At 45.6% G+C, this 53,370-nt stretch carries 51 protein-coding genes; 21 read left to right on the top strand and 30 right to left on the bottom strand.

Translation table 11 applies throughout. The features are described 5' to 3' along the window. Positions 1 to 344 precede the first annotated feature (344 nt). Positions 345 to 539 (bottom strand): hypothetical protein, encoded by a 195-nt coding sequence (locus Q5691_RS16645; protein ID WP_333212922.1) that lies wholly within the window; start codon positions 537 to 539, stop codon positions 345 to 347. Between the two features lie 16 nt (positions 540 to 555). Here Q5691_RS16645 and Q5691_RS16650 point away from each other — a divergent pair, with 16 nt between their 5' ends. Continuing rightward, positions 556 to 1,656 (top strand): iron-containing redox enzyme family protein, encoded by a 1,101-nt coding sequence (locus tag Q5691_RS16650; protein ID WP_333212923.1) that lies wholly within the window; start codon positions 556 to 558, stop codon positions 1,654 to 1,656. A gap of 179 nt (positions 1,657 to 1,835) precedes the next feature. On the opposite strand, the gene Q5691_RS16655 is transcribed toward Q5691_RS16650, so the two are convergent. Next, on the bottom strand, positions 1,836 to 2,555 hold the full coding sequence (locus Q5691_RS16655; protein WP_333212924.1) for an SAM-dependent methyltransferase: 720 nt from the start codon (positions 2,553 to 2,555) through the stop codon (positions 1,836 to 1,838). Between the two features lie 248 nt (positions 2,556 to 2,803). Between Q5691_RS16655 and Q5691_RS16660 the strand changes: the two genes are divergently transcribed. Next, on the top strand, positions 2,804 to 3,436 hold the full coding sequence (locus Q5691_RS16660; protein ID WP_333212925.1) for a hypothetical protein: 633 nt from the start codon (positions 2,804 to 2,806) through the stop codon (positions 3,434 to 3,436). Between the two features lie 223 nt (positions 3,437 to 3,659). Here the strand turns inward: Q5691_RS16660 and Q5691_RS16665 are convergent, their stop codons facing one another. After that, positions 3,660 to 3,902 carry a ChaB family protein gene (locus Q5691_RS16665; protein ID WP_190662935.1) on the bottom strand — a complete coding sequence of 81 codons (243 nt, stop codon included), beginning with the start codon at positions 3,900 to 3,902 and terminating at the stop codon, positions 3,660 to 3,662. 200 nt (positions 3,903 to 4,102) lie between these two features. Then, positions 4,103 to 4,582 carry a YqhA family protein gene (locus tag Q5691_RS16670; protein ID WP_333212926.1) on the bottom strand — a complete coding sequence of 160 codons (480 nt, stop codon included), beginning with the start codon at positions 4,580 to 4,582 and terminating at the stop codon, positions 4,103 to 4,105. Between the two features lie 863 nt (positions 4,583 to 5,445). On the opposite strand from Q5691_RS16670, the gene Q5691_RS16675 reads away from it, so the two are divergent. Further along, on the top strand, positions 5,446 to 6,408 hold the full coding sequence (locus Q5691_RS16675; protein WP_333345723.1) for a hypothetical protein: 963 nt from the start codon (positions 5,446 to 5,448) through the stop codon (positions 6,406 to 6,408). 71 nt (positions 6,409 to 6,479) lie between these two features. Further along, positions 6,480 to 7,319 (top strand): DUF4142 domain-containing protein, encoded by an 840-nt coding sequence (locus Q5691_RS16680; protein WP_333345726.1) that lies wholly within the window; start codon positions 6,480 to 6,482, stop codon positions 7,317 to 7,319. A gap of 459 nt (positions 7,320 to 7,778) precedes the next feature. Here the strand turns inward: Q5691_RS16680 and Q5691_RS16685 are convergent, their stop codons facing one another. Next, positions 7,779 to 8,147, bottom strand: coding sequence for a Lin0512 family protein (locus Q5691_RS16685; RefSeq protein WP_333212775.1), 369 nt, complete (start codon positions 8,145 to 8,147; stop codon positions 7,779 to 7,781). Between the two features lie 326 nt (positions 8,148 to 8,473). On the opposite strand from Q5691_RS16685, the gene Q5691_RS16690 reads away from it, so the two are divergent. Further along, on the top strand, positions 8,474 to 9,388 hold the full coding sequence (locus Q5691_RS16690; RefSeq protein WP_333212773.1) for a branched-chain amino acid transaminase: 915 nt from the start codon (positions 8,474 to 8,476) through the stop codon (positions 9,386 to 9,388). 186 nt (positions 9,389 to 9,574) lie between these two features. On the opposite strand, the gene fghA is transcribed toward Q5691_RS16690, so the two are convergent. Beyond that, entirely contained in the window at positions 9,575 to 10,429 is an 855-nt protein-coding gene (gene fghA, locus Q5691_RS16695; protein WP_333212779.1) for an S-formylglutathione hydrolase, read from the bottom strand. 101 nt (positions 10,430 to 10,530) lie between these two features. Next, the gene (locus Q5691_RS16700) at positions 10,531 to 11,640 is read right to left on the bottom strand and encodes an S-(hydroxymethyl)glutathione dehydrogenase/class III alcohol dehydrogenase (protein ID WP_333212771.1); all 1,110 of its coding nucleotides are present in this window, start codon (positions 11,638 to 11,640) and stop codon (positions 10,531 to 10,533) included. Positions 11,641 to 11,719: 79 nt separating this feature from the next. Here Q5691_RS16700 and Q5691_RS16705 point away from each other — a divergent pair, with 79 nt between their 5' ends. From Q5691_RS16705 to sppA, 3 genes are all read left to right on the top strand, one after another. After that, positions 11,720 to 12,403, top strand: a complete 684-nt coding sequence (locus tag Q5691_RS16705) for an SDR family NAD(P)-dependent oxidoreductase (RefSeq protein WP_333345729.1) — start codon at positions 11,720 to 11,722, stop codon at positions 12,401 to 12,403. Between the two features lie 145 nt (positions 12,404 to 12,548). Further along, on the top strand, positions 12,549 to 13,598 hold the full coding sequence (fni, locus tag Q5691_RS16710) for a type 2 isopentenyl-diphosphate Delta-isomerase (protein ID WP_333212768.1): 1,050 nt from the start codon (positions 12,549 to 12,551) through the stop codon (positions 13,596 to 13,598). Between the two features lie 310 nt (positions 13,599 to 13,908). After that, positions 13,909 to 15,729: a signal peptide peptidase SppA gene (gene sppA, locus Q5691_RS16715; RefSeq protein ID WP_333345733.1), complete on the top strand. Its 1,821-nt coding sequence runs from the start codon at positions 13,909 to 13,911 to the stop codon at positions 15,727 to 15,729. A gap of 513 nt (positions 15,730 to 16,242) precedes the next feature. Here sppA and Q5691_RS16720 read toward each other — a convergent pair. Further along, entirely contained in the window at positions 16,243 to 16,512 is a 270-nt protein-coding gene (locus Q5691_RS16720) for a GlsB/YeaQ/YmgE family stress response membrane protein (RefSeq protein WP_333128479.1), read from the bottom strand. 299 nt (positions 16,513 to 16,811) lie between these two features. On the opposite strand from Q5691_RS16720, the gene Q5691_RS16725 reads away from it, so the two are divergent. Continuing rightward, a complete protein-coding gene (locus Q5691_RS16725) occupies positions 16,812 to 17,999 on the top strand; it encodes a tetratricopeptide repeat protein (RefSeq protein WP_333212765.1) in 1,188 nt (395 codons plus the stop codon). Between the two features lie 125 nt (positions 18,000 to 18,124). Here the strand turns inward: Q5691_RS16725 and Q5691_RS16730 are convergent, their stop codons facing one another. Beyond that, the gene (locus Q5691_RS16730; protein ID WP_333212764.1) at positions 18,125 to 18,850 is read right to left on the bottom strand and encodes a carbonic anhydrase; all 726 of its coding nucleotides are present in this window, start codon (positions 18,848 to 18,850) and stop codon (positions 18,125 to 18,127) included. A 233-nt stretch (positions 18,851 to 19,083) separates the two neighbouring features. Here Q5691_RS16730 and Q5691_RS16735 point away from each other — a divergent pair, with 233 nt between their 5' ends. Further along, a complete protein-coding gene (locus Q5691_RS16735) occupies positions 19,084 to 19,899 on the top strand; it encodes an MOSC N-terminal beta barrel domain-containing protein (protein WP_333212762.1) in 816 nt (271 codons plus the stop codon). Positions 19,900 to 19,918: 19 nt separating this feature from the next. Here Q5691_RS16735 and ylqF read toward each other — a convergent pair whose 3' ends face one another. Both ylqF and Q5691_RS16745 read right to left on the bottom strand, forming a co-directional pair. Then, positions 19,919 to 20,773: a ribosome biogenesis GTPase YlqF gene (gene ylqF, locus Q5691_RS16740; protein ID WP_333212760.1), complete on the bottom strand. Its 855-nt coding sequence runs from the start codon at positions 20,771 to 20,773 to the stop codon at positions 19,919 to 19,921. 172 nt (positions 20,774 to 20,945) lie between these two features. Continuing rightward, complete coding sequence (locus Q5691_RS16745) at positions 20,946 to 21,359, bottom strand: universal stress protein (protein ID WP_333151871.1); 414 nt, start codon at positions 21,357 to 21,359, stop codon at positions 20,946 to 20,948. Positions 21,360 to 21,542: 183 nt separating this feature from the next. On the opposite strand from Q5691_RS16745, the gene Q5691_RS16750 reads away from it, so the two are divergent. Together Q5691_RS16750 and Q5691_RS16755 are read left to right on the top strand one after the other, a co-directional pair. Beyond that, on the top strand, positions 21,543 to 22,742 hold the full coding sequence (locus tag Q5691_RS16750) for a phosphoglycerate kinase (RefSeq protein ID WP_333212758.1): 1,200 nt from the start codon (positions 21,543 to 21,545) through the stop codon (positions 22,740 to 22,742). 191 nt (positions 22,743 to 22,933) lie between these two features. Continuing rightward, positions 22,934 to 23,650, top strand: coding sequence for a pentapeptide repeat-containing protein (locus tag Q5691_RS16755; RefSeq protein ID WP_333212757.1), 717 nt, complete (start codon positions 22,934 to 22,936; stop codon positions 23,648 to 23,650). A 363-nt stretch (positions 23,651 to 24,013) separates the two neighbouring features. On the opposite strand, the gene Q5691_RS16760 is transcribed toward Q5691_RS16755, so the two are convergent. The 4 genes from Q5691_RS16760 to Q5691_RS16775 form a co-directional block, all read right to left on the bottom strand. Next, positions 24,014 to 24,679 (bottom strand): response regulator, encoded by a 666-nt coding sequence (locus tag Q5691_RS16760; RefSeq protein ID WP_333212756.1) that lies wholly within the window; start codon positions 24,677 to 24,679, stop codon positions 24,014 to 24,016. 313 nt (positions 24,680 to 24,992) lie between these two features. After that, positions 24,993 to 26,336, bottom strand: a complete 1,344-nt coding sequence (locus Q5691_RS16765) for an EAL domain-containing response regulator (RefSeq protein ID WP_333212754.1) — start codon at positions 26,334 to 26,336, stop codon at positions 24,993 to 24,995. Positions 26,337 to 26,910: 574 nt separating this feature from the next. Next, positions 26,911 to 27,180 carry a hypothetical protein gene (locus tag Q5691_RS16770; RefSeq protein WP_333212752.1) on the bottom strand — a complete coding sequence of 90 codons (270 nt, stop codon included), beginning with the start codon at positions 27,178 to 27,180 and terminating at the stop codon, positions 26,911 to 26,913. Between the two features lie 229 nt (positions 27,181 to 27,409). After that, positions 27,410 to 29,314 carry a serine/threonine-protein kinase gene (locus Q5691_RS16775; protein WP_333309397.1) on the bottom strand — a complete coding sequence of 635 codons (1,905 nt, stop codon included), beginning with the start codon at positions 29,312 to 29,314 and terminating at the stop codon, positions 27,410 to 27,412. Between the two features lie 302 nt (positions 29,315 to 29,616). Here Q5691_RS16775 and Q5691_RS16780 point away from each other — a divergent pair, with 302 nt between their 5' ends. Continuing rightward, on the top strand, positions 29,617 to 31,146 hold the full coding sequence (locus tag Q5691_RS16780; RefSeq protein ID WP_333345737.1) for a phenylacetate--CoA ligase family protein: 1,530 nt from the start codon (positions 29,617 to 29,619) through the stop codon (positions 31,144 to 31,146). A gap of 27 nt (positions 31,147 to 31,173) precedes the next feature. Here Q5691_RS16780 and Q5691_RS16785 read toward each other — a convergent pair whose 3' ends face one another. The 7 genes from Q5691_RS16785 to Q5691_RS16815 form a co-directional block, all read right to left on the bottom strand. Continuing rightward, on the bottom strand, positions 31,174 to 31,869 hold the full coding sequence (locus Q5691_RS16785) for a Uma2 family endonuclease (protein WP_333345740.1): 696 nt from the start codon (positions 31,867 to 31,869) through the stop codon (positions 31,174 to 31,176). A 153-nt stretch (positions 31,870 to 32,022) separates the two neighbouring features. After that, entirely contained in the window at positions 32,023 to 33,117 is a 1,095-nt protein-coding gene (locus Q5691_RS16790; protein WP_333345743.1) for a Rho termination factor (modular protein), read from the bottom strand. Positions 33,118 to 33,317: 200 nt separating this feature from the next. After that, complete coding sequence (locus Q5691_RS16795) at positions 33,318 to 33,452, bottom strand: hypothetical protein (RefSeq protein WP_333212740.1); 135 nt, start codon at positions 33,450 to 33,452, stop codon at positions 33,318 to 33,320. Positions 33,453 to 33,703: 251 nt separating this feature from the next. Next, positions 33,704 to 34,417: a ParB N-terminal domain-containing protein gene (locus tag Q5691_RS16800; protein ID WP_333212738.1), complete on the bottom strand. Its 714-nt coding sequence runs from the start codon at positions 34,415 to 34,417 to the stop codon at positions 33,704 to 33,706. Continuing rightward, on the bottom strand, positions 34,417 to 35,919 hold the full coding sequence (locus tag Q5691_RS16805; RefSeq protein WP_333345746.1) for an AAA family ATPase: 1,503 nt from the start codon (positions 35,917 to 35,919) through the stop codon (positions 34,417 to 34,419). Before Q5691_RS16805 ends, Q5691_RS16800 begins: the two co-directional genes overlap by 1 nt. 337 nt (positions 35,920 to 36,256) lie before the next feature. Further along, the gene (locus Q5691_RS16810; protein WP_333212735.1) at positions 36,257 to 37,309 is read right to left on the bottom strand and encodes a fatty acid desaturase; all 1,053 of its coding nucleotides are present in this window, start codon (positions 37,307 to 37,309) and stop codon (positions 36,257 to 36,259) included. A 257-nt stretch (positions 37,310 to 37,566) separates the two neighbouring features. Beyond that, positions 37,567 to 37,848, bottom strand: coding sequence for a hypothetical protein (locus Q5691_RS16815; RefSeq protein WP_333212733.1), 282 nt, complete (start codon positions 37,846 to 37,848; stop codon positions 37,567 to 37,569). A 120-nt stretch (positions 37,849 to 37,968) separates the two neighbouring features. Between Q5691_RS16815 and thrC the strand changes: the two genes are divergently transcribed. The 3 genes from thrC (at position 37,969) to purU (ending at position 40,656) form a co-directional block, all read left to right on the top strand. Beyond that, on the top strand, positions 37,969 to 39,105 hold the full coding sequence (gene thrC / locus Q5691_RS16820) for a threonine synthase (RefSeq protein ID WP_445304851.1): 1,137 nt from the start codon (positions 37,969 to 37,971) through the stop codon (positions 39,103 to 39,105). Between the two features lie 266 nt (positions 39,106 to 39,371). Next, on the top strand, positions 39,372 to 39,740 hold the full coding sequence (locus Q5691_RS16825; protein ID WP_333212732.1) for a hypothetical protein: 369 nt from the start codon (positions 39,372 to 39,374) through the stop codon (positions 39,738 to 39,740). A 61-nt stretch (positions 39,741 to 39,801) separates the two neighbouring features. Beyond that, the gene (gene purU / locus Q5691_RS16830) at positions 39,802 to 40,656 is read left to right on the top strand and encodes a formyltetrahydrofolate deformylase (protein ID WP_333345749.1); all 855 of its coding nucleotides are present in this window, start codon (positions 39,802 to 39,804) and stop codon (positions 40,654 to 40,656) included. 137 nt (positions 40,657 to 40,793) lie between these two features. Here purU and Q5691_RS16835 read toward each other — a convergent pair whose 3' ends face one another. Continuing rightward, positions 40,794 to 41,783: a mechanosensitive ion channel family protein gene (locus Q5691_RS16835; RefSeq protein WP_333309407.1), complete on the bottom strand. Its 990-nt coding sequence runs from the start codon at positions 41,781 to 41,783 to the stop codon at positions 40,794 to 40,796. A 309-nt stretch (positions 41,784 to 42,092) separates the two neighbouring features. Then, positions 42,093 to 42,725: a hypothetical protein gene (locus tag Q5691_RS16840; RefSeq protein WP_333345751.1), complete on the bottom strand. Its 633-nt coding sequence runs from the start codon at positions 42,723 to 42,725 to the stop codon at positions 42,093 to 42,095. 142 nt (positions 42,726 to 42,867) lie between these two features. Between Q5691_RS16840 and Q5691_RS16845 the strand changes: the two genes are divergently transcribed. Continuing rightward, complete coding sequence (locus Q5691_RS16845) at positions 42,868 to 43,893, top strand: YihY/virulence factor BrkB family protein (RefSeq protein WP_333345754.1); 1,026 nt, start codon at positions 42,868 to 42,870, stop codon at positions 43,891 to 43,893. A gap of 51 nt (positions 43,894 to 43,944) precedes the next feature. Here the strand turns inward: Q5691_RS16845 and Q5691_RS16850 are convergent, their stop codons facing one another. Continuing rightward, the gene (locus tag Q5691_RS16850) at positions 43,945 to 44,133 is read right to left on the bottom strand and encodes a hypothetical protein (RefSeq protein WP_333233820.1); all 189 of its coding nucleotides are present in this window, start codon (positions 44,131 to 44,133) and stop codon (positions 43,945 to 43,947) included. On the opposite strand from Q5691_RS16850, the gene Q5691_RS16855 reads away from it, so the two are divergent. Continuing rightward, positions 44,132 to 44,794, top strand: a complete 663-nt coding sequence (locus Q5691_RS16855) for a hypothetical protein (RefSeq protein WP_333233821.1) — start codon at positions 44,132 to 44,134, stop codon at positions 44,792 to 44,794. The two genes, Q5691_RS16850 and Q5691_RS16855, sit on opposite strands and share 2 nt — an antisense overlap. 91 nt (positions 44,795 to 44,885) lie before the next feature. On the opposite strand, the gene Q5691_RS16860 is transcribed toward Q5691_RS16855, so the two are convergent. The 3 genes from Q5691_RS16860 to Q5691_RS16870 all read right to left on the bottom strand — a co-directional run bounded on the left by Q5691_RS16860 (position 44,886) and on the right by Q5691_RS16870 (position 47,054). Continuing rightward, positions 44,886 to 45,578: an MAE_28990/MAE_18760 family HEPN-like nuclease gene (locus Q5691_RS16860; protein WP_333233822.1), complete on the bottom strand. Its 693-nt coding sequence runs from the start codon at positions 45,576 to 45,578 to the stop codon at positions 44,886 to 44,888. Next, entirely contained in the window at positions 45,575 to 46,663 is a 1,089-nt protein-coding gene (locus Q5691_RS16865; RefSeq protein ID WP_333233823.1) for a DUF262 domain-containing protein, read from the bottom strand. The genes Q5691_RS16860 and Q5691_RS16865 overlap by 4 nt, the downstream gene beginning before the upstream one ends. A gap of 160 nt (positions 46,664 to 46,823) precedes the next feature. Beyond that, complete coding sequence (locus tag Q5691_RS16870) at positions 46,824 to 47,054, bottom strand: hypothetical protein (RefSeq protein WP_333345757.1); 231 nt, start codon at positions 47,052 to 47,054, stop codon at positions 46,824 to 46,826. A 207-nt stretch (positions 47,055 to 47,261) separates the two neighbouring features. On the opposite strand from Q5691_RS16870, the gene Q5691_RS16875 reads away from it, so the two are divergent. Together Q5691_RS16875 and Q5691_RS16880 are read left to right on the top strand one after the other, a co-directional pair. Beyond that, entirely contained in the window at positions 47,262 to 47,438 is a 177-nt protein-coding gene (locus tag Q5691_RS16875) for a ribbon-helix-helix domain-containing protein (protein ID WP_333029546.1), read from the top strand. A gap of 53 nt (positions 47,439 to 47,491) precedes the next feature. Further along, a complete protein-coding gene (locus Q5691_RS16880; protein ID WP_096829277.1) occupies positions 47,492 to 47,668 on the top strand; it encodes a ribbon-helix-helix domain-containing protein in 177 nt (58 codons plus the stop codon). A gap of 118 nt (positions 47,669 to 47,786) precedes the next feature. On the opposite strand, the gene clpB is transcribed toward Q5691_RS16880, so the two are convergent. Then, on the bottom strand, positions 47,787 to 50,402 hold the full coding sequence (gene clpB, locus Q5691_RS16885) for an ATP-dependent chaperone ClpB (protein WP_333309415.1): 2,616 nt from the start codon (positions 50,400 to 50,402) through the stop codon (positions 47,787 to 47,789). A gap of 411 nt (positions 50,403 to 50,813) precedes the next feature. On the opposite strand from clpB, the gene Q5691_RS16890 reads away from it, so the two are divergent. Next, positions 50,814 to 51,506: a DUF2259 domain-containing protein gene (locus tag Q5691_RS16890; protein ID WP_333345760.1), complete on the top strand. Its 693-nt coding sequence runs from the start codon at positions 50,814 to 50,816 to the stop codon at positions 51,504 to 51,506. Between the two features lie 552 nt (positions 51,507 to 52,058). On the opposite strand, the gene Q5691_RS16895 is transcribed toward Q5691_RS16890, so the two are convergent. Continuing rightward, the gene (locus tag Q5691_RS16895) at positions 52,059 to 53,309 is read right to left on the bottom strand and encodes a calcium-binding protein (protein ID WP_333345763.1); all 1,251 of its coding nucleotides are present in this window, start codon (positions 53,307 to 53,309) and stop codon (positions 52,059 to 52,061) included. Positions 53,310 to 53,370 lie beyond the last annotated feature (61 nt).

Below are 53,370 nucleotides of genomic sequence, written 5' to 3' on the forward strand. Positions count from 1 at the left end.
TTATTTCAATTTACTTAGTTTAGGTAAATTTGACAAGCTTCTGTAATGCTAAAACTGTATAATTTCAGCCTAAAAGCCTTTGGCTTCCAAGTTTTCACAACTGATCAAGAAATCCGACCCACATCTGCGGAATGTGGGCAAGAAGATTGAGTTTTTAAGAAGGGGCAAGATGCCCATTCCGCAAGAAAATGGAGTTTTTAAGAAGGGGCAAGATGCCCATTCCACAAGAAGGTTGAGTTTTTAAGAAGGGGCAAGATGCCCATTCCACAAGAAAAGAGAGTTTTTGAAGAAGGGGCATCTTGCCAGTTTCTAAACAGGTGATTGAGAAGGAAGCTTGATATAAGTTAATACCAGTTTCCATAAACGTTGCTACCTTTACTCACAAGTTGAAAAGGGTATGAGACGGTAGCGGTTAAATCTCTATCAATGGAAGGGTGTATACGGCTGACAGATTCGCTATCTTGAAAGTAATTAGCCAGAATCATCAGCAATCTGCAACGGTTGGCTGTTTGGGCAGGCAGCACAATAATCAAAGTCATAACATAAGTTGATTCCATGCAAAACACGGCAGATTTACTCCCCAAAATAGACTCGCCGAGTCTTCCCAAAAAGCAACCCGCACCCCCAAATTACGAAGCAGCCGATCGGCAATTTGTCAATTTGCTAGAAGTCGAGGATTTAGACAAGACGGTGGCGACAAAACCGTTACTTGTCAGCGATTTTGAAAGCGCAATCGCCTATGCAATTCAAGCAGCTTACCAACAGGAACCGGGCGATGAGGCCGCTCACCGCTTCTTGCAGCGCGTGCTTTACCGCATCAACCGCCTCAACTTGTTTTGGTACGATGATTTGCGCCGCTACAACAACGAACGATCGCACTATTTGCGTTCTGTGCGCGATCGCATTGAGGAACCTTGGCAGCAGTGGGAAATCGCGCAAATCGACGTTGCAGCGCTGCAAAAATTGCCGGATGTCAAGCAAGCTCTGCGCGATCGCGCAGCCGCCGATGTCGATCCTCCGCTAACTGAGCTCGATCGCTACCAGCGGGAACAGATGACTGAAGAGGGATACAAACACCTGCTGGCGATCGCCTCCTTCGATGGTTTAGTGGAAGCCAGCCGTGTTTCTCGCATCATCGGCGGTGCCGGCAACGAAATTCAGTGCACCCTTACGCGAGTGCTGATCGAAGAATACGGCGGCGGTCGCCTCCCGCGCAAGCATTCGACCTTTTTTGCTCAAATGCTGGCAGAATTCGGGATGAGTACGGAACCGGAAGCGTACTTCGATTTAGTGCCTTGGGAAGTGCTCGCAAGTATTAATCACAACTTTCTGCTGACGGAACGCAAGCGCCATTTTCTGCGATACAACGGCGGACTCACTTATTTTGAGGTGGCCGGGCCTGTCGCTTACCGCAATTATCTAGCCGCCGCCCAGCGTCTGGGCCTCTCGCAAGCTGCGATGGGTTATTGGGAACTCCACATCAAAGAAGATGAACGTCACGGCCGGTGGATGTTGGATGAAGTGGCGATCCCGCTGGTTGATAGATACCCGCAGGAGGCTTGGGAGCTGGTGTTGGGGTACGATCAGGAGAAGTCGATCGGCGATCGGGCTGCTGCTGCTGTGGTGCGATCGATCCAAGCTGCAGAACGGAATTAACGGCTATTTAGGGTGCATAAGTCTTGGATGCACCCTAGATCTTGCACCTTTCTCAATAAGCCTTTGAGGAACAGGCTGTCCGGCCTGTTCCACAAAGAGTGTATTTCTTGTGTAACAGGCCGGACAGCCTGTTGCTGACAATGGTGGAACACGCAAGATGCACCTGCGAGCGCTGTATTTCACAATGCTGTCATTAACTGAATGAGCTCGATCGACAAATCTCTTTGCGACTTTTGGTGCTTCTTAAAGAAAACTCCAGCCAGCAGATAGATGTTTTCCGTATAAAAAGCCATTCCCTGTTCTCTGAGAGTGGCGATCGCGCTTTTCACTTTGGGTTCCGAACTATAATAGCCAAAAGTTAAAGGTGCAATTTCAAAATTCGCAACCGAGTAGCCTCGATCCAAGGCATAATCGATCAAACCCACAGGATTAGAATAGCTAGAAACCATCAGCAAAACTTCATCGCTGCCCAAAGATAAAAGTTTCTTAGCAATTGTACAACCATCATTCCCGCCGTGCAACAGTGGTTGGTAGATTTTATCATCTACCGCAGGCAAGTAAGGCGGATTTGAGATGACACAATCCGCCGACTCGTATAAAGGCGAATCAAAAAAAGAGCAATTGTTGACTGTGTATTTTTCGCTGAGTTGATATTCCTTAATTTGAGACTGAGCAATTTTCCAAGCTACATTATTTAGCTCAAATCCCTGTATTGTCCCATCAAAATCACTTCTCAGCAAAGACTTAATAACTGGACTTCCCTCTCCTGAACCAAACTCTACGATAAGTCGAGAATTGTCACTAGCATTTAACACTAAACTTTCCAAGCAGTGCGCGTAAAAATCCGATTCTTCCGGGCAGTGGAATACCTGTTTCAGAGGATGGGATGAAGTGAGCATAAATTCGGTAACAAAGTTGACTATTTTTAAAATATCGAATAAGTAATATTCCAGCCATCTGTCGCAAGAGCTATTTTATCAACTTGTACAATCTATCTCTTCCTGTTATACCGGGTGGGCTCAAATAACTATTACTGCCGACAGATTATCCAATTAACTAGATTAATCCGATTGACAGATTGCAATTAGAGCGATTACTGGTGAGATAGTACCTAAGCAAATAATTGTAAATTTTAATAGTGTCAGATATGACCTTTTTTAATTATTCAGTTCCCCCTCTGCGCCGGAAACAGCTTAACATCGAGCTTCAGGATTTAGAAGGGCTTTGGCAGGTTCAGTTTCCCCTTGGCAAAGATCGATTTTATTCACAATTTTACACTTGTCTCGATCGAACTTGCTTGCTGTGGAGCTTGCTGTTAATACCCATCTTCGGCACAGCACAATTTTTTTCGGTGAGTTGGATGCTGCAAGCCGGTTTGTGGTCAGCGCTCAGCCTCGTAGGTACAGCAGCAATGGTAAGCATGACATACTCTTGGGTTAAAATAGAACGCCTGATTTGGGTGCTTTACGGTTGGGTAATACTAATGTTATTAGGATTGTTGCTGACAGATTTAGCAATTTTTCTCAGTTGGGGAAAAGTGTTGGCGAATCTCTGTCCGCTGTGGTTGGGAATGAGCGGGATAGGGTATTTAGGGACGGGACTTGCAGTGCGATCGCGCGCGCTTTTAGCTGCAAGTTTATTTCACCTGTTGGGGATTTTGATTTTGCCTTACACGGGCGGTTGGTCTTTCCTATTTACGGGAGTCGTAATGGTATTTAGCTTGCTGGTTTTAGCCGAATTGCAATGGGATATGCGCCAGCCTATTAACAGGCTACATTAACGGGTGTTCCGCCGCGATTCCCACAGCTATCAACCTCAAGCATTAACCACAACTGATGAGTACATTCCTAATGACGGAGGATATCACGCCCGCTAGAATAACGTCACTGCAATTTGTGGGTAGTGAGGACTTTTGGTTCTCCTCAAAATTTGAGGAATGAAGTCCTCACTAAACAACGGATCGGGGTTATTTTAGCGGACACGATAGAAGTGATGGCTGATAACTAATTGCCACCAGACTGTACAGATTTGCGGGTTTGGTTAGTATCGTCGCCCTTGTGATGCCACGTGCCACCTTCGCCTTGAACGTATTCAGATTTTACGCTGTTCCAAGCAACGCTAGTAGCACCATCGGCGCTCATTCCATCTTCACTAGCGCTCTTAAAAGCCGCCTGAAAAATTTGTTTCGCTCCTTGGGGGAGTTCTTGTGCTTCTGAAGGTAAGGTATCAAATTGTTGTTCTGGCATAATGACCTCTAATTATTAAACATAAATTTAATCTTATATACTAGAACCCACTACTTTCCTCTCTCTAAAAGCAAGTTTAAGATTGCATTCTTATCAGTCCGAAGACAGATGTAATATTAAAGTTTTTGTAAAAACTAATACAACTTGATTGCCGTTCCTGGTTCAGCCGGATTTGGCTAATTTCCCTCCTCCAACAGCCATTAATCTGACTTCGGTTTTTTCACCTGCGAACTTAGAAAATACGTCAGCGCAGCGATTACTAAAGCGATACCTGCTCCCAAGGGAAGGATGTTCGTCCCGCCATTCCACCGAACTACCTCCGAGAGAAACAATACACTCAACACTACTACAATGACGCTGGTGAGTTTGCTTTTCAGGTCGTCGATAGTGTGAATTTCCAGCCAGATGGGTACTTTGATGCGCTCGTCAATAAACAACTCGTAAAGTCCGAGTGCAGTAATGTAAAATACTGTGGCGAGGAGAAACAAATCTACAACTTCGATGCCAGACAGAATCAGTTGTTTGGAGTTTTCGCTGGAAACCGGTACTGTAACTGTGTGGCCGATGGTAATGACGGTTTCCAGGGCACCGTAGATCAAAAGCGTCACAGACGTTGCAAAAGAACCGAATACAGCGATTAACATTAGATAGCGACTTCTGGCAAGAATTCGATGCAGCATAGTTGATCTCTCGTTGGAAAATTGGTTAGAGAACAAGCGCTCTCTGGCATACCTGTGGCTTTACTATATCAGAGTTTGCCCGATCGCACTCACAAGCAATTCTGCCGAGTGTGGCCACTGGTTAATTTCAGGTCGCGCGGCCACAACTCGCATAGCCCTCATTTCGCCTTCGTGTTTGAGACAACTCCAATCCCAGTCAAAAGCCTTGCTGTTGCAGGGTAGCAGGCGCTTTTGCGACTCGGAGCGATCGCTCGCGCGTTTTGAGATAATTTAGTTTCCTGGGAAAGTTTGAGCGGTATTCTGCCAGTGCCCAAATTGTCAGCCACAAGTTAAGAAAAAATAGCGCTCAAAAATTTTTAAAACTAACTCATCTGGCGGAGTGCTCAAGCAAAATTGACGGTGAGAAAATCACCAATTTCTGCCTCAAAGCACCTGCATCCGGGGAAAATTCATAGGAAGAAGCGGGCGCTTGTCTGAGAAAGCCGGTTAATTCGTATATGTCTCGTTACTCCACCCAAAATTTTTCATATCAACCTGGTTTCTATCCCCCGAACACAAAATTTGATTGAGCTAGTCTGCCGCTCAATCAAATTTCATCCACCACCTGAAATAAAAAGTCCTTTTGTCAAATATTCCTAAAGATGAATGGCGAACTTGAAGCATACGTAATAGCTTATAAACTGTTAACGTGGCGGTGTAATTAATCAGGAAAAAATCATCAAGGGAACGGGACTAAATTGGCTCCCTAACCTTCATTGTTCCGCAGCGAAGGTTAGAAAAATTGTACGTTACGCTGTCAATTTGACCCTCCGGTTTTGGCATCACAACCGATCGCAGCACTCTATGCAAAAGCAAGCATTACCATGAAATCTTCTAAATTGTTGAAAGTTGTTTTAGCAAGCGCTTGTACTTTAGGTTTAGCAACGGTTTCCTTAGCACTGCCTGCTTCAGCCCAGTCGGGCGGTGCTGGTGGCGGCGGTGCCGGCACAGGCACAAGCGGTACAAGCGGTACCGGTACAACTGGCACGGGTACAAGCGGTACAAACGGTACAAGCGGTACTGGCACAAGTGGTACAAGCGGTACGACTGGCACGGATACAACCGGTACCAGCGTTACGAGTGGCACTGGTACAAGCGGTACAACGGGTACAACGGGTACAAGCGGTACAACGGGTACAACGGGTACGAGTGGCACCGATACAACGGGTACAAGCGGCATCGGTACAAGCGGTACAAGCGATACAACGGGTACAACGGGTACAACGGGTACAACGGGTACAAGCGGTACAAGCGATACAACGGGTACAACGGGTACAACGGGTACAACGGGTACAAGCGGTACAACGGGTACAACGGGTACGAGTGGCACCGATACAAGCGGTACAAGCGGTACAAGCGGTACAAGCGGTACGAGTGACACCGGTACAACGGGTACAAGCGGTACAACTGGTACGACCGGCACCGGCACAAGCGGTACAACCGATACGACTGGCACGGGTACAACGGGTACAACGGGTACAAGCGGTACAACCGGTACGACTGGCACGGGTACAAGCGGTACAACCGGTACGACTGGCACGGGTACAAGCGGTACAACCGATACGACTGGCACTGGTACAACAGGTACAACTGGCACTGGTACAACAGGTACAACTGGCACTGGTACAACAGGTACAACTGGTACGACATCGACGCCGGCTGATACTAATTCTGGAGTTTTGAGTGCTCGGCGCGATAGCCCCAACAATTTCGGGTGGCTGGGTGCCCTGGGCGCGTTTGGTTTGATCAACCTGTTTCGGAAAGGCAGTACGCCATCCCATCGGTAGTTTCGGGCGATTCCCTACGGGATAGCTTCGCTTGACGTACTTTTGAAAACAACTTAGAGGCTTAGAAATTCATGACTTCACTCAATCGCAAAAATTTGTTCAAAAAATTGGTAACAGTTGCCGGAATTGCCGGCGTTAGTTCCTTGATAGCTGTGCCGGGATTCGCAGAATTAAACCGCCAGACTCACGGCTTCAACCAGTCGGGCGATCGGGTTTTTGATCTTGCTGATAGCGACTTAAACGATCCTAATTCTCCGGGACCTTCTGTTACAGATCCTAACAACAACAATCCTGGCGGTTCTCCCAACACTCCAAATACCCCCACCAACAACAATCCTGGCGGTTCTCCCAACACTCCAAATACCCCCACCAACAACACTCCCGGCCGTTCTCCAAATAGCCCCATCAACAACACTCCCAGCCGTTCTCCCAACACTCCAACAGGTGGCGAAACTTCGCCTAATTCTCTCAGCAGCCAAGACAGAAACTTTGTCATGCAAGCAGGTCAACTTGGTATGCTGGAAGTGGAGCTCGGCAGATTGGCAGTGCAGCGCGGTTCTAGTGCAGGTGTGAAACAATACGGGCAAGAAATGGTTGAGGAACACACCCAGGCTAATCAAGAACTGATGCAGGTAGCAACGCAAAAAGGCGTAAAACTGCCAACCGAAATAAGCAGCCAGAACACAGCTTTGATGGATCGACTTTCCGGACTATCCGGTACAAGTTTTGACACCGCTTACAAGCAGGCTATGATCGACAGCCACACTCAGGCTATTGCTTTGTTTCAGGCTCAATCTCAACAGGGACAAGATCCAGACTTGAAGGCTTGGGCCACCCAGAAGTTGCCGAACCTTCAGGCGCACTTGCAAATGGTTAACCAAATGTTGGCAGATACTAGCCAGCCCAAATAGGAGGTAGAGGAGGTAGAGTGCGATCGGCTTTTATGCGATCGCACTCTACCTTTTGTGCTCGGAGAGGGAACAGTAATAAATTCTTTTAAACCCTATAATTTTTGAGAAAAATGGAAGATTTTCTCCGCAACTTGTTGGGCAACAATATTACAGCAACCTGGCTGTTATTTATCGTAGGGTTTTGCTGGATTGCTTACATACCCGGTCGCCTGAAAAATTAAAAATTATCAATTAAAACTTCAAAATTAAGTACGTAGGCGCAAATAAACCTTACCGTGCAACCAACCTATTGGAGGGTGCCTCAAGCCTCAGATTTCCTACGATATTTCATGCCATATCTCCGGGGCAGCCTACAATTTAGTCTAAATTAATAATTTTTTAACAGACAGGCGTTCGATCGCCCGATCGTGAAAACAAGCAAGTGCGATCGGGCGATTTCTTCAAACAACACCAAATTAATTAGTCCTCAGTGTCCACAAAAACAGTCACAGCCGCCACAGCGATTAGCATTTCATCATTTTTATCATTCAGAGAGGCGATCGCCCTTCCTGGCACAATCATGCCTCCTTGCTCCACAATCAGAGTTTTGCTGCCAAAAGGCAGCACCGCCAATACCTCCTCGGCGCGCACTTGTTCCGGGTAAGGAACAGCCACCTTAACCTCAACAATCATCTGATTAGGGTCGGTCAAACCCGCCACTTCCCAGACGCCTAGGAGAGCATTATGGGCGATCGCATTTCGTACAGCCCTTGCACAGGCTACAGTCGGTTCCTGCCCGTGCTGGTCTATACCCATCCCCATTTCAATGATGAAACATTTACGTGTCATAGTTGTCCATTGGTTTATTTTTGTTTGTAGTCGTTAGTGAAGCCCCCCCCTACGGGGGCTTCGCCAACGAAGAGGTTCGCACTCTTTCGCCAAACAATTATCAACCCAAATGACCGAATTTTATATTATTTTATCGCTCCATCGAATAACACAATAATCATCTCATTTAATAAAAAAGATAACTTTAGACGACCTCCAAACTTATATCAAATCAGTCATTGTAAATCTAAAATCTAAAATCTTAAAGTTAAAATGGTATAAGTTATGGTAATATTATCCAATTCAGCTTTCCTCGTGGACTGCAAAACTCATCGCCAGCTTGAATCATGGATAGTTTTCTGCCAATTGCCTACTTTCAAAACCAATTTCTCCCCTTTACCGACGCCAAAATTTCCATAGCCACCCACGCACTGCACTACGGAACCGGAGTCTTAGGCGGGTTGCGGGGAATTCCCGACCCCCAAAATGCCGATCGAATATTGCTATTTAGATTAGACCGCCACTGTCAAAGATTAAGTCAAAGTGCCAGCTTCCTTCACTGCGATTTACCCGCCAGCAAAATCCAACAAATAATTATTGATTTTGTTCAGAAAAACCAACCAACAAAATCATTTTATATCCGCCCTTTTATCTACACATCAAGTTTAGGAATTGCCCCGCGACTGCATAACGTAGAAACCGACTTTTTTGTCTATGGATTAGAACTTTCAGACTATTTACCCAAAGAAGGAGTCAACTGTAGAATTAGCTCTTGGTACCGCCAAGAAGACCGCAGTTTGCCCTTAAGAGGTAAAATTAGTGGCGCTTACATCACCTCAGCTTTAGCTAAAACAGAAGCAGTAGAATCCGGCTTCGACGAAGCTATTATGATGAACACTCAGGGAAAAGTCAGCGAAGCTTCAGGAATGAATATATTTGTCGCCAGAAACGGTAAATTAGTTACTCCCGGTTTCGAGCAAGATATTCTCGAAGGAATTACCAGAGACAGTGTAATCACAATCGCCAGAGACTTAGGAATTGAGGTCATAGAAAGACCCGTTGATAGATCAGAACTGTTGATTGCAGACGAGATTTTCCTCTGCGGAACCGCAGCCAAAATTACGCCAATTAAGCGAGTAGAAAACTATCACTTGCCCACAAACCGACCCATCACCGAAAAGGTTTTGGACAAACTAACCGGGATTATCGAAAATCGGGACAGCAAGTACAAAGACTGGGTATTTCCGATTAATCTTAATTAACCGAAAATACCTGTGATCGTAGAAGCGAGTTCACTCGTTACCAGGCTCTGCCTGGTAACGCAGATCAGGAGCATCGGCCTCCACATTTCATGGCAGCCATGCGAGGCAGAGCCTCTGGATATCGGTTCCCAGGTAGAGCCTAACAGTTGTTGTGGAGCAGGCATCTTGCCTGTTTCCTGCTAGGAACTACCCGCACAAAACAGCCGCGTGATGCCGAATGTGATCCTCCATAAAACTAGCTATAAAATAATAGCTATGGTCGTAACCTTCCTGCATCCTTAAAGTTAGTGGCTGTCCCGCTTTTGCACAAGCTTCTGCGAACACTTCAGGCAACAACTGCCCGTCAGCGAGATAGGAGTCAGCAGTGCCGCAGTCAATCAGAATCTGACGGTTGTATTGTGCCTCCAGCACCAATTCGCTAGCATCCCACGTCTTCCACATCTCTTTGTCGTAACCGAGGTAGTGTCCGAATATTTTTTGTCCCCAAGGGCAGCGCATTGGGGCGGAAATAGGCGCAAAAGCGGAAACAGAAAGATAGCGAGATCCATTTTTCAACGCGCAAATTAACGCCCCGTGTCCGCCCATCGAATGACCAAAAATTCCCTGTTTTTCCGGTATCGCTGGAAAATTTTCGGCGATTAAATTAGGCAATTCATCAACCACATAACTGTACATTCGATAGTGAGCCTTCCAAGGTGCGGCTGTCGCATCAACATAAAAACCCGCACCACTTCCTAAATCCCAATCCTCATCTTCCCCAGGGATGTCCGTGTTGCGCGGGCTAGTGTCGGGCGCAACCAGCATTAACCCATATTTTGCCGCAAATTGTTGCGCCCCCGCTTTTGCCATAAAGTTCTCTTCCGTGCAGGTTAAACCTGATAGAAAATACAAAACTGGTACGGGTTGAGATAAAGCTTGCGGCGGCTGGTAAACAGCGAATTTCATCTCGCTGTTGCAAGCGGAAGATTGATGGCTGTAAAAGCCGAGTTTGCCACCGAAACTTTTCTGTTCTTTGTGCAGTTTTAGGGAGTCAGAGAGCATAATTGGGAATTGGGAATTGGGCATTGGGAATTAATCTTTATTCTATCCGTTACATCCGTTACAAAATCTGTTGCCGAACTTCTTCCTTCTTCCTTCTTCCTTCAAAAAGTCAAAACTGTGCGAATTACTTCGCCTTTGTGCATCAAATCAAAGGCTTCATTGATTTTGTCGATCGGCATTACCTGAGTTACCAGACTATCAATATCAATTTTACCGTCCATGTACCAATCAACAATCTTAGGAACATCAGTTCTGCCTTTTGCGCCGCCAAAAGCCGTGCCTTTCCAAACCCTACCAGTTACTAGCTGAAACGGGCGAGTGCTAATTTCTTGACCTGCTCCCGCTACCCCGACAATTACGCTCACACCCCAACCTTTGTGGCAGCATTCTAATGCTTGGCGCATCACATTAATGTTGCCGATACATTCAAAACTGTAATCAGCTCCGCCTTTGGTTAAATCTACCAAATAAGGCACTAAATCGCCTTCCACTTCGCGAGGATTGACAAAGTGAGTCATGCCGAATTTTTCCGCCATCTCTCGCTTGTCGGGATTCAAGTCTACGCCGACAATCATGTTAGCTCCCACCATGCGAGCCGCTTGAATTACATTCAAACCCACGCCACCCAAACCGAAAACTACCACATTAGAACCAGGCTCTACTTTCGCAGTATTTATGACAGCGCCGATGCCAGTTGTTACGCCGCAGCCGATTAAACAAACTTTATCAAAAGGAGCATCTTCGCGAATTTTTGCTACTGCAATTTCTGGCAATACTGTATAATTAGCGAAGGTAGAAGTTCCCATGTAATGGTAAAGTTTCTGCCCGTCTATGGAAAACCTGCTCGTGCCGTCGGGCATCACTCCCTGCCCTTGAGTCACGCGAATTGCTTGACAGAGATTTGTTTTGCGGCTCAAACAATATTCGCAGTTGCGGCATTCGGGAATGTAGAGAGGAATTACCCGATCGCCCACTTTGACACTCGTTACTCCCGACCCCACTTCTGCGACAATCCCGGCTCCCTCGTGGCCTAAAATAGCCGGAAACAAGCCTTCAGGATCGGCACCGGAAAGAGTGTAAGCATCAGTGTGACAAACACCCGTGGCTTTAATTTCCACCAGCACCTCTCCAGCCCGCGGCCCATCCAGATCCACCGTTTCAATGCTCAAAGGTTTGCCGGCACTACGAGCAACTGCTGCTTTTACTTTCATGCTTTCTCCCTGCCCTCTATTTGTCAATTCACCAGTCAATATGTATTGTATTACTTAATGTCAAACTTGGAGCAAATCTATGACAAAATTAATTGTAATTACCGGAGTTAGTCGCGGTCTAGGTCTTGCCATGACCGAAAAGTTTATTGAATTGGGACATACAGTTGTGGGATGCGCCCGTTCTTCGGAAGCGGTGGAGAAACTCAACCAAAAATATAGTGCGCCCCACCATTTTACTTGTTTGGATGTCACCAACGACGATCGAGTAAAAGCTTGGGCAACAGAAATTATGGTAAAAAATGAGCCGCCAGATTTGCTAATTAATAATGCAGGTGTAGCTAATCACCTAGCGCCTCTTTGGAATGTCAGCAACGAAGAATTTTCGCAGGTAATTGATGTTAATATTAAAGGTACGGCTAATATAATTCGCCACTTTGTCCCGGCAATGATTGCTCGAAAAAACGGCATAATTGTCAACTTTAGTTCTGGTTGGGGAAGGTCAACTTCGCCGGAAGTCGGGCCCTATTGCGCTTCCAAGTGGGCAATAGAAGGACTTACGCGATCGCTCGCTCAAGAATTGCCCGCAGGTTTGGCAGCAGTTCCTTTGAATCCGGGGATAATTCACACAGATATGCTGGACATTTGTTTCGGAGAAGATGCCGCAAATTACCCGTCAGTTAAAGCATGGGTGCAAAAAGCAGTTCCTTTCTTACTAAAATTAAAAGCTTCCGATAACGGAATGCCGCTGACTGTTCCTGGATAATACAGCAACCCTTACAGGATTTGCGAACATCTCTCCTTTCTTCTCCTCTGCGCCCTCTGCGCTCTCTGCGGTTCATAAAAAAATCTCAAAAATGAAATAAAATTGCTATATTCCCAAATCACAACTCTTTCCCCAAATAGCAACTGTGAACTTGCCGCTAACCTCCCCCTCGCAAACCGAAACCCGTAAAGCAGACCACCTGAGGATTTGCCTCGAAGAAGACGTACAATTTCGCGAAACTACCAGCGGCCTAGAACGCTACCGTTTTGAACACTGCTGTTTGCCAGAACTCGATCGCACTGAAATCGATTTAACCTCCACATTCCTCGGCAAAAAACTAGCCGTTCCCCTGCTAATTTCCTCGATGACCGGCGGCACAGAATTAGCCCAGACAATCAATTATCGCCTCGCCGATGTTGCTCAAGAATACAAACTAGCAATGGGAGTCGGTTCCCAGCGAATCGTTGTAGAAAATCCTCAACTAGCTCCTACATTTGCCGTCCGTCGTCGCGCTCCAGATATTCTGTTATTTGCCAATATCGGAGCAGTTCAATTAAACTACAATTATGGTTTGGAAGAGTGCCAAAAAATTGTTGATATTTTAGAAGCAGACGCACTAATTTTACACCTCAATCCGCTGCAAGAGTGCGTTCAAACCGAAGGCGATACTAACTTTAAAGGACTGCTAGATAAAATTGCCAAATTGTGCGATAAATTACCAGTACCAGTTATTGCTAAAGAAGTCGGCAACGGTATTTCAGGAAAAATGGCAAAGAAATTGCTCGCCGCTGGGGTAGGTGCGATCGACATTGCCGGGGCCGGAGGTACTTCTTGGGCGAAAATAGAAGGAGAGCGAGCTAAAGATGGCAAGCAGCGCAGGTTGGGCGCAACCTTTGCCGACTGGGGAATACCAACAGCCGAGTGCATTGTCAGCACCCGCGCCGTAGCGCCGGATGTTCCTCTGATTGCCTCTGGAGGATTGCAGAATGGGTTGGATGCAGCGAAGGCTCTCGCCCTTGGCGCGGATATTGCGGGACTGGCGCGGCCGTTTCTACAAGCTGCAGCGGAATCGGAATCAGCCGCAGCCCTCCTTGCTGAGGTATTAATTGCAGAAATCGCCACCGTGATGTTCTGTACAGGCTGCGGTAATTTGGATGAGTTAAAACATTCTGGGGTTTTGGAAAGGTTAAGATAAAAGTGAGTCAGCAGTCAAAAGTCATTAGTCAGCAGTCATTAGTCAACAGTCATTAGTCATAAGCTAATAACTAACGACAGCAGATAAGTGCTAAATCCTACTTCCAGGAATTACCAATAATATCATTTCCGCTGGCATCGGAATCATATTTTTCCGAGTGCAGTGCGAGCGTCTCGATCGCGTGCGGGGACGCTTGCACGCTCGGTATCATTCCGCTCTAACCGGATGTGATATAACTAATGACTACTGACTAATGACTAATGACTACTGACTACTGACTATTGACTAATAACTAATTACCAATTATCTAATGAAAGATTTCCTAAAATATACCTGTGCAAGTTTACTGGGAACCTTCCTAGGACTGCTGCTGCTGGGCAGCATCGGATTGGGGGGACTGGTACTGCTAATTGCTATGGCGGCATCGTCGTCTAAAGATTCAGGCCCGCAAGTTAAAGATAAGTCTGTATTGGTATTAGACCTTTCTTCAAATATCACCGACAGCAAACCGAGCCGTAGCACTGGCGCGGCGATTGAAGAAGTGCTTTCGGAAGATTCCGGCGATACAGTGACGCTGCGGACTGTTTTAGACACGATCGAATATGCGAAAAAAGACCCGAAAATCGTTGGCATTTATCTCGAAGGCAGCTCGGATTCGAGCAGCAGCGGGTTTGCCAATCTCAAAGAAGTTCGATCGGCATTGCAGCGTTTCCGAGATGCCAAAAAACCTATTTTTGCTTACCAGATGGACTGGAACGAGCGAGATTATTACCTCGGTTCCGTTGCTAATACAATTGCCGTCAATCCTTACGGCGCTTTGGAAATCAACGGTTTTAGCAGTCAGGCAATGTTTTTCACCGGTGCCTTGGAAAAATACGGCGTGGGAGTGCAAGTGACTCGCGTCGGCAAATACAAGTCAGCCGTTGAACCGTTTTTGCTCACAAAAATGAGTCCAGAAAATCGCCAGCAAACTCAAAAGTTGCTCGGAGATATGTGGGGAGAATACCTGCAAACTGTCGCCCCGAGTCGCAAAGTGACTGTTCCGCAACTGCAAGCGCTTGCAGATAGTGGCGGAACTTTGATGGCTGACGAAGCTCTCAAAAACAAGTTAGTTGATAAAGTTGTATACTTTGACGAAATATCGACTGAACTCAAAAAACTCACAGGAACCGATCGCGAAAACAAATCTTTCAAGCAAATTAGTTTGAAAAACTACGCGAAAATTGCTGAGAATAAAAACTCAACTCACGCTAACAATAAAAACCAAATTGCTATACTTTACGCCGAGGGAGAAATTGTAGACGGCGAAGGGGGCCCGACTGAAGTAGGAGGCGATCGCATCGCTCAAGAAATGCGGAAAATCCGAGAAGATAACGACGTAAAAGCGGTAGTTTTGCGCGTCAACAGTCCCGGAGGCAGTGCGACGGCGGCCGAAGTCATTGGGCGCGAAGTGATGCTGACGGGGAAAAAGAAACCCGTTATTGTTTCAATGGGCAATTTAGCAGCTTCCGGCGGCTATTGGATTTCGATGGGTTCCAACCGCATTTTTGCCGAACCCAATACGATTACTGGTTCTATTGGTGTTTTTGGAATGCTGTTCAACGCCGAAAAATTGGCTGCTAACAACGGTCTAACTTGGGACGTGGTGAAAACCGGTCGCTTTGCGGATACTAACACGGTTGCCCGCCCGAAAAATCCTCAAGAATTGGCGAATATTCAGAGGATAGTCGATCGCATTTACGATCGATTTATTACTAAAGTCGCCACCTCCCGCAAACTGCCGAAAAACAAGGTACAAGAAATTGCTCAAGGCAGGGTGTGGTCTGGTATCGCCGCGAAACAGTTGGGTTTAGTCGATGAAATTGGTGGCCTTGAAGATGCTGTCAGAGAAGCGGCTAAGCAAGCTAAACTCGGCGATGATTGGAAGTTGGAAGAATATCCAAAACGCCGCAGCTTGGAGGAGCGAATTTTGGAAAGAATTTCAGGCGTTCACGTTTTGAAACCAGCCGCCAAACTCGACCCGCTAACGGCCGAATTTAAGAAAATGCAAGAGGAATTGGCTGTGATCAAGTCGATGAACGACCCGCAGGGGATTTATGTTCGCTTGCCTTTCAATTTGCGAATTGATTAATTAATACCAAGTCCGGGATTTTTACCCCTTTATTCTTAGTCCCGCTCTGTTGAGACGAAAGTTTTGCTCTTGAACCGTTGCAAGCGCTGAGTCTGATAGGGGTTTTTAACCCGGATTTGGTAAAAGTAGGCTGACCAAGAATTTCTTGATGGTACAGCCCCCGGATTTATCCGTGGAATCAATCCAAAATCGCAAATCGAAAACTCTCAAGCCCCCGCATTTATCCGTGGGGTCGCCTCTAAAATCTAAAATCTAAAATCTAAAATCGATTGGCCAAGAATTTCTTGATGGTACAGCCCCCGGATTTATCCGTGGAATCAATCCAAAATCGCAAATCGAAAATCAGAAGAGCCCCCGCATTTATCCGTGGGGTCGCCTCTAGAATCTAAAATCTAAAATCTAAAATCTAAAATCGATTGACGCACCTACAAACAACTGAAAAACCCGGTTTTTTCAAGAAACCGGGTTTATGAATACCCTAAAAGTCGATCGACTGGGAATTGGCAATATTTGTTATGCAGCACGCTGAGTTAACAATCCCCAGATGAAAAGTAGAACGATCGCACCTACGACTGCAAAAGCTATGCTGGGTAGTGTCAATGCTCCGAAGGATGCTCCCCCGCTCGTCCCCAGCAAGACTTGACCTAGATAACCTCCCACTAGGGCGCCCAAAATTCCTAAACCTGTTGTTGCCAGAAAACCGCCGCCTTGAGATCCCGGATAAATGGCTTTGGCGATCGCACCGGCAATCAGTCCTAAAACGATCCAAGCAATAATTCCCATTTCTCTTTCTCCTGAATACTTAAACTTTTCTTGTGCCTTGTCTTATGTTCTAAGAATAACAACCCCTATCCCGCTCTTACCTCTACCGCAGGGATGAACTGAAAGTGGTAGGATTTCTCATGAATCGTCCGAGTTTGAGGTTTTTTAATATCTCAAAAGAGTTAACCCACTTTTTCGAGGGAAGAAAGGTACTTATGCTCAAAGCAAAAAGGAAATAGGAGAATTTTTTCTGGGACTTTTTGTGTTTTACTGGTAAAAAAATTACAATAATTTTGTGAAATGAGGAAAGTTTGCGCCCGATGGATCTGACTCTGTGCATGATTGTGAAGAATGAAGAGGCAACACTGTCGCGGACTTTGGACAGCGTTAAGGGTGTTGTTGACGAAATAGTGGTGGTGGATACGGGATCGGGCGATCGCACCCGTGAAATTGCCAGAGAATCCGGGGCGAGGGTTTATGACTTTGAATGGTGCGACGACTTCGCAGCGGCGCGCAATGAGTGTCTGAAGCACGCCCAGGGCGACTGGATTTTGGTATTGGATGCCGATGAGGTTTTGGTACCGGAGATTCTACCTCAAATTAAGCAGGCAATTGCGAGCGAGCAACTGCTGCTAATCAATCTCATCCGCCAAGAAATCGGTGCCTCTCAATCTCCCTATTCCCTAGTGTCGCGCTTGTTTCGCAATCGCCCCGACATCCGCTTTTCTCGCCCTTACCACGCCATGGTAGACGACAGCGTGGCTGAGATTTTGCACAGGGAACCAAATTGGAAAATAGCTTCTCTCCCCGATGTGGCGATTTGGCACTCTGGTTATCAAAAAGATGCGATCGCCGCAAAAAGTAAATTCCAAAAAGCTCAAGCAGCAATGGAACGCTATATAGCTTATTATCCAAACGATGCTTATGCTTGTAGCAAATTAGGTGCGCTGTATGTAGAAAGCGGGCAAATCGGGCGGGGAATTAATTTATTAAACAAAGGCTTGACTGCCGAGGCAATTGATGATTCTATTGTTTACGAGCTGAACTATCATTTGGGAATTGCATATCGCCAGCAGCAGCAATTTGTAAAAGCAAAAGAACACTATCAAGCGGCAATTAATACCAATGTGTTCCCACCACTCAAGTTGGGTGCTTACAATAATTTGGGCAATTTGCTCAAAGATGAAGGAGATTTGAAATCTGCTGAAAAAGCTTACAAAGCAGCTTTAAAAATAGACCCCAATTTTGCAGTAGGTCACTACAATTTAGGACTGACGTTGAAGGCAGCCGGAAATTTAGCAGATGCGATCGCCTATTACAGACAAGCGATTAAAATCGATCCAGAACACGCGGAAGCTCATCAAAACTTGGCAGTTGCCTTGCTAAAAATTGGCAAAATGCCAGAGAGTTTAGCAGAATTCAAAAGAGCGATCGCCCTTCACGAACAGCGCCGCCCTTTTGAAGCAGAACGCTTGCGCCGGGGACTACAAGAAATGGGTTTAATGTAAACTTCCCTATCTACTTTATCGTTACCCAATAATTTTTAGGGGCAATCCCCGATGGTTTCCCCTCGCTCCCCAAGGGGTAGGCACTCTTGGCACTACCCTACAAATTCTGAAAATTACCAGCCAAATCAAGCAATTATCTCTACTTTGCCGCTATCCAAATCATAGCGGCCCCCAACAACTTTAAGCTTGCCGGCTTTGATTGCTTCAGCTAAAATAGGCGACGAGGATTGTAACTTATTTACATTCATTTTCACATTAGCTCTGACTGCATTATCCCACGCATTGCCTGTTTGACCTTTGGTCGAATCTACTGCGGGTTTAATCGCCGCCACCAAAGTGCTAATGTGACCCGGCACAGCTTTACCATCTAAAGCTGCTTTGACAGCACCGCAGCGTTCGTGACCCAGAATTACTAATAGTGGCACGCCTAATTCTAAGGTGGCATATTCTATATTCCCAAGAACTACATCGTCGAGGAAATTTCCAGCTACTCGAATATCAAATAAGTCCCCTAATCCTTGGTCGAAAATAATTTCGGGAGCAACCCGCGAATCAGAACAAGCCAGGATAGTTGCAAACGGATGTTGACCCTGTGCTACTTCTACAACTCGCGATCGAGCTTGGTCGGGAAATGTCCGTTTTTGCTCAATGTAGCGTTGATTCCCCTCCATCAATTTCTTAAGAGCACTGTTAGGAGTAATGTCAGTAGGAGTAATGTCAGAGATTGCCTCTGCCTTTGCTACTTCGGCTTGTAAAAACGCTGGTGCCAAGCTTGCCGCCAGCATCCCTGCACCAGCCCTCAGCATTAAATTCCGTCGCGAAATCATACCTGCTCTTTCGCTTTTAGTCATTGCTTGCAACTCGGTTCAATTGTTTGTATTTGTTAGCATAATATATACCACAAGCTCAGTCAGACTTCTTTGATTTTTCTTTACAAGCTGCTCCGGCACAATGTAAAGTTCAAAAAAGTAGCCCATTTTTATTTCATTCATATTTTATTTAGTAAAGTCAATGGCAGTCATCCTTCTGCGGACAGGGATGCTAGAATGTATCTAAAACGACTATTATTTATCAATGGCTCGAAATGTCCTACGTTGCCAGCATTCATATCTATCCGGTCAAGTCCCTTGACGGCATAGCAGTCAGTCAAGCACCTATTCTAGCCAGCGGAGCTCTAGAAGGCGATCGTTCTTTTGCAATCTGCGATGCAGCAGGAGAATTGGTTAACACTAAGCACAACAGCGGAGTCAGTTTTCTACGCTTATCCTTTGACATCAAAAAGAGAATTGCCGGTCTGAAAATTCAAGGCACCGAACAAGAAATATTTTTTCATGTAGATAGAGAACGCTTGGGAATAGAATCTTGGTTGAGCAGCTACTTTGGTTTCCCTGTCAAATTAATTGAAAACTTGCTTACAGGTTTTCCCGACAATACGGCTGCACCAGGGCCAAGCATTATCAGTACCGAAACAATTGCCGAAGTTGCATCTTGGTTTCCGAGAGTTTGCGTTAACGAGATGCGCCATCGCTTGCGAGCTAATATTGAAATAGGAGATGTCCCGGCTTTTTGGGAAGACCAACTTTTTCCACAAGCAGATGAAATTGTGAGGTTGAAAATAGGAACAGTAATATTTGAAGCTATTAATCCCGGTCAGCCATGTATCCTATCTACGCGAAATTATGCGACGCAAGCAAGCGATATAAATTTTAAAAATATACTAACAGCCAAGCAGAAGGAAATCATGCCTGACCTGGTAATAAAAGGGCATTTAAATCACTTTAGTCGGCTGATAGTTAACACGCGACTCGCACCTCAAGCAGCAGAAAAAATATTACACATAGGAGACGAAGTTGACATTCTCCGCGTCAGCAACTCTCTATTGAATACCATTTCTGATTAGTTGTAGGTTACGAGTCTGATCAAGCCGGCGGCAACTCCAAAGTAAGTTGACCCAAAACACCAGTTCTAAAATCGTTTAACATCTGCCGCGCCGTTCGTTCGACATCTCCTTTATACTTGTCTTTTGCGACCTCGTGCAAATAATCTTCACCATTACTAGAGGCTGGATCTAATTTATACCTGGATTTGAAACCAGATAGTGATATCAACGTGTCATCAGCCGCCTCCAGCCCTTGCAGCAAATCTACCATCGCTGCTGCTACTACCTGATTGTCGTAAGCTGCTTCGCCAATATCTTCGCAAATAGCTAATTTTATGGCATTTTCTTGATTGTTAATTCGGGTTGGGATCACTCCAGGCGCGTCTAATAATTCAATTTCGTCAGAAATGCGAATCCATCGGAGCGATTTAGTTACTCCAGCTCTGCGAGCACTATCTACCACTCTCCGCCCTAACAACCGATTAATTAGAGCAGATTTTCCCACATTGGGAAATCCCATTACCACTGCACGGACTGGACGGGGCAGCATACCTCGATCGAACCTTCTTTTATTTAGCTGCACGCCAGCATTCTGCACGGCATCCGCCACATCATGTACTCCGTGACCGTGCTCGGCATTAGTAAAATACGCAGTTTCCCCCTGGGACTCAAACCATGTTTCCCACGCCTCGCGCGATCGAGGTGTAATCATATCCATGCGGTTGATGACCAAGACTCGCGGCTTGCCGCCCACCCAGCTCGGCATTTGGGGGTGATAAGTAGCCAATGGAATGCGGGCATCTCGGACTTCGAGCACCACATCTACCCGCTTTAGCTGTTCTTTTAATGCCCGTTCAGCTTTGGCAATGTGACCGGGATACCAGTGAATTTTCATTAGTTAGTTGACTGTTGACTGTTGACTGTTGACTGTTGACTATTGTGATTGGTTAGTTGTGATTGGTTAGTTGACTGTTGACTGTTGTTATTGGTTAGTTCTTAGTTGTTAGTTCTTGAATGACAACTAACAACTGCCAACCGTCAACTGCCAACAGTCAACAGTCAACTGACTAAGGCACAATCAAAACTGCACAAGGAGACAGATTGATCACCCGATTGGTAACGCTGTCAGACGCCCCATCATCGGTTAAACCCATCCCCCGACAGCCCATCACAATCAAATCCGCCCCAATTTCGTCAGCCACATCGCAAATCGTGAAAGCTGGTTTGCCTTCCCGTTCGATGATTTCAGCTTCAATTCCCTGCTGGGAAAACATCGATTGGGCCTCAGAAAGCAGTTTGGCGACTGCTTCGGGGGAAGTCATCACCTCTCGCGCGGGGGCGTCGGCCTCCTCGGCTGGGGGCTCGACTACCGAGAGAATAACTAAACGAGCACCGTAGGTTTTTACGATATTGACCACCTTTTCGGCAGCTTCGCGGGCTTCTCGGCTTTGATCTACAGGAAATAAGACTGTCTTGAACATACTGCACATCTCCGGGACACGGACTCCGATAAAATGTTTAGGTTAAGCCAATCAGTGCCGTTTGTTCCATCTTCCGTTTTTTGTACGGGCGCGGTTGAATGCGTCCGAGGCCGGGGTGCAAGTTACCAGTGCCGCCATTTCAACGGAATTCGACAAAAACACACATATTAGGAGGTTAATCCTGTGACAAAAAAAACTGTAGCAAATTTATCGGCATCGGACTTATCGGGCAAACGGGTATTGGTGCGGGCGGACTTTAACGTGCCGCTCGACAACGGCAATATCACCGATGATACTCGCATCCGGGCGGCTCTGCCGACAATTCAAGATTTAGCGTCCAAGGGCGCTAAGGTGATTTTGTGCAGCCACTTCGGCCGTCCCAAGGGTGTGACGGAGAAGTTGCGCTTGACGCCGGTTGCGAAACGCCTGTCGGAATTGTTGGGTAAAGAGGTCAAAAAGACTGACGACTGCATCGGTGATGAAGTCGCTGCTACAGTAGCCGGGATGCAAGATGGCGATGTGCTGTTGCTGGAAAATGTCCGCTTCTACCCAGAGGAGGAGGCAAACGACCCAGAATTTGCTAAGAAGTTAGCTTCTGTGGCCGATTTGTATGTCAATGATGCTTTTGGTACTGCTCACCGAGCTCACGCTTCTACTGAGGGGGTTACTAAGTATCTGAGTCCTTCTGTGGCTGGGTTTTTGATGGAGAAAGAACTGCAATATCTCGGCAGTGCGATCGACAATCCTCAGCGTCCTTTAGCTGCTATAATCGGCGGTTCTAAGGTTTCCAGCAAGATTGGAGTCATTGAAAAACTGCTCGAAAAGTGCGACAAACTGCTGTTGGGCGGTGGCATGGTTTTCACGTTCTACAAAGCTCGTGGCTTGAACGTTGGCAAGTCTTTGGTGGAAGAGGACAAGCTGGAACTGGCTAAGTCTTTGGAAGCTAAGGCGAAGGAACGGGGAGTTACTTTTCTGTTACCTACTGATGTGGTAGTTGCTGACAAGTTTGCTGCTGATGCTAACACTCAAACTGTTCCTGTAGAAAGCATCCCCGACGGTTGGATGGGTTTGGATATCGGCCCGGATTCAGTAAAAACTTTCCAAGATGCTTTGGCCGATTGCAAAACGGTCATCTGGAACGGGCCGATGGGCGTGTTTGAGATGGAGAAGTTTGCTGTGGGAACTGAAGGTATTGCTCATTCTTTGGCTGGACTTACTAAAACTGGTACTACCACAATTATCGGTGGTGGTGACTCGGTGGCGGCTGTTGAACAGTTGAATTTAGGTGAACAAATGAGCCACATTTCTACGGGTGGCGGTGCTAGTTTGGAGCTGCTCGAAGGTAAGGAATTGCCGGGTGTTGCTGCTTTAGATGAAGCTTAATTAAGTTAAGTAGGGCGGGCTTTGCCCGCCTTGCTGGAAGCAGGTCTATATCTTTGGCTGCGAATCATTTTTTTGAATATTTACCGCAGAGGGCGCAGAGAACGCAGAGGAAGAGAAAAGAGAGAAGGATATCGGTTTTAAGTCTATAGTTTGCTAGTATAATTTGTTTGAAGTAGCAGTGAGGTTTGTTTGTGAAACTTAAACTCTTGGCAACTGTAACGGCAAGTTTAGCTTTGTTTGGGCTGGCAGCTCCCGTTCAAGCTCAAAATCCCGATCATGTTAGGCAATTGCTGGAAACTAAAGAGTGCGAAGGCTGTGACTTGAGAAATGCTGATTTGTTTAAGGCTAGCTTGTACAGAGCTAATTTAAGAGGAGCGGATTTAAGCGGAGCAAATCTCTATGAAGCTAATTTGCTGGAAGCGGATTTAAGTGAGGCTAATTTGGCAAATGCTAACTTAGTTAATGCGGAGATGTACGGGGCTGAATTGAATGGTGCTAATCTGCGAAATGCGGATTTGTCTAATGCTTTTTTGGGGCGAGCGAATTTGACGAGTGCGGATTTGCGCGGTGCTAAGCTTTTTAATGCGAATCTGGGCGAAGCTTATCTGCTGCAAGCTAATTTGTCGAATGCCGATTTGAGGCGTTCGCTGCTGTTTAGAGTTAATTTGCATCGTGCGAATTTAAGCGGAGCGGATATGTCTTTCGCGGATGTGCGTGATACTAATTTGCAGAATGCTATTTTGTCAAATACTAGGCTTCCTGGGGCTCAATTGGCCGGGACAAATATTGATGCGGCGAATAACGTGCGGCAGGGTGATTTGGAACGTGCCAACTTCCGGGGTACGAATTTTGGGCCAGGGGTTTGTGTGATAACTAATTATCCTTATTGTGTTTTGAATGTGGAATAATCTGCCTGCTGAGTGCGTCAGCCTCCATGATTTTGGCAGCTACCGGAGTTTTTGACGCCGCCCAAAAATGGATACAAGCCCGCGACTTAAGTCGTGGAAAGATCAAAATTTTAGACTAAAGTTTTAGCTCCCCAATGAATCTGTGGAATAAATCTCAAGTCTAAAATATAAAATCTAAAATCGACTAACCCGGCCCAAAAACGGATACAATCCCGCGACTTAAGTCGTGGAAAGATCAAAATTTTAGACTAAAGTTTTAGCTCCCAGATGAATCTGTGGAATAAATCTAAAATCTAAAATCTAAAATCTAAAATCTAAAATCGACTGGCTGGCTGGCTGGCGCACCCTAGGTTGAACTCCGAGTTAAGTTTGAGGTGGTTTGTATCCTCTTTCTAGGGCAAATCTCACAAGCTGGGCACGATTTTCTAACTGTAATTTGCTGAAAATGCTGCCTAAATGAGCTTGCACAGTCCGGGGGCTAATAAACAGCCGATCGCTAATTTGTTTGTTAGTATAACCCTGGATAACCTCCCAAAAAACTCTTTCCTCGGCTGGTGTTAAAGGCAAAGGTGCAGGTGCTGGCAAGACTGGCACAAATTGTGGTTCCACCGCCCTACCGCTAGAAGTTTGCAGCAGTCGGACAATCTCGGCGTGAATGCGGTGAGAGCGCTCTAACTGCGCTTTTACCTTAGCTAAGATTTCTTCAGACTGAAAAGGTTTTACCAGATAATCGTCACCGCCGATCGAATGACCTTCAACTTTTGACTCCAACTCGCCTTGACCCGACAAAAATATAAAGGGGACTAACTGTCCCAAACGGGTAGTTCGCAAACGGCGACAAAACTCAAACCCGTCCATTTCCGGCATCATGACATCTGAAATTACCAAATCTGGGGGGGCATTTTCAAACATCGAGAGCGCCTCAGCCCCTGAATTAGCGCATTCCACCCGATATCCTTGACTTTCCAGGTACATTGCTAAGACTGTTTGACAGTCTGCTTCGTCGTCCACCACTAATATTCTTTCCATGACAGGCTTGCACCAATTCCAGTTGGACAGTTATTGAAACTGCCAGTCCCAAAGTAGGAACTTAATTGAGTTTACCTGCTGCAACTTAATAAAGGCTTGCAATTTCAAGACGCCACAATTTCTCAAATAGTCCAATTAGGGGCGCCTAGCGCCTAAAAGGGGAAGCAATAGAGCAATATGGGGAACAATCTCTTTCTTTGATTGGCCTATCATCAAAAGCTACAACTTTTTACGAAGAAGCGTCAACTTTTATGCCGAAAATAGAAGGTAAAAGAAAGAATTTTATCCTATAAAACAGAAATTTTGGTGACACTTACACTATTCCTAGACCCGACATTGAAAGGTTTTTAGATTTTTCGGGTTCAGACACAGGTACAAAAGGAACAACGCGACCAGGTGCTGCTGGCGGCGGCGCGAACAAACTTGGGTCGGCAACCAACATACTTTCAATTATCGCTGCTGGTTCGGGGCGACTGAACAGATACCCCTGCATGATATCGCACTGATGTTGTTTCAAAAAATCTAGTTCTGCTTCTGTTTCCACTCCCTCAGCAATTACAGTCATGTTCAAACTGTGACCCAGTAAAATTACTGCTGTAGTAATAGCAGCATTTTGAGCATCTTCGTTGGCATTACGGACGAAAATTCGATCGATCTTTAAACTGTCAAAAGCAAATTGCTTGAGATATCCTAAAGTAGCGTAACCGGTGCCGAAGTCGTCAATAGCAATCCGAATCCCTAGAGCTTTAAGTTCGTTTAAAGTAGCGCCTGCTACTGTCGCATTTTCCACCAAAGCGCTTTCGGTCATTTCTAATTCTAAATTAGCAGGATCTAAACCTGTAGTTTCCAATATTTGCACGATTCGCGCCTTGAGTTCCGGATCTGACAACTGTCGCGCAGACAAATTTACTGATATTGTAAAGGGCGAAAACCCTGCAGCCAGCCAACTAGCGGCTTGAGCGCAAGCTGAAAGCAGTACCCACTCCCCAATCTGAATAATTAAACCTGTTTCTTCTGCTAAGGGAATAAATTCGACGGGAGAAATTATACCTCGATCGGGATTTTGCCAGCGCACTAAAGCTTCGGCGCCGATAACTTGACCGGTCGCAATATTCACTTGTGGCTGATAGTATACCTGAAACTCACCTTGTGCCAAAGCGTGGCGCAGCAAAGCTTCGAGAGCAAACTTTTCAGGAGAGAGAGTTGTAACCTTGGTGGAGTCGTTAACTAAATCTTTGAGTCTGGCTTCTGCTTGGTGAAGCGCGACTGTCAGCGGTTGAGTAATAGTTTGCCGTTTCAAGACGCGAGAAGCAATGGCTCCCAGCAATTCAGCCTTGGTAAACGGCTTTGTCAGGTAATCGTCTGCCCCCAATTCCATCCCCCGACGAAAATCGGTTTTGTCACTTTGAGCCGTGAGGAAAATAAATGGAATTGTTGCAGCTAGAGAGTTTTGCCGCAGAGTCCGCAACACGTCATAACCGTCGAGTTCCGGCATCTGCACATCGCACAAAATTAAATCCGGTATCTCCGAAAGTGCCATCTGCACCCCAGCTCGACCGTTCTCGGCCGCAATGACCCGGTAGCTGTGAGATTCCAGAAGTTGCAGAAGAGTTTCCCGGATTAATTCGTCGTCTTCAATTACCAAAATTTTGAGCATGATACTTAGATAACAGATGCCACTATATATCTGAACCTGACTAACTCTAGCATACTCAAACTAGGGAATTAGTAATTGGGCCAATTAGCCAATAAATGATTAGCCAAATGGCTGAATATTTTCCCTCGGTTCTTAAGTCACAATCAAAGAACTGCCCAAATTGGGAAAATTTCGATCTCTTTCAAAAGCAGAAAACTGCTGCGCCCTACTCGTTCGATAAACTTTTATTACAAAATCCCCAATATTTCTCATAAAAAAATTAGCGAACAGTTTCAGTGCGCCGATGGCGAAAATTACTCAGACTATCACTTATATGATGTCCGGTTAATTGTTCATAATTAGTCCGTGTTTGTACGGAAAACTAGAGTTTTATCTCCATAGATGAATCAGGATGCAGCATCCTGATTCATCCAAAAAAAGATACTTGCTTTCAGACAACAGTAGTGGAGAGATAAAAATTTTAGATTAAGGTTCAATCTCCCAGATTCATCTGTGAAGTAAATCTAACATCTAAAATCGATTAACGGAGAACTTAATTATGGTTCTCTAACCCGAAATCCTATTATGCGGTGCCTTAATTCACAGGCTTAGTGGAATTCGCGCAAAACTTGGAATCTACAATTGCAGAAGTGATACTGACAGCGTGCATGGATGATGACGGAATTATCCGGTCTTGCGGAACTACCACGGTCTTTTTACAAACCAGCTCGCTACTGCCTACAGAGGCAAAGTTCCAAGCATAAAATTCGGGATTGCTGACTGTCGCATTGGCCGGATGTAAACCTAGTGCAGTCACTAATACTAATCCCAAAGTCACTAAAGCTACGATCGCGAATCTCAGCATATTCTTTCTTTGAACAGGAAAACTTACCTGATTGGTATTACCTTATTATTGCCTGGGTGGATCGAGAGCGTCAACAGATTTTAGATTTTAGATTTTAGATTTTAGATTTTGGATTTTAGCATTGACCCCACGGATAAATTCGGGGGCTCCTTTATCGGATACAGATTTTTTATTTCTGGACGGATGAATCACGTGGCGGGTATCCTGGATGCTTGATTGTCAATAGCAGTTATTCGGCAGTCAGGTTCAACTCGTAAGGGATCGGCTCAGATGCTTGAGAAACTACCACGAATTCATAAAAACCAGTATCATCCAGCAATCCTGACCAACTAAGTCCTTCTGCATCTTCCAGCAAAGCTCGCGCGCCCTTTGTCCGCCCCGGAGTATAAATTGACAGTAGGGTAGATTTGCGCGGTGCTTGCAAATTCACGCGCAAAGTTTGATTTTGAGCGAACCTGGCAATGTAAGCTTTCCCTTCTCCGGGTTTGAGATTGCCTGCGAGGCTTTTGCTCTTCGATAGGCGGTCAAATTCAACGCTTTCGACAGTTGCTCCAGCTTGTAAGGCTTCGAGTTCGTCGGCGGTAATTGCTTGCCAAATTTGTCCGATCGGCAAACCAATGATATTGCGATCGCGCGGCTGTTGTGGAAACCAATAAAAGAACCTAGCATCAGCCAAATCGTACAAAGCCCGACTACTCAAATTCAGCTTGTTAACCTCAGTTTTCCAGCGATCGATATCAGTGGTGTCGTAAGTGCCCAACCGTGATCTAGCGTCGCTGCTGAGATTTTCCAGCTTGTCGAGCAACTCCTCGCCGATTTTCTGCCATCTTTCGCGCCACTGGCGATCTTCCTCGCCTTCTTTTAACAATCGTCCCCCCAATTCCGGGTATTTGGCATAGAAAGTCTCGTCCACAAGGTTGACGTAACCGTTATAGAATCGATCGTCAATTTTGAGCTTGACAAAGCGATCTTGCAAAGCATCTTCTTGCTGCTGCTTCGGGCTTGAAGGCTGGGGAACTTTCTGCACTTTTGATTGCAGATTTAACAAAGAATTGCCCGCCAACCAGCCAACTCCCCCCATACTTGAGAGCACCGCCACCACGAACAAAACCATTTTCCAAGCAGGCATTTTTTGCTGATTGCCAATAGCAGCAACTCGCACCGGAGTTCCCGGCAGTTTTGGTGTGGGAGCGGGCACGGGTATAGGCGAGAAATCTGGTGGCTGGGTGATACCAAAATCCGGGGCTGGTGGCAAAGGTGGCTGTAACGGCGGATTGCCGGAGAGAGCGAGCATTACCTCGCGAGCCGAGGAGTAACGCTGGCTCGGCTCCTGAGCAAGCATTTTCTCCAGCACCAGGGACAAATTCGGAGACAGAGAACATTCCCCCCGCCAGTTCCAATTCAGGGTATGGCTGTCGAGCAATTGATGGGGTTCCTTCCCAGTCAGCAACACCAAAACCGTGGCCGCCAGAGCGTACAAATCGCTGTGGGGAGAGACAATGCCCATCTGCATCTGTTCGACGGGAGCATAGCCGAGCTTGCCGATGCGAGTCGCGGGGGCGAGAGTGCCGTTAGCCTCAGCGAATAGAGACTCTACGGTGGCGGCGACTTGTTTTACTCCGCCAAAGTCGATCAGCACGGGCATCCCGTCAGAACTCCGCAGAATCAGGTTGTCCGGGGAGATGTCGCGGTGAATCACTCCCAAAGAGTGAATGTATTCGAGCACGGGCAAAATCTGCAGCAGTAATTGATTGATTTCTGCTTCTATGAACCGCAAACCCTGACGCTTGCGGGCGTCGAGCAGAAAGCGGTAAGTTTGACCGGGCACGTAGTCTTGGACGAAAAATAGGTAGCCTCGATCGCTGATACTGACGCGGAAGAGTTCGCGAAAGCGGGGAATTTGATTGTGTTGCAGCTTGTAGAGCACTCCCGCTTCCCGCTCGAACAGTTCCTCGGATTTTTGTAAAGCGTAACTTCCATGTACTTGGGGCGCAAATTCTTTTAAAACGCAGGGTTCGTTAAATCGGTGGGCGTCTTCAGCCAGGTAGGTGCGTCCGAAGCCTCCGTGTCCCAATTCGCGGACGATGCGGTAGTGGTTGTTGAGAGTTATGCCGGGGTAGATGGGATTGTTCATTGGAACTTGCTGCGTCGGATTTTCACGCTTGACTGAGACTGGGAGTTTTGGGCGATCGCTGATTTAATCTTGCCATAGTGTGTCAGTGTTGATTAGTCGATCGGCAGCTTGGCTATCCCCTGTGGTTATTGTGAAAACAGCGGTTTCGTGCTATGGAAGTTTATCTACTGCGCCATTTTTTCGATCGACCTCAAAGTGTGTTCAAATTTTTAGCGTCCAGCCCAATGTGCGATCGGGCGTTAGCGCTACTAATTGAATCTTGAGCGATCGAGGTGCAAAATACGCATTTTAAGGAGCAAATCATGCAGCCAGAACAGCGTCAGCGAGCAATTGGGGCGTTTGAAGAGTTTTTGAGGGCGCCACTTGAGGAACGATTGCAACACCAGCAGAGTCGAGTTGCCGAATCCGAGGCGATCGCCCTTTTCCAAAAAGTCGCTGCCACAGTACCAGCTTACCAGACTTTCCTAGCTGAACATAACATCAATCCCGCCTCAATTCAAACCTTTGAAGACTTCCAAAAATTGCCGCTAATTACCAAAGAGAATTATTTACGCTGTTACCCGCTACCTCAGTTGTGCCACCAGGGCAAATTAGAAACTTGCGATTTCATTGCTGTTTCATCTGGTTCGACAGGAAACCCGACATTTTGGCCGCGTTTTATCAGCGACGAATTGCAAATTGCCACTCGTTTTGAACAAATATTTCACGACAGTTTTTACGCCGACAATCGCTCAACTTTAGCTGTCATTTGCTTTACGTTAGGTACTTGGGTAGGCGGAATGTACACGGCAAATTGCTGCCGCTATCTAGCGAGTAAGGGTTATCCTGTTACAGTTGTGACGCCTGGGAATAATAAGACTGAAATATTTCGAGTTGTGCAGGAACTTGGGGAGCATTTCGAGCAAGTAGTTTTGTTGGGATATCCGCCGTTTATCAAGGATGTGATTGATACCGGAATTGCTGGGGGGGTGGAGTGGCAAAAATATCGAATTAAGATGGTGTTTGCGGGGGAAGTGTTTAGCGAAGAATGGCGGAGTTTGGTTAGCGATCGCACTAATTCTGACAATCTATATTACAACTCTGCGAGCCTTTACGGTACTGCCGATGCGGGCGTTTTGGGCAACGAGACACCGCTGAGCATTTGCATCCGCCGCTTTTTAGCCAACAATCCAGAAGCAGCACGCAATTTATTCGGGGAATCGCGGTTGCCAACGCTGGTGCAGTACGATCCGAAAAGCCGCTTTTTTGAAGTGAATAATGACGGCACGTTGTTATTTTCTGGCGACAACGGTATTCCGCTAATACGCTATCATATCTCGGATAATGGCGGTTTAATTTCTTACGAAGCAATGCTTAATTTTTTGGCTGAATGGGGATTTAACCCTGTTGCAAGTTTGCAGCAAGCAGCAGGTATGAAAGTTTCTGATTTCCCCAGAGGAATTCGCTGCTTGCCATTTGTCTATGTATTCGGGCGATCGCACTTTACCGTTTCCTACTTCGGTGCTAACATTTACCCAGAAAATGTCACCGTAGGTTTAGAAGTTCCCACGATTCGGGAATGGGTAACGGGAAAATTTGTATTGCAAGTCAAGGAAGATGCGGATCAAAATCGCTTTTTATCGGTGGTTGTGGAATTAGCAGCGGGGGTGGAGGGCGACGAGGAGATGCAGCAGGCGATCGCATCTTCAATTCTCGCGCAATTGCGGCGGCTAAACAGCGAATTTGCTAATTACGTGCCGCCAGAATATCAGTTACCTGTGGTGACATTAACTGCGATGGGCGATGCGGAGTATTTTCCGATTGGGGTGAAGCACCGATACACGCGACAGTAAACCGTGTTTTTGTGAGTAGGACGATCGCTAAATTGTATCGGGATCAATATTTAATTCTCGCAGTTTCGCGGCCAGGCGATCGGCTCGTTGAATCTCCCTTCCTGCAACCTCTTCAGGAGTAGGGACAAGCTCTCCTTCTGCTGTAAAGAAACGCAATTTTCCGCCACAAATTCCGAGACTCAAATCGAGTTGTTGACTCCGCAGATGCCCGGATTCGTTCGGTGTGATCGGTTGATATTCCCCGTCAAGTAAATGAAACCCAGCTAATTCTAAAGTTTCTGGGTCAAACCAAAAGTAGTCGTGAGTGCGAAAAGTATCTTGATAGAGTTGTTTTTTAAAGTTTTTGTCTATATCCGCTGTTTGGGGAGACAGGATTTCTATGATAATATTAGGGTACTTTCCGTCTTCATCCCAAACTACCCAGCTTTTCCGAGTTTTTCTTTCTGTTCCGAGTACCACAAAAAAGTCTGGGCCTCGGAAGTCTTTCGATTTGAGTTGCTTGGGACTGTAATAAATGGTGAGGTTTCCAGCAGCATAGAAATCATTTCTATCTCGCCATACCCATTCTAGACAGTTGAGGAGTAGGATTATTTGTCGGAGATGCAGTTCTGTTTCCACGGGAGGTTCGTCACTGTATAAATCGCCTGAAGGAAAGATAACATTTTCTGGTATCTCTTGTTCTGGTATTTCTTGGGTAGTAGCTAATTCTGCGGTTGCGGACATGGCTGCTGGGTGAGGAGTAAGAGGTTGTGTGTCTATTTTAGCAAGCTTTTCATATCTCTGCCGAGCACTATTCTGAAAGCCCGATCGCGCTTTTTGCCGAAAAACGCGATCGAACAGCGAACAATTAGTCTTTAACTATTAGCAATTATCGTTTTATTGACCGTCAGTTTGTCTGAGAGCCGCCAGAACTTCCGGTCGTTTCATGCGCGCGTAGCCCCGCACTTTCCTGTCTTTGCCGATCGCCTTCAAGCGTCTCAGCGAAAGACTTTCGTAGTCATCCTCTGGGGACGGGGACGGAAACGGCAACTCCAACTGCAACTGCGGTAACTGAGGTTTCTGCTGTGCTTTCGACTGCTTCTTCGGCTGCGTTTTTGACTGCTTCTTCGGCGGTGCATCGGGCTGTATTTCTGAGTGCGTAGCTGTGGCTCCCAGTTGGTGGCGGAGCGTTTTGATTTGATTTTTCAGGTCATTTTCTACTTCTTCAATGGCGTCGGAAACAAACTGATTAATTGTTTCGACTGTGCGTTCTAATTTTATTGATAGCAGTTTTTCCAGTTCATCCAACTGTCTCAAAGCACCTTCAAGATTTACCTCAGAAATAACAACCGATGTTGGCGGACGGTTGCTGCTCGATTGTTCAATTTTTTTAGCCATTTTATCTACCTTTTCATGAAATGCTTTTTCTACTTGTTCGAGCAAATGCTTAATCTGTTCTATTTGATTACGCTCAAAGTTCTGCTCAGTTAGAGCTTTTACGTGCTTTTTTAGCAGGTCTTCATTTTTTTTAACAGATTGTTCTATTTGTTTTGTTAGACTATCTATCTTTTTTTGAAATGATAGCTCAAATTGTTGCAGTAGAGTCTCAATTTGTGCCGTTTTAGGAGTCGGTTGCGGAGCTAAATGTTCCATTTCAGCTTGAGCAACAGCGACCTCCTCGTCGGTCATTTCAAATACCCAGGCCCACATTTGCTCGATGCCAAGTTCTTTAGCAACAATACACCAATCTGAGCCGCAGACCACTTCATATTCTTCTTCGTTGCTGTAAGCTTCGGTAGGGCGTACAATTAAAGGAATTAAGTTGCTGCCTTGCTCGATCAGACTTCTCCTGAGAGCTTCGCGACGTTCGCGAGGAATTTCGCCCCGCTGAGGCTCTGGTACTGCTATTTGGGAAGTGTAAATCTGACTGTGACTAATGGGCTTAATCCGCAAATATTCAACTATTCGGTTTTGATCGGACGATCGATCCATCTTGTTACAAGTCCCCTTTTGTCATTAAAATCTGCTGTGTAGGTATTTATGTATGTTTGCACTTTACAGCCGGCGTTTTAAGGGATGCAGGACTAACCCAAGAACTCAAATTGTAAGGTGCGAGACAAACACCTTACCCAGACCGTCGTAAGTTAAAGGGTTTCTTGGGCTGAGTCTTCCAAGTCTGCGATCGAACTCGGTTATCTGGGGGAGATATGCCGTTGCTGCTGTAACTGTGCGGCTGGCTGTGCGGTGACAGCCCGATCGGCAAAAGTTACTGCAATTCCTAAAAAAGCGACTGTGATGAGTTTAACTGCCTGCGGGACACCAAGCATACACTGCTTTACTCATCTTTACTTTTTTACTTTTTTTGGCATCAGGGCGATCGGGCTGACGTTGCGAATTACGATCGCAATTTCGATTTATACGAAAGCCAGCTTTAATATCGTCCTTATTCTTTAGTCTCAACCGAGAGGGACGGAAGTTTGTGTAGGATGGGTTTTAACCGCCGAGTCATATCGGGTTTTTCAACTTTTGTCGGGCGGGTTGTCAGCGCCCCAAAAATGCAATTGAGATGGCTGAAAGCTTATAAATATTTTTGCCACTTGTCAATAAGCTTAATCATTGTTTTCTCGCCTAACCCTTTACCTTTCATGCGTTCCAACACATTTTCAAAAGATGCAAACTGCTGCAAACCTCGCTCTTTGATGATTTGTTCTATTGTTTGAGCTTTTATGCCAGCATTTTTCAAATTTGTAGCCAATTTAAATTTATCTTGAGTGTTGAGTGCTTCCAACAGCGGAACAGGTTTGGGAATCCGACTTTCAACATCTTTAACCCTCTCTATCAACGCCTGTTTTTCCCGCGTATACTCGGCTTTTAATTCATTAATTCTGTTTTCCAATCTATTTTCAATATTTGTCAGTCGCTGTTCAAAGCTGGAGGAATGTTGAGGCACCTCACTTACAAATTTATTGTCAGTGCTTGCGGTTTTTCTGAGAATTTCAAGTTGTTCGAGGAGAAGTTCTTCATTTTCTTCTTCCAGGATGAATGCTCCGATTGTCTCCCCTTTTTGAGGTTCTATTTCCTTTGCTCTCGCCGCCGCATAGTATTCAAAGTCTCCGTCTACTATTTCGTAAGCATCCATACCGTTTCGGCGGACAATTATCGGATTAATCAATCCTCCTGACTCTAAAATCAGTCGCGCTAATTTGTCCAAATCAGACTCTGCAAAATTGGAACGGGGAACTGCGGATGTAATTTTTTTAACTGCAACCAGTGACGGAGATAATTTTTTCATTAGTTTTTACCTATTTTTTCCAAAACTTCTATTGCTAGCATTTCAAATTCTTGGGATGCGATGGAATCAGGCTTAAAGTCTAGCACTGAAATCGGATCGGCGATTTCCATATTTCCCACGATTTGAAATTGTTCTGCACACTTTGCTAAATCGTCTCTCTCGTAAATTACGCTGTCCATGATTTCAAAGCCGTAGCGTTTGGGAATTGCCTCCCTCCGCTTGGGCAAACTGTACTGTACAAATTTAGCATTAGTTGAGATTTTGCAAGCAAGTACGCCTAAAACTTCTAGAGGTTTCTTGCTAATTTGTTTTTTGAATCCGTTGACTTTTTTAATAAAATCCTTGACATTAATCAGTCCTTGATTTGCAAAAGGTTTTAAGTCCGAAGGAATAATTAAATAATCCGCCGCAATTAGGGCAACTCTAGCATAAAAATTCAACGAGGGTGGCGTATCGATCAGTACAATATCATAGTTTTCCTGTACTTCTGCTAGTTTCTGAATTAAAATCATTCGGCTGTAATCTAGTTGATTGAGCTCCGTTTCATATTGCATTAAATCGATGTGGGAAGGAACTACATCAATTTCGGGATGGCAAAAATTAGACTTGCGAGCTACTTGTGCAATCGAGAAAAAGTCTTCTGATTGCAAAACTTGAAGAATATTATTATCTTTCAAATCGTCTTGTTCTTCATCCTCAAATTTAACTAAACCTGTGGCAAAGGTTGTATTGGCTTGACTGTCTAAGTCTATTACCAAGACTCTTTTACCTTTCTTGCTCAGCGCAGCAGCTAAATTGACGACAGTTGTAGTTTTGCCAACGCCACCTTTGTTATGGTAAACTGCAATGATTTTCATACTATTTTGCCTTTTTTGGGGAACGGTTACATCGGATTTAACTTGAGGCTTAACTGGATATTTTTCAGGTATTTGTTCCGGTTCAGAGATTTGACTTGTCTCAGGTTCTTCGGTGGCGGGATTGTTGGGCTGTACTGGGACTTCGCTAATTAACTCAGGACTAACTAAGTTAATTTTACTATCTTCCAGTTCGAGATTATCGGGATTTTTTATAAATTTTAAACGATCTCTGCCAATTAAAGCGATAATTTCATCAATTCTCTTTTCAAGGTCTTTTCCAGCACACTTAAAGACTAGCTGAATATCATCGGCAACTCTTTGGTAAATTCTAATTTCTTTACCGTTAGTTATGAGACCATAGCGGATGCTCAAACTTGTTAAATAGCGAGTGAGTTTTCGCAGGTGGCGGTCTAAATTTTCCTTCGGATGTTTAGCCTCCATAACTACACTCATCGGTGAGTCTGCATCGACTACTATGGGGATAACTTGGGTGGCAAATGAGAGGAAGTCGAGACGGATATTCCCAAATGCTATTTCTTGGTGCCAAGTGTCGGGCGTATAGCCTAGTTTTGGTAGCAGATAGCTGACAATGAGTTTGCTTTCTACTTCACTTTCGTTGCGACAGTTATTGGGATTGAAAGTCATTCGATTTTAGATTTTAGATTTTAGATTTTAGATTTTAGATTGGGAATGACTGATTTAATAATGGTACGGATTGTGATATTGACAGTAGGGTACGCATTCCTCAATACGGTTCAGTTAAGCTCGATCCCCCCTAGCCCCCCTTAAAAAGGGGGGGACAAGAACTTACTCAAAGTCCCCCAACAATCAGGGGGATTTAGGGGGATCTCCTAGGAATAAATAGTTTTAACTGAACCGTATTGACGCATTCCTCCCCTTACAAACGCTACGGATTGTAATATCGAAAAACCCGGTTGTGTTTGACAAACCGGGTTTTTCTGGCATTTATCGCGTTTAAAACTTACTTTGTTTTAGCGTTAAATTCCTGCAATGTTTGATAGCCACCAGCGGGATTGTACAAGTGACAGTTGTCGGCAATCCGCTTCATTAAAGACCAAGAAAATTTTGTTTCGTAGAGATGATCTTGCCAATTTTCCTTTAAGCTGCTGTGGGCGAGGCGCAAGTTGTACCAGGGAATAGCAGTCGAAAGGTGGTGGGGAACGTGGACGTTAATGTCGTGGCACAGAAACTCTACCCAGCGGGGATAATCGCAGTGAACTGTTCCCGACAGTTGCGCTTGGGCTTCGTTCCATTCTTCGGGTTCTTTAAATGAAATATCTGGTGCTGTGTGGTGGACGATCGTAAAAGTGCTCATCCAGAAATGGTAAACCAGCCAGGGCATCAACCAAAATTTGACAAATCCCCAAATGCCTGTGGTTGCAATTAAAATCGGGAATCCGATCGCAGCACCGATTAAAACGACAAAAACTGAAAACCGCACTTGTTCTTGTTTCTGTTGACCTTTGAACCGCCACCACATAAAGTGTACTTTGGCCCAGTGGGCGATCGAGCCGATCCACCACATTGGACCAAATATTAAACTATAAGCTATTTGTAAAGCCTTGGGCGCAGCAGCGTAGTCTGCTGCTGTCATCGGGTGCCAAGCATTATCCTCGCCAAGTTTATTGGTGTGCTTGTGGTGGTAATTGTGCCCGTGCCGCCATGCGTGAAACGGAAAAATTAACGGCAAAAATGCGAGATGTCCGACTAAATCGTTTACCCAGCGGCGGTTAGCAAATGACCGATGACCGCAGTCGTGACCGATCACAAAAAAACCGGTTAATCCGGTGCCTGTGAAAATCCACATTAGGGGTAGTAGAAACCAAGGAGAGACTGCTATGCCCCAGTAACCGACAGCAACTAAAAGAACGTTGACAATTACTTTTGTCCAAGCTTTGCGGGGGTTTTTGACGAATACTTCCCGCGGCAGGGTTTTGAGAATATCTTTGAGGCGCAGGTTGGAAGTGTCACTTGCGGATGTCAAATTTAGTGGTTTTTCGATCGATGCTGTCATAAACTGATTTCGATTCTCCGTATGCCATGAGGATGGCTTAACAAATTAGCGCAATAAAAAAGCGCCGTAAAATGTCAGCTCGTTGCCAGCAAGCAGCAGACGAGTTGAGCTGTAGGCAAGCGCGTTTTAGCAAAAGCTAGCGATCGCTATCCGCAGTTAGGAATTTCTAGCACTTTCGGCAAAAAACACTGCGGGTAGCAAAACCTTTGTTTTTATAACACAGGGGCAGGACAATTAGCATTAGCGACTGTTGTCTGCTAATTGCTGTTGCTGCCCGCAATGGGGTCGATCTCCCGCAAGCCAGCGATCGAGCGTTGCTGTTTGAGGCTTTGCACTTCCAGCAGCAAGGATTCGATTTCTGCTTGCAAGTGCAGGAACTTGACTTGCTGATCTGCTTGGTAGGGGCACTTCACCAAATCTACTTTGCGGGCAAAAGTGGTCGATAGGGTAGAAGAACTAGCCATTTCGGGGTTGCTCGCGGTGACTTGAGGCCGAGAAAGAGTGGATGAATTATTTGACATTAGTAATTGAGTAGACATATCTACACATTCACACCATTAAGTTACTTTAACCTGAACCGATCGTATTAAACATCAAATTAACCGATCGAGCTAAAATTAGTGTAAATTCTTTGGCCATTGCCTAAAACCATTGACATCGTGACCCTGATTCTACCTGCTACTGACTCTGTTGCTAACTCCGCTGCTAACTCCGCTGCCCGCGCAGCCGAGCCGAAACGCTACGGCTGGCCCGGCTTGATCGAAGCTTATCGCCCCTACCTGCCGGTGACGGAAACCACGCCGGTAGTAACCCTCCAAGAAGGCAATACTCCCCTGATTCCAGCACCTGCGATCGCATCTCTCATCGGTCGAGACGTGCGCGTCCTGGTCAAATACGACGGCCTCAACCCCACTGGTAGTTTCAAAGACCGGGGGATGACAATGGCGATTTCCAAGGCAAAGGAAGCTGGTGCCGAGGCAGTAATTTGCGCCAGTACCGGCAATACTTCGGCCGCCGCCGCCGCCTACGCCAGACGCGGGGGGATGCGAGCTTTCGTGTTGATTCCCGAAGGTTACGTGGCTTTGGGCAAGCTGGCGCAAGCTTTGCTTTACGGTGCGGAAGTCATTTCGATTGGCGGAAATTTCGATCGAGCTTTAGAAATTGTCCGCGAAATGGCTGTTAACTACCCCGTGACATTGGTCAACTCCGTCAATCCTTACCGCTTGGAAGGTCAGAAAACCGGAGCTTTTGAAGTGGTGGACGCTTTGGGCGATGCGCCCGACTGGCTGTGCATTCCGGTGGGAAATGCGGGAAACATCACAGCATACTGGATGGGCTTTTGTCAATACCACCAAGCCAAAAAATGTTCGCGCTTGCCGCAGATGATGGGATTTCAAGCAGCCGGAGCTGCGCCGTTGGTAACGGGCTCACCGGTATCGCACCCAGAAACCCTGGCGACAGCAATTCGGATCGGCAACCCCGCTAGCTGGAAACAGGCGATCGCAGCTTCCGAAGCCAGCCGCGGCAGTTTTGCCGCAGTCACCGACGCCGAAATTCTCGACGCTTACCGTTTGTTAGCATCACAGGAAGGAATTTTCTGCGAACCAGCAAGTGCAGCTTCTGTGGCCGGTTTGCTGAAGGTAAAAGACCAAGTTCCGACTGGGGCGACGGTGGTTTGCGTGCTAACTGGTAACGGTTTGAAAGACCCGGATACCGCCATTAATCACAGCAACAATCAATTTAAAAGTGGCATTGCTCCGACTTTGGATGCAGTAGCTGGGGCGATGGGATTTTAATAAGTTAGTTGGCAGTTTTCGGTAATGTTCTTTGTATCCTCTGGGGTTTTTTAAGTCGGATATAACTGGTTCCCAGGCTCTGCCTGGGAACGAGAATGGGCAGATTCTAAGGACGAGGAACCGAAAATTTACTAACCAATCCCCGCAGTCAGAAACGATTTCGGATTGATACCGATTAAAGAAGATAAAACGCAAGATAGATTTTACGGCTTTTGATTCGATCGCAGTTTATAATTATGTTTAATTTATTGCATTGAATGATAATCATGAATAATTATGATCCTGTCGCCAAAGGGATTATGCAGGGAAATCTAGGTGGTTTACAAGAAGAGCAAGGTGAATTTGAGACGGCAAAACAGTCTTACTTTGATGCGATCGCTGCCTTCGATGCTGCTTTACTTATTCAACCGGATGATACCAGGGCTCTCAAATGCAAAGCTAGTGCGCTGATGAGTCTGGGTGATGTGCAAGAAAAATTATCTGAGAGACAGGAATCACTCAAGAATTGGCAAGAGGCACTGAAAACATACAATCGATTTTTGGGGATGGAACCTCATAAAGAGCGCATTCGCTATATTCGCGATGGGCTGCAAAAACGTCTCGATAATTTGGATGAAGATACTGCCAGCAGTTAGCTCGATCTAAATAGGTAAAGATGCGGTATTCAGCAGATCGATATACTTTAACCATTCTACGATGACCAAACCTACTGCAACCCTGTTAATTGCCTGTCCCGATCGCAAAGGACTCGTCGCCTTACTTGCCAATTTTATCGCGTCCCACAACGGCAATATCATCCACGCAGATCACCATACGGATTTTACCGCCGGATTATTTCTGAGCCGACTCGAATGGCAATTAGATGATTTTGACTTAACCACCGAACAAATAACACCTGCTTTTAGTGAAATTGCTAAGGACTTACAAGCCAATTGGCAATTGCATTTCTCTCATAAAAATCGACGCATCGCAATCTGGGTAAGCCGTCAAGATCACTGTTTATTAGACTTGATTTGGCGACAGCGAGCGCAAGAAATCAGAGGTGAAATTCCGCTGATTATCAGCAACCATGAAAATTTAAAGCCCATTGCCGCACAATACGGTATCGACTTTGAGTATATTCCCATTACTAAAGATAATAAAGCTATTCAAGAAGCACAACAGTTAGAAATTCTTAATAAGTATAAGATTAATTTAGTAGTTTTGGCTAAATATATGCAAATCTTGAGTCAAGACTTTATCAGAAAATTTCCCAATGTGATTAATATTCACCATTCATTTTTACCCGCGTTTGTGGGTGCAAATCCCTACGAAAGGGCTTATGAAAGAGGGGTAAAAATTATCGGTGCAACAGCCCACTATGTTACACCAGATTTAGATGCTGGCCCGATTATCGAACAAGATGTTGTGCGCGTCAGTCACCGCGATGAAGTGTCTGATTTGGTTCGCAAAGGTAAAGATTTAGAAAGGGTTGTGTTAGCAAGAGCGGTGCGATATCATTTACAAAATCGTGTTTTAGTTTATGGCAATCGAACAGTGGTTTTTGCTTGAAAGTTATGCCTGATATCAATCCTGGTTTGTTACTCATTTAATCCCTCGGCGAGTGAGATCAATTCCGGTTGCACGAGCCAAGTGCAGCGACTCCCAAAGTTTGCTCAGCTTGACATTTGGCATGACTGGTGATGCTGTTAAGATTTTCTGTTGCCGTCTTGTTGCGATCGCCCTTGCGTCAGTTTTCGCACAGAGTTACTAATACGACGAGGTTTCGGAACTTTACCTTTGTCTACTGGCCATCCTTCACGTTGCTGGGAGTGATCGCCATCGGTTTCTTCGGTTTGATCGTACAACAAGATGTTGCGCGTGGGATAAGGCAAATCGAGGCCGTTTTCCACATATAGCTTTTTTTTAATAGCACAAATTACCTTGTCGCGCGATCGCAGATCGTCAATTCGGCGCGGCGGAGCAATCCACCACCGAACGCGGATATTGACCGTACTTTCTCCTAGATCCATCGCCAGTACATCGGGTGCAGGAGCTTTCAAAACCTCCTTCAGGCTGTGCAATGCTTCCAGGATTAACTGCTTAGCCTGGTCAATATCGTCGCCGTAACCAATACTAATATCGTATTCCATGCGGCGTTTATCGAAAGCAGTATTCACAGTCACCGTATTCGTAAACAATTCGGCATTAGGAATGACAATCCGCCGACCATCATAGGTTTGGATTGTTGTAGCGCGCGTCTCAATATTTTCTACCGTTCCCTCAAAGTTTTTAAACACAATTTGGTCATCGATTCGGAACGGTTCCGTCAACAGAATTAGGATACCTGCTAAGAAGTTTTGCAATATCTCGCGAAAGGCAAAACCAATTGCCACCCCGCTAATTCCCAGCAGTTGCACCAAATCGCCAGCTTTCAATGTGGGAATTATAATCGAAAGAGAAATAAATAGACCAACTAGAACGATCAGACTCTGAGCTAACCGTCCTAACACCAGCCCCAAATTTCGAGCTTGGTGGTGCTTGCGGGTAACTCGCCTGACCACTCTCTTAATTTGCCGACCCACAAAATAAAAAATTGCAAAGACAATTAACGCCAGCACAATATTAGGCAGCACGATCAGAAAGCCGTCGATCATGCTCTGAATCTTTTTCCAGACTAGGGATATCTCTGCCCTCATGAAGTTTCCTCGCGCATCAATCGTTGTCGATAGTAGTAAAATTTAGCTCGATTAAGTTCTATCTAAAGACTGTAGGTGAGTACGACGCGAGGAAGATTTTTTGGCAGTCCTCAAAATTTTGAATGCGGATTATAGGTTGGGATATAGTACAGTTACATCAATTAGTAGATTATCCGTAGATGCGGAATAATAAAAAAGCTGATAGATTAATGCAGCCTAATTGCAGTTAAGGCAAAAACAACGCATTGCTGACTAAATCCCACCTGCTAAGGAGACTGGCCATGCCGAAAATTCCTGAATTTGTAACTCCTAATTCCCAAAGGGCGGTAGATCGAGTAACTGATTTTTAGAAGGTGGAAGTTGGGCGGAATTTTTGCCTGGGGCGGAAGTTTGGCGGATTTCCAGAGCAGTTTCGCCAGGATTTGCAGTGCGAGTAGGTACTATTTCTAAAGAATATACTGTCTCCGTTTTTGCAGGGGCAGGATTTTGGGCTTTCGTGAGCAAGTCAACAGCATCTCCGAGGGCGCTAGTTAAATTTTTGCTAGTTTCGGCGTGACGGGCTTCTTCTTGTTTGAGGGCTTGAGTGAGTTGTTTAACTTGTTCGATCGCCCGATCGCGCTCTTGAAGAACTTCTGCTAACTTAGCTTTAAGTTCGCCTACTGTTTGCAGTTGTTCGACTTCCTGCTGGCGAGCAACTCCAGCATCGTCGCCTTCGGGTGCAATGGGGGAAAAATTTTGTAATTGCTCTATTTGTGCTTCCAGAGAAGCGATGCTTTGCTGAGTTAATTTAGCATCATTCCGCCGCTGCTCAGCTTCAGTATTGTAGAGTTGGCGCCACTGAGCAGCACTTTCACCTGCCTCATCGCGATCGCGCGAAACTTCTGTTAACTGCTGTTGCAGCCGCTTGATTTCATCTAACCACTGTCTGACATCCTGAGCCATAATATTGATTTTAGAGTTTAGATTTTAGATTTTAGATTTTAGATTTTAGATTGGGAATTGGGAATTGGCAATTGCGAGTTGATAATGGCTTAACTAATTAACGACTTGTGTACCTCATCTTTCGCCCCCTTGCCTGTGCGCTATGAACATTTTTTACTGGTTGCGCTACCTGATTTTAGCTTTGTTTAAGGCATTTTTGAGGCTGCTTCGAGCTCTCAAACGGAAATTTGGGGGTTTTTGGCTGTTTTGTAGGTGTTTGACTTGGGGCACACTCAAGGAAGTCGCCGCGAAGGCAGGAGAACAGCGCTTACCGGGGCTATCTGCGGAAATGGCCTACAATTCTATGCTGGCGCTGTTTCCGGGGCTGTTGGCTATCTTATCTGCGATCGCCCTCTTTGAACCTTTGCAGTCAACACTGTATCAAATCGCCCGTCTTTTGGGCGAAATTATACCCGATGACGTGCGGAAGTTGATTGGCGGCTTAATCAAAGAAATTCTGTTAACTCGCAGTAAAGGGCTGTTTTCGGTGAGCTTTCTTGGGGCGATTTGGGCATTTTCTGGAGTAATGAGCGCGGCGATGGCTGCACTCGATCGCATTCATGACATCCCCAGCGATCGAACTCGACCATTTTGGAAAGCAAAACTTATTTCTCTGGCGCTGAGTATCGGCACAATTATACTATTGATTCTGGCATCGGGAGTAGTCTTTGTCAGCGACTTAATTGTACAAGCTATTGCCCGCCAAAGTTGCCTGCTGGAGTCCGTCGCCAATTGCGATTTAAAAGATGTCCAAAATTGCTTGCTCCTCACCGACAATTGCCCTTTGGAGTCGCAACTGTTAGGTGTTTGGCGGCTGTGGCGGTGGCCGATTTCTTTGGGAATTGTATCACTCGCTTTTGCCTTTATTTACCGCTACGGGCCTAGCCGCCGTCAACCAGATATTCCTATTTTGTCGGGAGCTGTTTTTGCTGCTATTTTGTGGGCGCTATTTTCAGCTTTATTTCGGTTTTATGTTTTGCACTTGGGCAATTACAGTTGGACTTACGGCACGATCGGAACTTTTATTGTGTTGCTGCTGTGGCTCGATCTGTCTTCTTTGGTGATGCTGATCGGCGCTCAGTTCAATGTGACAGTGGGAAAGGCAATGAAACAATCAAAATTAAAATAATTTGTTAAGTTTTAATTGTTAATTCTTATTTGGTATTTGCCGGATGCTGGTTTACCGACGAAGTAAAGTGCTGAGAATACCCGCCACAAAAGACAGTAAAATCAGTATCCAAATGACACCACCGGGAATGAATGTCAATATCCCAACACCTCTGAGAATCCAAACTAGGAGGGTGAGGGTCAGGATAGTCAAAAAGATGCGGGTAGATAGTCGCATTTGAAATCTAGGAGAATTAGTCATGTTGAATGTTAAAGTTTTGTCTGGATCAATGATAGCTGCTTTGCTGGCGATCGGCAGTTACCTCACCTTAATTTCGGTTCCGGGTTCCGCTGTTGCGCCTGGGGGTGCAAATAAGTTGGGGGAAACGGCAAATGCTGCTCAAAAAACACCTGCTGCAAGTTTAACAATTTCCGATCGCACAATTGGAGCGGCGAAGGTGGGGATGACTTTCGGACAATTGAAAAAGGCTCTGGGTTCCACGGCGCAGTTTAAGGTAGAGTCTCCTTTTATGGTAGACTTTGATTCTGTGGCAGTTAGTCGATCGGGAAAAGTGCAATATCGGATTATCTACGCTGCGGGGACAAAGCTGAAAGATACCGATGTCATTGAACTTTTAATGACTGAGAATTCTAATTATAAAACAGTTCAGGGCGTGGGGCCGGGAATGACTTTGAAACAAGCTGAGGCCATTTACGGCAAGGCTACTTTATCTTATAACGTGGATAATGAAATGAGAGAAGGGGTTGTATTTGCCAAGCAACCCACTAGAAACATTATGTTTGTTCCCAAGGCTGATGGGAAACAATTTGGGGGGGTTTACGGGGCTGGTAAAGGGGGATTTTATCAGACTAATAAGTATCACCCGAATGCTGTAATTAAGTCTGTGATGGTGCGGAAGTAGCCTTCACATCATTCCCAGAAACCGGGTTTCTTCCGAGATATCTCGCCACCCTACCTAAATCATCCGAGAAACCCGGTTTCTTAGCCTAAAATTAAGGATTACCTGTAGTTACTTCCAAATACTCTTGATTGTCAAGATAAATTTTAATATTCTGCAGTATTTGACGTAGATATTCTATGACTTCCTCCTTAATCTCTAAAAGATCCTCAATAGTCTTACCTTGCCCCACTTCCTTAAAAGACTTATCTCCGTGGGCTAAGTCGTTCCTTTTGTCTTTAATATCTACAAGGTTTTCCCCGTTCTTTGTCTTAGCAAAGTCTGTTTGATATGAAAAACCGTATTTTTCGGCTATTTCTTTAATTAACCTAGCATCCACATTCCCTGAAAATAGTTTTTTGCCGTCAAATGTAGCTATGATGATGTCTGTAGATATTTGATTAATTTCTAAATGAATTTTCTCAGGAGAACGGTTTTTAAGATTTTGAAGAACAATCATTTTGATTTTTGGTTTGAGTTGATCGAAGGAGATTGCTTGATTTTTTAACTCATCAAATATGGCTACAATGGCATTTCGCATAGTGGATTCAACTAAGTTATACAATAACAACAAGCCATTGGCTTTTAGAGTTTTTGCCAACTCAGGATTAAGACTTTGTATTTGATATTGTCCAGCACTATCGGCGACAGCTAACTTAGTGGTTTGTTTGATTAAGTTCTCTAAAAATATGAAGTAATCATCTACCTCTTGGGCGCGTGTATTGAAATCTAAGAGTACAGTATTCATTTTTGGCCTAGCAGTCGATCGCGGACATATTCAATGCGTGAAGCTACTTTCTTTTTAGAACTGCTAGCATCAGATTTTGTGTAATTCTTAAAATCTTGTGAATTGAGCAATTCTGTTGACTTTGGCTCAAGATTGCTGGTTTCTCTCAAAGCAAAAGCAACACCGACAGCCAAAGACTCGAATTTAATCCGAGTTGTTGTTCTTGCGCCATTTTTACCTTGGCGAAATCCTTGAGGAAAATATTTTTCTACAAAATTTAGCATTGACTCGAATTCTGCCCGCATTTTTTCGCGATCGAATTTCGGATCTGCATTTACTTGCTTCAGATACTCATCAAGGAATATGTTTATCTTACTATTAAACTTCTCATAGTTATTTAAAAATGCAAAAAAACGCAACACAAATTCTTGCGGTTCGCGTCTGCGAATAGCAGACTCAGAAAAAGCGCATAATTTGCGGAACTTGTCATGTTTCGATAGTTCCTCAATCAGTTCGAGAAACTGGCCGGGCTGTATGCCTCTGCGCTTTTCCATCTCGTTTAGCTCGACGCTACCTGTATTAATGCGTTCAAATAAATCTCTTCGCACTTCCTCATTTGCACTTTCAGTTAGTTGAATCATCCGAAGTGTAGTGCGGTTGAAGCGCCTCTGACGGGCTAGGGACAAATCAGCAAACTTAAATCCATTTAAACTCTGTATTTTCTTTAAATCTGTCAATGTTAATTCGTTATTGATAAATCTAGTTAGAGTCCGAATGCGTTGTGTACCATCTATTATTTCTAAACGGGCTTCATCGTTTTCGTCCTCATGGATGTCAGCAACAAAAATATAAGGTATTGGCAGACCCAAAATTATAGACTCAATAAACTTTGACTGCCTTGCGTCATCCCAAGCCATTTCACGTTGGTAGTCGGGGATGAACAACTCATTGGTATCATCATCCTTTCCTTCCATATATTTTTGAACGAGTATTTCGACTGGATACTCTTTGGTATCGTAATTAACTAGCTGCTGCTTGTCGCGGATTTCGGCTTCCGCAGCATCAACCTTTTTGTGTTGCTCGGTAATTTCTAGTTTCGATCGCATATTCTTAAATAATAATCGGATATTGTCGAGTGAATAGACTTATCGGTACTATGATTTTACCATGAAAATTTGGGACTTACTTCGTAAAAGCGATCGCACTTATCAAAAAAAGTACGATCGCACATCTTTAGTTAACCGAAGTTGCCGCGAAAATTACCCTTTATAACGCGCTGGTGACGGAATTGGAAGGGCGGCAGGTCGCGGATAAACGGTGACTTTCCCCACTGGAATCGAACACAACCTCAAACTTAACGTGGGGTATAGTTTGTCGCAAAAACTGAAAATGCCCGTCTGCATCTGAACGACTGCGGAAGCGGGCAACAATAATCCATTGCTGAGTCGGTAACAGACGGGCGATCGCCCAACAACACAAGCGGTCTTTATAAGTCATAATTGAATACACTCCATTGATATTTTTGGAGCCAGAGCCAGCCCGGAACCTTGGACAGTAAGGGGCTGGCTTCTGACGTTTTAAGGCCTGAGCCTTATATACACTAATAGCATAATTTGATGCCATTGACATCAAATGACACAAAAATATATCAAATGGTGTTGGAGTGTAAAATTGAAGACAATTGAAGTAAAACCATGCCAGCCCATGCCTTCACGAATGCGAGTCACAGTTACCCTGCCAGAAGACGTTCATCAAGCCTTGTCCGAATGGGCTGAAGAAGAAGATAGAACCCTTGCAAACCTGCTATCCCATGTGGCAGCTAAAGCAGTCAGAGAGCGCCAAGAGCAGAAAAAGGAAGAATCAGAAAGCGATCGCCCTTAAGCGATGACCACGGCGTAAGATGGAGTTTGTTGAAATGTTTTGCAGTACAACGAATGGCTTCACGGGGACGAGTTACCGCATATTTGCCAGAAGAGATTCAAAAAGCTCTCGAAGAATGGGCAGAAGAAGACAGCAGATCCGTTAGCAGTTTGGCAACGTACCTGCTGACGAAATCTGTTCGAGAACGCCAAGAACAGAAAAAAGATAAATCAGAAAGCGATCGCCCTTAAGAACGATCGCCCGCAATCCCATCCGCGTCCATCCGCGTCCATCCGCCTACATCTGCGGTAAAAAAAAAGAACCACCGCCTCAAAAAAATAAGGTGGGCCGCAGCCCACCCTACTCAAATTATTTCGCAGTCACCAATTGTGCCGGCAGCCGCTTAAACGCCAACCTTTCATTCTCGATATCCACAAAAATGGTATCGCCGTCAGCAAAATCTCCCCGCAAAATACCCTTCGCCATTTGCGTTTCCAACTCGCGTTGAATTCCCCGCTTCAGAGGGCGCGCACCGTAAACCGGATCGTAACCAATTTCTGCTAAGAAATCGATCGCAGATTCCGACAATTTCAGAGACATTTTGCGATCGGCTAACCGTTTTTCCAAGCGCTTAACTTGCAACAGCACAATCTGCCGCAGTTCGGCCTTACTCAAACCGTGGAAGATAATCATCTCATCAATCCGGTTCAAGAATTCTGGGCGGAAAGTTCCCCGCATCGCTTCCATCACCCGACTCCGCATTTGTTCGTTATCTCCCGCCACATCTAAGATGTATTGAGAGCCGACATTCGATGTCATAATAATCACAGAATTCTTAAAGTCTACTGTGTGACCTTGAGCATCGGTAACGCGGCCGTCATCCAGAATTTGCAGCATGATGTTGAATACATCCGGGTGCGCTTTCTCGATTTCATCGAATAGAATCACGGAGTAAGGGCGGCGGCGCACAGCCTCAGTTAATTGTCCACCTTCATCGTAGCCAACGTATCCCGGAGGCGCACCAATTAACCGCGAAACCGCGTGTTTCTCCATGTATTCCGACATATCAATTCGCACGATCGCTTCTTCCGTGTCGAACAGATAAGCCGCTAATGCTTTGGCTAACTCGGTTTTGCCAACACCCGTGGGGCCGAGGAAGATAAAACTCGCAACCGGACGATTTGGATCTGCTAAACCTGCGCGCGATCGTTGAATTGCATCTGCAACCGCCGTCACTGCTTCATCCTGTCCAATTACCCGCTTGTGCAGTTCATCTTCCAAGTGCAGAAGTTTCTGCATTTCCGATTCAACCAACTTGCTAATCGGAATTCCCGTCCACTTGGAAATAATCTCCGCAATGTCACCTTCCGTGACTTCTTCCCGCAGCAAAGTTTTACCTGTGGTTTGAGTTGCTGAAAGTTGAGATTCAGCTTCTTGCAGTTGTTTTTGTAATTCCGTTAACTTGCTATATTTCAACTCAGCAGCACGGTTCAGGTCATATTTTAATTCAGCTTGCTGAATTTCAATATTCACCTTATCAATCTGTTCTTTAATCTTTTGAATGCTGCCGATGACACCTTTTTCCGATTGCCACTGGGCATTCAAAGCGCTTTGCTGTTCCTTGAGGTTGGCTAAGTCTTTTTCCAGTCTTTCCAAGCGTTCGATCGAAGCCGCATTGCTTTCTTTTTGCAGCGACAGTCTTTCCATTTCTAGCTGCAAAATCCGGCGATCGATTTCATCTAGTTCTTCCGGCTTGGAGGTAATCTCCATTTTGAGTTTAGCTGCTGCTTCGTCCACTAAATCAATGGCTTTGTCTGGCAGGAAGCGATCGCTAATATATCGAGTAGACAAAGTAGCGGCCGCCACTAGGGCGCTGTCGGAAATTTTAACGCCGTGGTGAACTTCGTAGCGTTCTTTCAAGCCCCGCAAAATCGAGACAGTATCTTCAACTGTTGGTTGGTCAACATAAACTTGTTGAAAACGACGTTCTAGTGCCGCATCTTTTTCGAGATACTTGCGGTATTCGTCGAGAGTGGTAGCGCCGATACAGCGCAATTCTCCCCTCGCTAACATGGGTTTAAGTAAGTTGCCGGCATCCATCGATCCTTGAGTTGCACCGGCCCCGACAACGGTGTGAATTTCATCGATAAATAAGATGACTTTGCCGTTGCTGTCCATCACTTCTTTGAGCACCGCTTTCAAGCGTTCTTCAAATTCTCCCCGGAATTTTGCACCAGCAATTAACGCGCCCATATCTAGGCTAATTAATTGTCTGTCTTTGAGAGATTGCGGCACATCTCCGGTGATAATTCGCTGGGCTAGTCCTTCGGCGATCGCAGTTTTGCCGACTCCCGGTTCCCCAATCAATACCGGGTTATTCTTGGTACGACGGCTCAAAATTTGAATCGTGCGACGGATTTCGTCATCCCGTCCGATTACCGGATCGAGTTTGCCTTGACGCGCAGCTTCAGTCAAATCTCGGCCGTATTTTTCCAGCGCTTCGTATTTGCCTTCTGGATTTTGATCGGTCACTTTGTTCTTCCCTCGGACTTGGGTAATGATATCTTTGAGCTTGGCTTCATCTAGTTTAAATTCTTGTAGTAAATTTTTGCCAAAGCGATCGTCCTTAACGTAACCTAGTATCAAATGCTCGATCGAAATAAATTCATCGCCGTAGTCTTTGCGATAAGTTTCGGCGCGATCGAGCAAAGTGTCGAGAGAACGACCTAGATAAACGTTGCCGCCGCTTCCAGTGATTTTGGGCTGACGACTGATAAACTCATCAGTGCGATCGCGCAATTTTGCTACAGAAACTCCCGCTTTGTTAAACAAGCTGCTAGCAAGTCCCGATTCTTGTTCCAGCAAAGCTTTCATCAAGTGTTCGCTTTCTAGCTGCTGCTGCTGGGCTGCTTTGACGATTTCGGGGGTGCGGGCGAGGGCTTCCCAGGCTTTTTCGGTAAATTGGTTTGGATTATTCGGTTGCATAAATTTTAATTCCCTGCATTAAAAATGATGATTGCTGTAGAGGCAATTGCTTAATTCCCCGTACAATTGTCATTGTAGGCAGTTGCGGAGGGGGGGGCGGATCGGTGTTCCCCTATCTTGAGATAGGTATTTCCGTCCTGTGTAGCAGTCTCTCGCAAGGAAAAGCAAACTGTCGCCCCTAAAAGTTGGACTCTTGGATAAGAGCAACTCTCACATTAAAAATGCTTTCTAGTGCCACTTGAAAAAACGGCACCTTCTTAAACAGTCTCCTGCTGCGGAAAATGGAGAAACACTCATGTAAATAGGAGAGAGGACTTGAGAAGCGCCACAGTCCTATAGCTAAACCCAAAGCGTTATTGTTTTACTCATCAATAACAGCCGCTATAACTCTCACACATGGAAAATATAGCTATGAAAATTTTACCTTTAATTTCGTTAGGTATTATAGCAAGTGCCGCGATCGCACTAGCCCCTGAAGCTTTGGCAAGTACCTGGCGTGCCGCACACCGGATGTCGGGTTTTTCCGCCGACAGCAATTACTACTTGTATCTAGAAAGTTCCAGAGATACAGGAGCGGGAATTCCCAAAGCAAAATTGCAAATTGTCCAAGTTGCTGCAAATTCCTGCATCAAAAATGGGTGTATCCAAACTAAATATGGCGAGCCAGACTCCAATAAAAGCACTAAAATTGCCGAAGATGACTTGCTGAAAAAAAGTTGGAATAGCAGGCAAAGTTTGAAGTTAACTCCTCCTCAAGCTGGAACTAAACTGAACATTATTTCTCGTACTCCCGGAGCCAATGGAAGCGAGACAGTTGCCGTCCAAGTCAATAGAGCAAAGCCTTTACAGATTCGCCTGGAACAGCGGCAAAAAAATGCTTCTGCTGGCAAAGAAAGCGCGGCCATGCGTCTTGTAATTAATCATAACGGTCGGCAGCGTGTCCTCGGAACGCTGAACAATTTTCAAGATTGGGTGTTCTCTTATTCAATCCGAGAAGTTCGTTTGTCTCCGAACGGGCGCAATGTAGTTGTGCTGGTGGACAAGACAGAACGCACTTTTGAAGGAGTCTTGAAAACTACTGTTGTACAAGGCTTTGTTCTTTAGACTTGCTATATTCCCAGGTTTTGACCTGGGAATTATAAAAACTTACGCAGAACCCCGATATGTAAGGTGCACACCGCGCAGCTACAGATAGAGTCTGTGCGTCAGTCCGGGTCGGGTTGTTAATTATTCTTTATTGTGATAATTGATATCAAATCCGGGTTTCCTCGTCGGGCGTAAAGTCGAATCAAGCTGCGAACAAATAATTCGCGCAATTTTCATTTTTTTGACTCACAGTCAACAGTCAACAATATTTCAAAAACTGTTCGATTACACGCTCCAACGACGGTAAAAGGGGCGGCGGAGGCTCGCACAAGACAGATTGACGGGGTTGTTGCGGATCACAGAGACTGTTTCTCGATCGGCACAAACCATTTTTGGGCTTCTCATAAAAATTGATTTTTGCTCAATTCGCTGTTCCTTTCTTGTAAAGAAAGTGGTAAAAGTAGGTTACAAAACTGCAAGAACTGTGCCTATTAATGCCAAGGATTGTTCGCCAATTTTAATTAGGTTCACTGAGTAAAAGTGATTTCACAAATGACCACTTTACTATCTCTAGACCGAGATGAAATCTTCAGAACCGATGAGATTGGGAGCAACACCTATCAAAGAAGCTAAAACTTCACCGCTGCTGGCTACTGTAATTAAGGTGCCGTCAGTTCCCGGCGAAATTGATAGCTGTCCGAAGGTCAAGCCATTGATTAATTGCACGGTATCTTGAGAATTGGCGAAATCAACGATCGTATCCACTCCCAACCCGGCACCTAAAACAAAGACATCGTTGCCCCCGCCGCCGACTAGAATATCGTTTCCCAAACCGCCATTGAGAGTGTCAAAACCTTTGCCACCATTCAGGATATCGCTGCCGTCGCCCCCGACAAGGATATCGTTGCCCCGCAAACCGGTGAGTACGTCATTCCCTTCCAAACCGTTGATGATGTCGTTGCCGCTGGTGCCAAACAGGATGTCGTTGCCGGGAGTGCCGTTGATGTTGCTATCAAGAGGGTTATTGCCTGGAGTGTTGGCGGTGTCAGAAACAAAGACATCGCGGGTATTGTTAGTATCTCCCGGCACGAGGTTGGAAGCCTCTGAATCAAACGCTACTCTCCGCCCATCTGCAGAGATGGAGGGGCTGAGGGAGGAATTGTTCGCCTGATTGCCTGCTGAGTCAACAGAGACACGGGTGGTGGTATTTGTCAACAAGTCCCGCACGAAGATGTCGAACCGATTGTTAGTATCCCCCGGCACGAGGTTGGAGGCATCTGAATGAAATGCCACAAACCGCCCGTCGGCTGAGATGGAGGGGCTGAGGGAGTAATTGTTCGCCTGATTGCCTGCTGAGTCAACAGAGACACGGGTGGTGGTATTGGCTAGCGTGTCGCGCACAAATATGTCCATGTTATTACCAGTGTCCCCCGGCACAAGGTCTGCGGCCGAAGAGTAAAATGCCACCAACCGCCCGTCGGCTGAGAGGGATGGCTCAAAGGAGCCGCTGGGCTCGAAGGAGTTGTACCCTCTCTTCGTTTGATTGCCTGCTGAGTCAACTGAGACGCGAGTGGTGGTATTCGTCAACAAGTCCCGCACGAAGATGTCCTCGCTATTGTTAGTGTCCCCCGGTACGAGGTTTGTGGCCTCAGATGCAAATGCCACAAACCGCCCATTGGCTGAAATGGAGGGATCGCGGGAATACTTGTTCCCCTGATTACCTGCTGAGTCTACAGAGACGCGAGTGGTGGTATTCGTCAACAAGTCCCGCACGAAGATGTCGCCACTATCGTTAGTCTCCCCAAGTAAGCTGTTGTGCATTTAAAACGCATAGTGGTATAATATAACATAATGATATTCAGACAAAGTGAATGCCTGCTAA

It is taken from the genome of Microcoleus sp. w1-18aA5, from assembly GCF_036701705.1.
Taxonomy (GTDB): domain Bacteria; phylum Cyanobacteriota; class Cyanobacteriia; order Cyanobacteriales; family Microcoleaceae; genus Microcoleus.

What these genes read in the sequence shown, in the direction of transcription:
- Q5691_RS16645 (WP_333212922.1), bottom strand. Translation starts at nt 539, where the DNA reads ATGACTTTGATTATTGTGCTGCCTGCCCAAACAGCCAACCGTTGCAGA.
- Q5691_RS16650 (WP_333212923.1), top strand. Translation starts at nt 556, where the DNA reads ATGCAAAACACGGCAGATTTACTCCCCAAAATAGACTCGCCGAGTCTT.
- Q5691_RS16655 (WP_333212924.1), bottom strand. Translation starts at nt 2,555, where the DNA reads ATGCTCACTTCATCCCATCCTCTGAAACAGGTATTCCACTGCCCGGAA.
- Q5691_RS16660 (WP_333212925.1), top strand. Translation starts at nt 2,804, where the DNA reads ATGACCTTTTTTAATTATTCAGTTCCCCCTCTGCGCCGGAAACAGCTT.
- Q5691_RS16665 (WP_190662935.1), bottom strand. Translation starts at nt 3,902, where the DNA reads ATGCCAGAACAACAATTTGATACCTTACCTTCAGAAGCACAAGAACTC.
- Q5691_RS16670 (WP_333212926.1), bottom strand. Translation starts at nt 4,582, where the DNA reads ATGCTGCATCGAATTCTTGCCAGAAGTCGCTATCTAATGTTAATCGCT.
- Q5691_RS16675 (WP_333345723.1), top strand. Translation starts at nt 5,446, where the DNA reads ATGAAATCTTCTAAATTGTTGAAAGTTGTTTTAGCAAGCGCTTGTACT.
- Q5691_RS16680 (WP_333345726.1), top strand. Translation starts at nt 6,480, where the DNA reads ATGACTTCACTCAATCGCAAAAATTTGTTCAAAAAATTGGTAACAGTT.
- Q5691_RS16685 (WP_333212775.1), bottom strand. Translation starts at nt 8,147, where the DNA reads ATGACACGTAAATGTTTCATCATTGAAATGGGGATGGGTATAGACCAG.
- Q5691_RS16690 (WP_333212773.1), top strand. Translation starts at nt 8,474, where the DNA reads ATGGATAGTTTTCTGCCAATTGCCTACTTTCAAAACCAATTTCTCCCC.
- fghA (WP_333212779.1), bottom strand. Translation starts at nt 10,429, where the DNA reads ATGCTCTCTGACTCCCTAAAACTGCACAAAGAACAGAAAAGTTTCGGT.
- Q5691_RS16700 (WP_333212771.1), bottom strand. Translation starts at nt 11,640, where the DNA reads ATGAAAGTAAAAGCAGCAGTTGCTCGTAGTGCCGGCAAACCTTTGAGC.
- Q5691_RS16705 (WP_333345729.1), top strand. Translation starts at nt 11,720, where the DNA reads ATGACAAAATTAATTGTAATTACCGGAGTTAGTCGCGGTCTAGGTCTT.
- sppA (WP_333345733.1), top strand. Translation starts at nt 13,909, where the DNA reads ATGAAAGATTTCCTAAAATATACCTGTGCAAGTTTACTGGGAACCTTC.
- Q5691_RS16720 (WP_333128479.1), bottom strand. Translation starts at nt 16,512, where the DNA reads ATGGGAATTATTGCTTGGATCGTTTTAGGACTGATTGCCGGTGCGATC.
- Q5691_RS16725 (WP_333212765.1), top strand. Translation starts at nt 16,812, where the DNA reads ATGGATCTGACTCTGTGCATGATTGTGAAGAATGAAGAGGCAACACTG.
- Q5691_RS16730 (WP_333212764.1), bottom strand. Translation starts at nt 18,850, where the DNA reads ATGACTAAAAGCGAAAGAGCAGGTATGATTTCGCGACGGAATTTAATG.
- Q5691_RS16735 (WP_333212762.1), top strand. Translation starts at nt 19,084, where the DNA reads ATGTCCTACGTTGCCAGCATTCATATCTATCCGGTCAAGTCCCTTGAC.
- ylqF (WP_333212760.1), bottom strand. Translation starts at nt 20,773, where the DNA reads ATGAAAATTCACTGGTATCCCGGTCACATTGCCAAAGCTGAACGGGCA.
- Q5691_RS16745 (WP_333151871.1), bottom strand. Translation starts at nt 21,359, where the DNA reads ATGTTCAAGACAGTCTTATTTCCTGTAGATCAAAGCCGAGAAGCCCGC.
- Q5691_RS16760 (WP_333212756.1), bottom strand. Translation starts at nt 24,679, where the DNA reads ATGGAAAGAATATTAGTGGTGGACGACGAAGCAGACTGTCAAACAGTC.
- Q5691_RS16765 (WP_333212754.1), bottom strand. Translation starts at nt 26,336, where the DNA reads ATGCTCAAAATTTTGGTAATTGAAGACGACGAATTAATCCGGGAAACT.
- Q5691_RS16770 (WP_333212752.1), bottom strand. Translation starts at nt 27,180, where the DNA reads ATGCTGAGATTCGCGATCGTAGCTTTAGTGACTTTGGGATTAGTATTA.
- Q5691_RS16775 (WP_333309397.1), bottom strand. Translation starts at nt 29,314, where the DNA reads ATGAACAATCCCATCTACCCCGGCATAACTCTCAACAACCACTACCGC.
- Q5691_RS16780 (WP_333345737.1), top strand. Translation starts at nt 29,617, where the DNA reads ATGCAGCCAGAACAGCGTCAGCGAGCAATTGGGGCGTTTGAAGAGTTT.
- Q5691_RS16785 (WP_333345740.1), bottom strand. Translation starts at nt 31,869, where the DNA reads ATGTCCGCAACCGCAGAATTAGCTACTACCCAAGAAATACCAGAACAA.
- Q5691_RS16790 (WP_333345743.1), bottom strand. Translation starts at nt 33,117, where the DNA reads ATGGATCGATCGTCCGATCAAAACCGAATAGTTGAATATTTGCGGATT.
- Q5691_RS16795 (WP_333212740.1), bottom strand. Translation starts at nt 33,452, where the DNA reads ATGCTTGGTGTCCCGCAGGCAGTTAAACTCATCACAGTCGCTTTTTTA.
- Q5691_RS16800 (WP_333212738.1), bottom strand. Translation starts at nt 34,417, where the DNA reads ATGAAAAAATTATCTCCGTCACTGGTTGCAGTTAAAAAAATTACATCC.
- Q5691_RS16805 (WP_333345746.1), bottom strand. Translation starts at nt 35,919, where the DNA reads ATGACTTTCAATCCCAATAACTGTCGCAACGAAAGTGAAGTAGAAAGC.
- Q5691_RS16810 (WP_333212735.1), bottom strand. Translation starts at nt 37,309, where the DNA reads ATGACAGCATCGATCGAAAAACCACTAAATTTGACATCCGCAAGTGAC.
- Q5691_RS16815 (WP_333212733.1), bottom strand. Translation starts at nt 37,848, where the DNA reads ATGTCTACTCAATTACTAATGTCAAATAATTCATCCACTCTTTCTCGG.
- Q5691_RS16825 (WP_333212732.1), top strand. Translation starts at nt 39,372, where the DNA reads ATGAATAATTATGATCCTGTCGCCAAAGGGATTATGCAGGGAAATCTA.
- purU (WP_333345749.1), top strand. Translation starts at nt 39,802, where the DNA reads ATGACCAAACCTACTGCAACCCTGTTAATTGCCTGTCCCGATCGCAAA.
- Q5691_RS16835 (WP_333309407.1), bottom strand. Translation starts at nt 41,783, where the DNA reads ATGAGGGCAGAGATATCCCTAGTCTGGAAAAAGATTCAGAGCATGATC.
- Q5691_RS16840 (WP_333345751.1), bottom strand. Translation starts at nt 42,725, where the DNA reads ATGGCTCAGGATGTCAGACAGTGGTTAGATGAAATCAAGCGGCTGCAA.
- Q5691_RS16845 (WP_333345754.1), top strand. Translation starts at nt 42,868, where the DNA reads ATGAACATTTTTTACTGGTTGCGCTACCTGATTTTAGCTTTGTTTAAG.
- Q5691_RS16855 (WP_333233821.1), top strand. Translation starts at nt 44,132, where the DNA reads ATGTTGAATGTTAAAGTTTTGTCTGGATCAATGATAGCTGCTTTGCTG.
- Q5691_RS16850 (WP_333233820.1), bottom strand. Translation starts at nt 44,133, where the DNA reads ATGACTAATTCTCCTAGATTTCAAATGCGACTATCTACCCGCATCTTT.
- Q5691_RS16860 (WP_333233822.1), bottom strand. Translation starts at nt 45,578, where the DNA reads ATGAATACTGTACTCTTAGATTTCAATACACGCGCCCAAGAGGTAGAT.
- Q5691_RS16865 (WP_333233823.1), bottom strand. Translation starts at nt 46,663, where the DNA reads ATGCGATCGAAACTAGAAATTACCGAGCAACACAAAAAGGTTGATGCT.
- Q5691_RS16870 (WP_333345757.1), bottom strand. Translation starts at nt 47,054, where the DNA reads ATGACTTATAAAGACCGCTTGTGTTGTTGGGCGATCGCCCGTCTGTTA.
- Q5691_RS16875 (WP_333029546.1), top strand. Translation starts at nt 47,262, where the DNA reads ATGCCTTCACGAATGCGAGTCACAGTTACCCTGCCAGAAGACGTTCAT.
- Q5691_RS16880 (WP_096829277.1), top strand. Translation starts at nt 47,492, where the DNA reads ATGGCTTCACGGGGACGAGTTACCGCATATTTGCCAGAAGAGATTCAA.
- clpB (WP_333309415.1), bottom strand. Translation starts at nt 50,402, where the DNA reads ATGCAACCGAATAATCCAAACCAATTTACCGAAAAAGCCTGGGAAGCC.
- Q5691_RS16890 (WP_333345760.1), top strand. Translation starts at nt 50,814, where the DNA reads ATGAAAATTTTACCTTTAATTTCGTTAGGTATTATAGCAAGTGCCGCG.
- Q5691_RS16895 (WP_333345763.1), bottom strand. Translation starts at nt 53,309, where the DNA reads ATGCACAACAGCTTACTTGGGGAGACTAACGATAGTGGCGACATCTTC.